Consider the following 57,268-nt stretch of genomic DNA (forward strand, 5'->3'; position numbering starts at 1 on the left):
TTCATTATTGATTGCACCTAAAACTCACATATATTATGACAATAGAATTCCTATAAAGATTAATTTTTTAAAAAACACTCTCCCTCAAAATCAACATCACCCAAGTCGATTTATATAACAAACAAATTTATTCTAATAAGTAAAAAATTGGCCATAACAAATAACTTTATTTAAATATTTTTTAAAACTAGCAGAAAAATAAAACACCTTAATATAAGCACATGGATTGTTGTAATTTTGGAGTAAAAATATCAAATGGCGGGAAGATAAACATTTGTCATTATGAAATGATACGATTCGTCTTTTTAAGATATAGGATGAACCTGCACCATGCAGGAGTTAAAGGTGAGAAATTCGGTCATGACTCCAAAGGGTTGTAATGATGTTTTTCAATATAGGCGCCAATGAGTTTTTCGTGGATTTCCATTGAACGTGAGTAACAAATTGTTCTTCTCGCCAACCTCTTGATATGAGTTCGTAGATTGAGATTATGCCGCTCTATACGTTGGGTAAAAATTTTGCCTACCAGATGCTTTTCCGGCTCCACTTCTCTGGCATAACTTCCCCAGTTATCGGTTGTGATGAAACGAATATTAAAAGGCGCCAGTAAGTTGAGCAATTTTCGGCAGGTTGCATCCGTTCTGGGGCCGAAGACATGGGCTATGACTTGTTTCCTTTTCGTATCAAACGCATACCCAAGCCAATGACGTTGTTTTTTATTGCCTACAAAAGACCATTGCTCATCCAATTCACAGATAAGTGTGACATCGTCATAAGCAGTCTGTCGCGATGTTACTTGTTTTGGCGAGAGTTTTTTAATGTCCGTATCACCGTATTGATACCGAGACCTAACACACGGCCGGTGTCTCTCACACCAGAGCCATTCATCGCCATATCCACAATTTTTTCTTTCATACCCGGTTTATGGCCGTTGTAACGATAGTTGAGTTGAAAGGTTCTTTGGCAGTCTTTGCAATAGTAGCGAGGGAAGCCTGCTTTACCTGTCCCGTGTTTACGTACAGGTTCGGTTTGACCGCAATATCGACAAACAACTTCTATCGTAACAGTCATGATGATGTCCCATTAAAAAGTGCAAGAATATCAAATTAACGCTTTGAAGTCATGACCGGGCATAGTAACAATACCTGTCAGCTATTTCGATCTATCTCAAAAAAAATTAAATGAAACGTTACCAGACATAGATAATTTATGAGGTACCATTAGTTAGGAGCATAATGCCCTCTATATTTATGTATAATTTTCTGAACATCAGAATAAATTGGGAGTAAAACTAATGAAGAAAGGTATTGTAACCCGCGATTACATTAGCGCTTATCCAAACCCTATCAAATTACAAGCTGGAGATATAGTTGCAGTCAGTTACGGAGATCTTGAATATCCTTACTGGATTTGGACTACGAATTCTTTAAATATCAGTGGTTGGGTTCCTCAACAAATTCTAGATTTCATTCATCCTGATAAAGCAATATGTAACGAAAATTACACAGCTCATGAGTTGACAGTAAAAGCAGGAGAATATCTGTATCTGGAGAGAACACTAAACGGCTGGTATTGGGCACATAAGAAATCGGGAGAAGCAGGCTGGATCCCACTGGAATACGTTTGCCATCATTCACCACCTTGTCAAAGACATTCTTGCTGCGTCAGATAATCAATTAATTAATTTATATACTTTTTAGCAGAGCGCATGAAAACCATTGTCGAACCTATTGGTTGTTTGGAATTTGCGGCGGTCAAATCGATGCGGAAACAATTGAAAGAGCAACATGTTAGAGTTATTTTAAGTGGTGAAAATATCGATATGAAGTTATATGCTCACTTATTGGGAAATAAAACCTAATTAACGGTTATTGTTCACCTGATAGAATTTCAATATATACCTAATAGATTTAAAATTAATTTTTCTATTTGATTTTTCCCTGCCCTTGCTTTAATCTCCGCCATAATGTCGTGCGGCTAATCCCCAGATATTCCGCGGCTGCACGTCGATTACCTGAAAATCGAGCCACAATATCATGTACTGTAATATCATGCGCTGAAAGCGTGTTTTCAATAAAAGAAGATGCTTCAAACTGGGCTGCTTTCACATTATTATTAATAACATTACTATTAATAATATTGGTATCAATTTGACGCTCAGGTGAAAGTGATAATATTAATGCAGAAGTCAAAGCCTGTTCAGGGTGAGCACTCAAATAAAGTGCTATTCGTTCCATCAAATTACGCAGTTCACGCACATTTCCCGGCCAATGATAGGAATGCAATACTTCATGACACTCCGCAAGCTCTTGTATCCTTGATACAGAAACAAGTAAATTAAGTGCCGCGAAAGCCCGTTGTAAATACTCTAGCGCCAACAAGCCAATATCATTTCCCCTTTCCCTTAATGCCGGTACCTTAATTCGCAATACACTCAAACGGTAGAACAAATCGGCCCGAAAACGGCCTTCCCTCACCCAGGTATCCAAATCACAATGCGTAGCACAGATGATCCGAACATCAACAGCAATAGGACGATACCCACCAACCCTGACAACGGATTTTTCTTCCAAAACCCTTAATAACCTCGTTTGCAAAGGCAATGGCATTTCACCAATTTCATCCAGGAATAACGTCCCCCTGTGCGCAATTTCAAATAAACCTGCACGCCCGCCACGTCGTGAACCAGTGAAAGCTCCTTCCTCATAACCAAACAGTTCAGCCTCCAGCAAAGACTCAGTAATCGCTCCACAGTTAACCGCAACAAACGGCCGTGGATGTTTGCCCGCTAACTGCCCATGACGCAATGTATATTCATGATGAATAGCCTGTGCCACCAGCTCTTTTCCCGTACCACTTTCACCCTGAATCAGAACTGTGGCCGCCGAACGGGAATACAGCATAATCGTATTGCGCACATGTTCTACCGCAACAGAATTTCCTCTGATATCACTGATCGTATGACGTGTGCGGAGCTTATCTTCTGTAGGATAAGGAGAAATCACTGCCTGATTGAGTTTGGTCATTCGGGCCATCTCCAATGCATTCTGGAATGCCTGCCGAATGGAATCCGCTGAATAGACAAAAACCCCCACCATCTCAGCTTCATAAGTAAGATCAGTAATTAACCCTGCCCCCACAATCACTTTGATACCCATCGCTTTCAAAGCATTGACCTGTGCTCTGGCATCTTCCTCTGTCACATAACTGCGTTGTTCAATACGCAAATTGAAACGCTGCTGAAATTCTTCCAATGCAGGCAACGTATTCTGGTAAGTAATGACGCCAATCCGGGAACTGATTTGTCGGGCACGAGCCAATGCCTGCATAAAATCAAATCCGCTGGCTTTGGCAATAATTACCGGTATGGATAAACGACTTTTTAAATAAGCACCATTAGATCCTGCGCAAATCACGGCATCACAATGCTCCGTTTCCAATCGCTTGCGAATGTGTTGAACCGCACGTTCAAAACCTAACTGAATCGGAGTGATATCAACTTGGTGATCAAATTCCGGCGTAATATCACGAAAAAGATCAAAAAGCCTGGAAACAGAAACTGTCCAAATCACCGGCCTATTGTTATCACGTTCCTCTACGTGTACTGATGCCATATTGCCCCCATATCTTTTGTAATAAGTGCACTATATCTAAACTCACCTTATCGTTTCACCTTCATAATTTGAAACAAAAATGAAACATAATTGATTCACAATGAAACAAGCATACATTATAGCCAATAACCAAACAGTGAATATTCATTAGCCAAAACAAAAGAGAATCCTAAATTTAAACAATAAAAAACAATACCTTATATATACCCACCATCCTATCATCTCGTCAATTTTTTAGTTCTGGTATAAACATTGCTTAAATAACAATTATGCACAAAGTTGTTTCATTTTAGCAACAATGGGGTTATGTATGGCATTTTCCTCTATAGGTTTGGTTTTTCGTCAAGCAATAAAGGCCGAATCTCCGTTACAAGTCGTCGGAACCATCAATGCAAATCATGCATTACTGGCAAAACGAGCAGGCTACAAAGCTATTTACCTTTCAGGTGGCGGGGTCTCTGCGGGATCTTTGGGATTGCCAGATTTGGGAATTTCTACACTGGATGATGTATTGATTGATATCCGCCGCATTACTGATGTCTGCGACTTACCATTGCTTGTAGATGCTGATATCGGATTCGGTTCTTCAGCATTCAATGTGGCCCGCACGATTCATTCTATTATTAAAGCAGGGGCTGCCGGTGTTCATATTGAAGATCAGGTCGGTGCCAAACGTTGTGGGCATCGTCCGAATAAAGAAATTGTTTCCAGACAGGAGATGGTAGACCGCATCAAGGCTGCCGTTGATGCCCGTACCGATGAAAATTTTGTCATTATGGCTCGCACGGACGCGTTGGCAGTAGAAGGGTTAGATGCAGCGCTGGACAGAGCCGCAGCTTATGTTGAAGCAGGTGCCGATATGCTATTTCCTGAAGCGATTACAGAGCTGCATATGTATAAGGAATTCGCGTCCAAAACACAGGTTCCTATTTTGGCGAATATTACCGAGTTCGGTGCGACACCACTCTTTACAATCGAAGAATTAAGGAGCGTAAACGTCGCCATTGCTCTTTATCCCCTGTCGGCATTTCGGGCCATGAATAAAGCGGCCGAACAAGTCTATACCGCTTTGCGTCAAGATGGCACACAGAAAAACGTCATCAATATGATGCAAACCCGTAATGAACTTTATGAAAGCATCAACTACTACGATTTTGAACGAAAATTGGATGCCCTGTTTTCCCAAAAAAATAGCAGAGGTGATACGCATGAATAAACAGAATACAGTCACGGTAGCTCCTGAACTTACGACATTCAAACCTAAAAAATCGGTTGCTCTGTCCGGTATTACAGCAGGTAATACAGCGCTTTGTACTGTTGGCAAAAATGGCAATGATTTACATTACCGTGGCTATGATATTCTCGATTTAGCCGCCCATTGTGAGTTCGAAGAAATAGCTTATCTTCTTATCCACGATAAACTCCCTTCCCGCGCAGAATTAACATCCTACAAGAATAAATTAAAATCCTTGCGTGGCCTGCCCAGCAGCGTTAAATCTGCATTGGAAGCATTGCCTGCGGTAGCGCATCCAATGGATGTGATGCGTACCGGCGTTTCTGTACTGGGCTGCACTTTGCCAGAAAAAGAGGATCATAACCTCGCAGGTGCCCGTGATATCGCTGATCGCTTACTCGCCTCTCTCAGCTCAATACTGCTTTATTGGTATCATTACAGCCATAATGGCCGCCGCATTGAAGTTGAAACCGATGATGATTCCATTGGCGGACACTTTCTTCATCTCCTGCATGGTAAAAAACCGCGTGAATCATGGGAAAGGGCAATGCATGCTTCCCTGATCCTGTACGCAGAGCATGAATTTAATGCATCTACTTTTACCAGCCGGGTCATTGCAGGTACGGGATCGGATACTTACTCTGCCATTATCGGGGGAATTGGTGCTCTGCGTGGGTCGAAGCACGGCGGAGCCAATGAAGTCTCATTTGAAATCCAACAACGCTATGGCACCCCAGCTCAAGCCGAGGCTGATATTCTTGCACGTCTGGAAAGAAAAGAAGTCATCATTGGTTTCGGTCATCCAGTTTATACCGTTGCCGATCCCCGCCATAAAGTGATTAAAGAAATTTCCCTGCAACTTTCCCAAGAAGCAGGTACAACCCAGATGTATGACATTGCAAATCGGATTGAGTCCGTGATGTGGGATAACAAGAAAATGTTCCCGAATGTCGATTGGTTCTCTGCGGTGTCCTATCACATGATGGGCGTTCCTACTGCCATGTTCACACCACTGTTTGTGATTGCCCGGACTTCTGGTTGGGCGGCACACATTATTGAGCAACGCATTGATAACAAAATCATCCGTCCATCGGCTAACTATACCGGCCCTGAAAATTTGGCATTTATACCGATTGAACTACGTAAATAACCCGATTTACATATAACAACGATTTAAGGATTGATTATGTCTACCTCTGTTGTTAACAACCGCCCTGATTACGATCAGGTGATTGTGGATATTGTGGATTATGTCATGGGCTACACCATAACCTCCCCAATTGCTTACGCCACAGCCCATCACTGCCTGATAGATACCCTGGGCTGCGGGTTGGAAGCGCTGGAATATCCCGCCTGCACCAAATTATTAGGGCCAATTGTGCCGGGAACAACTGTGCCCAATGGAGCACGCGTGCCGGGAACTCAATTCCAGCTCGATCCTGTTCAGGCTGCATTCAACATTGGTGCAATGATTCGCTGGCTCGATTTCAATGATACTTGGCTGGCGGCTGAATGGGGACATCCCTCTGATAATCTGGGAGGAATACTTGCTACTGCCGACTGGCTGTCAAGAAATGCGATTTCCCGCGGGGAAAAACCACTAACCATGTGGGATGTTCTGACAGCGATGATTAAGGCGCATGAAATTCAAGGCTGTCTGGCATTGGAAAATGCTTTTAATAAAGTCGGATTGGATCACGTTGTTTTAGTTAAAGTAGCTTCCACAGCGGTTGTCGCTCAAATGTTAGGGCTGAAACGTGAAGAAATATTGAGTGCAGTTTCACTGGCTTGGGTTGACGGTCAATCACTGAGAACCTACCGTCATACTCCCAACACCGGCTCCCGCAAATCTTGGGCAGCGGGGGATGCAACCTCCCGCGCTGTGCGTCTGGCATTGATAGCCCAAAAAGGCGAGATGGGATATCCCTCCGTATTGACCGCCGAGAATTGGGGATTTTATGACGTCCTGTTCAATGGCCAGCCATTCAGATTCCAACGCCCTTATGGCTCTTACGTAATGGAAAATGTACTGTTCAAAATATCTTTCCCGGCAGAATTCCACTCGCAAACCGCCGTAGAAGCGGCAATGAGCCTGCATCAACAACTGAAAGAACATAGCAAACACATTGAAGATATTGCTCAAATCACTATCCGTACCCATGAAGCCTGTATCAGAATCATTGATAAACAAGGATCATTGAATAATCCTGCTGACAGGGATCACTGCATTCAATATATGGTCGCCATCCCACTGATTTTCGGGCGCCTGACGGCTGCGGATTATGAGGATGATATCGCTGCTGATCCACGCATTGACGCCTTGCGGGAAAAAATAGTCTGTATCGAAGATACCGATTTCACCCGTGATTATCATGATCCCGAAAAACGCTCTATTGCCAATGCACTGACTTTGGTCTTTACCGATGGCTCACAACTGGACGAAGTCAAAGTCGAATTCCCGATTGGGCACGCGCGTCGCCGCAAAGATGGAATTCCACTGTTAGAAGAAAAATTCAGAATCAATCTGGCACGTCGTTTCCCTCAAAATCAACAACAAAAAATTTTAGAGAAATCACTTGACCTTATGTCATTGAGAGATATTCCTGTAAACGAATACCTCGATTTGTTCGTTATATAACCTATATACTCAATCAATTTCAAGTCACTATTAATTAGGTAGTGACTTGAAAGACGAAAGACATCGCTATCGGCGGCTCTGATTCCAGAAACCGCCTCTCATCCGCATATGCTAGGAGAGATTATGTCATTTCAAGATTTCTATCAGCATTCGATTAATGATCCCAATGCTTTTTGGGCTAAACAAGCCAAACGGATACACTGGCAACAACCTTTTGAACAGGTGTTGGATCACACCAACCCACCTTTTGCCCGTTGGTTTTGTGGAGGGAAAACCAATCTCTGTTACAACGCATTGGATCGCTGGCTGGAAAGCCAACCCGATGCCAAGGCGCTGATTGCCATTTCAACAGAAACTCATAGTGAGCGCGTTTTCACCTATAAAGAATTACATCAAGAAGTGAATAGAACTGCCGCGATGATGTTGTTCCTCGGCGTGAAAAAAGGCGACCGCGTTGTTGTTTATATGCCAATGGTAGCCGAAGCTCTATTTATTTTACTGGCCTGTGCCCGTATTGGTGCCATTCATTCAGTGGTATTCGGTGGTTTTGCTTCCCATAGCCTCGCCACCCGATTGGATAACGCCGAACCGGTTTTAGTTGTCTCTGCGGATGCTGGCTCACGTGGAGGCAAAATCATTCCCTATAAACCTCTATTGGATGAAGCCATTGAGTTAGCCAAACACACACCACGCCATGTTTTGATGGTAGATCGTGGGCTATCCGACATTAATTGGGTGGACGGCAGAGACGTGGATTTCACTACATTACGGCAGAAACATCTTGATGCAGAAATTCCCGTCACATGGCTTGAATCCAATGAAACATCCTGTGTGCTCTATACATCAGGCACAACCGGAACGCCGAAAGGTGTTCAGCGAGATGTCGGTGGTTATGCTGTGGCGCTGGCAACTTCAATGGACGTTATTTTTGGTGGCAAGGCTGGCGGCGTTTTCTTTTGTACATCAGATATTGGTTGGGTTGTCGGACACTCTTATATTATCTATGCCCCATTGATTGCCGGTATGGCAACCGTTATGTATGAAGGGCTTCCGATACGGCCAGACGCTGGCATTTGGTGGCAAATTGTCGAAAAATATCGTGTCACCAGAATGTTTTCTGCCCCTACAGCAATCCGTGTCCTGAAAAAATATCCTACGGATTGCATCGACAAATATGATATCTCCTCACTTGAAACACTCTATTTAGCGGGAGAGCCTCTTGATGAGCATACCGCCCGTTGGATTACTGAAACCATTAATGTGCCTGTGATTGACAATTACTGGCAAACTGAAACAAGCTGGCCAATTATGGCGATTGCTCGGAGTTTGGATAATAGACCAAGCCGGTTTGGTAGCACAGGTTTTCCCATGTACGGTTTTAATGTCAAACTAATCAACGAACTGACTGGTCAGGAATGCAGTGCCAATGAAAAAGGGATGCTGGTCATCAAAGGCCCTTTGCCTCCGGGTTGCATCCAGACTATTTATGGCGACGATGCCCGTTTTATCAATACTTACTGGAGACACTTTGGCCAGCAAGTATACTCAACTTTCGACTGGGGGATCCGTGATAGCGACGGATACTATTTTATTCTGGGGCGTTCAGATGATGTGATTAACGTCTCTGGTCATCGCTTGGGAACACGAGAAATTGAAGAGTGTATCGCCAGCCATGAAGATGTGGCAGAAGTTGCCGTCATTGGTATCAAAGATGAAGTAAGAGGGCAAGCAGCCGTTGCTTTTGCTGTCCTCAAAGAAGGGCGGGAAATCCAGTCTGCTGACCATTTTGCTGTATTGGAAAAAGCGTTGATGGAATTGGTGGATAAGAAAATCGGCGGCGTTGGGCGTCCAGCACGGGTCTATTTTGTGACGCAATTACCGAAAACACGTTCAGGAAAAATGTTGCGTCGTACTATGCAGGCCATTTGTGAAGGTCGTGAACCCAGTGATATTGCCCTGATTGAGAACCCGATCTCATTGGACATTATTAAAGATGCAGTTTCTCATTAGAAATAGAGAAAGGATTAATTCAATGATAACAATTGATATTTGGTATGGCCCTTTTTGATAGCGCTCAATAAATTTTCATAAACAGCGCAATAATATTATATCGGCCATACCAAGTATTCAGATAATAAAAACCAATTTTCCTGAATAAAAACCTAAAAACAATAGCCAAAGCCGATATTAACACCTTTGGTTGATACATTCTCTTCTGCATCGTATTTAAACTGACTTCCCTCATAGCCGATTGCCACAGTAAAATTTTCAACAGAATCAATGATAAATCTCACTCCCCATGCTAAGGCATTTTCTGATAATTTAACGTGAGCTTCGCTTAAGAAAGGAACTAAGTGCCTGAGACACGATCAAAGTTTTTACTAAAGAAAACAAAATCGTGGAGATCCTCAGGCATGTATAATTTAGAAGAACTTTACTGCTGCGTCGATGATTTTTGCCAAAAATTTATGCCTCTTTGGGTTCTAAGCCGGACAATGGCATTCGGTTAAGGAAATAACGATGTTATAAAAACAAAGCTTAAATGGAGGGAGAAAATCATGAATATCTACCAACGCCTAAACAAAACTTTTTTTAATTCATGTTCAAGAATTGATAAATCTTGGCAAAGAAGAACTTCAGGCGCATATATTATTAATTAACCTGACAAGGATATCGGAAAATTATTTTAATCACAGGAACTATGATGATGAGGGGAGTCGTATCAATAACAAGGAGAGCAGGGATAAAAAACAGAAGCTGAGTTCAAAAGACTGTTTGTTTTTTGTCGTCAAATATCTCCCTCAGCTAATACAAGGTAAGCTAAAAAAGCATTTAAAATAATTTTATTACATGCTTCACGCACTTATGGCAAGAATGATACAACGGGTGAGACCAGGGAGGCACTACCCACGGAAATCGATGAAACCCAGAACACGATGGAATTTTTTTGATGCTCCGATAAGGATTTAACCGAATGTCATTGATAAGTGCACAAATCCAACCAAAACAGGGTGTTTTTGCTGAATTATATGAATCAGGATATCAGTAAAAAGCAGCATTGCACCAGTAAAACCACGTGACTGAACTATCTATCTAATACATGACCTACAGTATTTTATTGGCGATGAGTAGTTTTATTTTTGAATTCGGTGACCATCCAAATGGTCACCGATGGTAATAACATAAATATATTTTAATCTAATTTCACCAAGGATTAATTCATGGTGTTATGGCGAAAGGAAGAATCAGTAAGTTATTATTTGTAACCGACAGATCATAAATAATAACGTGGCTGTTACTGGAAATAGCATATGATGAATTTATATCATTTTTTTTCATTGCCATTACATAACCACGTGAATCACTACGATTCCAACTACCAGTGGTTTCCCCTGGATTTACAACATAATATTTGTCAGTTGCACCACCCTTGTCAGTACTCCAGTAATTAATTGAAATCTCAACTTTTTTAAGCGTGTTATTCGTGACTTTAAGAGTCATATTACAATTCCTCACTATTTTAATCTGATTTTATTAAGAAAAAATTTATCAAAATCCCAATCTAGAATGGTGGCATTAAATATATATATAAAATTCAACTTTACCTATTTTTTTTACAGGTTTTATGTGCTTTTTTTTATTTCACCCCTGATTTTAAATAAGTTAAAAAGGCAGTTTTAAAATTAAAAATATCGAATAATCCATTACGGTTTAAAACGAACCTTATTGTTCAAGTCCGTAATGTTTATTTAAATTAAAAAATAGTTACAGCATTATTTTGTTAGTGATTAATAATATAAAGATCTTTCGATGATATAAAACAGGGTCATGTATTAGATAGATAGTTGTTATGATATACTTCCCGTTTTTTAATAGTGAAACATGGCTAAAGTTGACGTCTATTGTCGTTATTGTCACAAATCAGAACATGTCAAAGGGCATGGAAAAAGAAATGGTGACCATCCCCGTTATCGCCGCTATACCTGCTGCAAGGTCTTTCAGTTGGAATACACCTACCAAGCCTGCAAGCCGGGTGTGAAGGAACAGATTGTCGATATGGCAATGAATAACGGCGGTATTCGCGACACCGCTCGTGTTCTGAAAATCGCCACAGCCACTGTCATGAAAACACTAAACAAATCTGTTGGGGCATTAGAAAACTCACTGAATGGGCTTGATAATGCTACTGAGGCCGTTAATCGGTTGGCGATTCAGGACAATTATTCTGCTAATAATGCAAAATAAAATTAACAATAAATATCTAAATATTTATTTTTGTTTAAGAAGTGTATAGAAAAGTTATTATATAATTTCATTGGTAAATAATAAAAAATCAATTGGTTTTATGAACAAAAACCCTTATTCATTACCATATGGATTTTTTATTTTTTTCCGTGGGTAGTGCCTCCCTGGTCTCACCCGTTGTATCATTCTTGCCATAAGTGCGTGAAGCATGTAATAAAATTATTTTAAATGCTTTTTTAGCTTACCTTGTATTAGCTGAGGGAGATATTTGACGACAAAAAACAAACAGTTTTTTGAACTCAGCTTCTGTTTTTTATCCCTGCTCTCCTTGTTATTGATACGACTCCCCTCATCATCATAGTTCCTGTGATTAAAATAATTTTCCGATATCCTTGTCAGGTTAATTAATAATATATGTGCCCGAAGTTCTTGTTTGACGCCTTTCTCATTATGTGAATGAAAATCTTCAATACATAGGATTGATTTGGATAGTTTATATAATTCCTCTATTTCCCATCGTTGATGGTATAAGTCATTAAAATCTTTTATCTTATAATAATCTTGTTCAAATTTTATTCTGGCTTCGCACATCGATGAAGCAGAGATAGGATTATATTGAGGAAGGGGTATTTCTTCACGAATGCAGTCATCCCATATTTCATTGATAATATAAGCATACCCATGATTATTCTTTCCTGATATAATTTTCATTAGGAAAAGAACAATCAGTTTTGTATCAATTGTTCTCTTTCTTTTTTGCCAATATTTATCAATTCTTGAACATGAATTAAAAAAAGTTTTGTTTAGGCGTTGGTAGATATTCATGATTTTCTCCCCCCATTTAAACTTTGTTTTTATAACATCGTTATTTCCTTAACCGAATGCCATTGCTAAGCCGGAACCGCTGAAATTCAGGGCTGCAAAATGTAAGTCAGTCACACGAACGAATGACATATATAACTGAGAAGGGAAAAAGGTTGAAGGAAAACTGCTGAAGCGCACTCTTACGAAACAGATGGTAAGGGTGCAAAATAGGATTAATACCAACTCAAAGTGCTGTTTGAAAGCCCCCTGAGCTAGTTTATTGGCTGTATATCCTGCACCTGCAAGAGCCACTCCGCCGATGGCATCAGGAATAGCGCCAACCCCGCCAACAGCAGCACCTGTTAGGCCAGCCTTACTAAAACCATCTGAACCATGTTTTGTACCATGTACGCCATTTGCACCAGAAACCGATAAAATTTCAATTGTGGTAAGTTATTTCATTATAAAATTCCTTAATTGATTTTCGTAATAGCCCCTTTGTCTCTAACTATTTTCATGAAGAAAAACACCATTACGCCAGAAAAAATTAATGCATCTGTAATGGTGCTTGAAACTTCTAATTTCTCCGAAAAAAAAATGGAAAAGAGCCAAACAACAGTAAAGTAGATGAGAAAATACAAAATAAATGCAATTACTTTCTTCACAACATTCCCTCCATATTCAAAATAACATCATAATCTCGCAATGAAAATGAAGAGGTTCAATTGTACAAAAATTGTGTTTAATATTACCTAAACGGAAATTAAATTGTGTTTAATATTACTTAAACGGGAATAAAAATGTGGTCACTCCGATGGTCTATTTAGCTTTGGTGACGGAAATTTCGACGGTTCCGGCTTAAAACTTCTTAACCAAATCTGAAGTTAACTTACCTTGTTCGATAATATTATATCCTTCATCTTCTGAAAATTTCGCTTTGAAAGGAGCAATACCAGCTTGACCATAAATATTAAGATAGTTATTGATGCGATAAGTAGGTCCAATCATAGATGAATAATATTTAAATTTTACCTTGCAATCTTCTTCTGTCTCTTTTCTATCGCCCTTAGCAAAAGTAAACGAAGACAATATCCCCCATTCATTGCTAAGCTCATAATGATAATTCAGGATTGCACCTTTTAGTGCTTTATTTTCTTGTAGTTTAACATGCGCATACCCTAAAGAAATGGCTTGAGATTCTGCCTGAGAAAATGAACAAAATAATAAACCTACAGCCAGAGTTGATACCGTAATTGCATTTTTCATCTAACTATCCGTTGTTTATATAATCGTCAAAAATGCTAAGTATACTGAAGGTGAAAAATTTCAAAGGTGGAATAATCCATAGTAATTCAATAATATTCTAAAGATTAAATAAGGTGTGTATTGCTGACACTATTTTGCTTCGCAGCTATTTCAATCCTGATCATAGCGGCTTTTGATATAAATGCTATTTCGTTTAACCAATATTTAGTGTCATTAGGTTATTATACTTTCGCACTACATTTTGTACTGTTTGTATTACATTCTCTCAGCTACTACCTTTATGCTCCGTTTTCTACACGGAGCTCTTTTTATCCAGAAAATTTCTTACCTATAAAAATGTTAAAAAACTATAATTGGCTAATTAAATCAGATAAATTATTTATACCTTATTACATTTCACTTATTAAGTAACAATATAAACGAGCGACGCTATCTGGTGGTAATTCAATAAACCCTTTATTTATCTCAGGAAAAGCAAACCTAAGACACTTGTCAGCACTTTTTTCTGCAAAAACTCTATTTTCTTATATAGAAATCACTATAAAGCAAATACGTTTTCATCTAAATAAGCTCTCAAAATGCTAGATCACTTTCTTACTCCTCGCACCGCGAGGAGTAAGGGGGATTCAAGAGCTAAATGTATCACTATTATGAAAAGGTATTTATAGAAAAAAAATACAATTATTAATCAGTGAGATTATTTTCCTAAACATAAAAATAATAAATAAAGTTATAATTTAAAATTATATAAAATGCCATACAGTGTAAATCAGTGTGCTGTTTTAGGTTCTTTTACCGCAGATGCCAGCCATTCCACCATCGCAGGATGTCTCAACATACGATCAATCCAATCCTGACTCATAGCAGAAAATTTCAATCCATAAGTTTGGGCGCGGAAAGCCACAGGAGCATAAAACGCATCGACAGCCGTGAATTTATCTCCCGCCAGCCATTCACCACCAAATTTAGTTAGCCCTTCTGTCCAAAGAGCATCGACTCGCTCAATATCGTGCTGTAATTCGGGGGTTATTGCATCCAACTCCGTCCGAACAGCACAATTCATTGCGCAAACCTGACGCAATGCCGTAAAACCAGAGTGCATTTCCGCGGCAGCACTTCTTGCCCAAGCTCTGGCTATTTTATCTGCTGGCCAGACTTGAGCATGTTCCTCAGCAATATATTCTGCAATCGCCAATGAATCCCAAATCGTAATGTCTCCATCAACCAGACAAGGAACCAATCCCGTAGGTGAAAATGCTTTGAATTTATCATAGCTACTTTTATCACTTGCAAAAAAATTCAATTGCTCGCTAAAAGGGATATTAAGAGCCTTGAGTAAAATCCACGGACGCAGTGACCAAGAAGAATAATTTTTATTAGCTATCCACAATGTGTACATCGTTTTTCTCTCTGTAGTGATAAATAGTATTATGATAAATAATATTGTATAAACAGTATTGTGATAAATGATGTGACTGCATAAAAAATAGTAAGCTATCTCATAATAAGAAAAAAGAGATAGGCAATAAAATTGTTACTTTCATAATGAAATAGTTACTGATAAAGTTATTTGAAATGATTAACTAACTAACAAAAACAGATCTTAAAAATAAATATAAAATAATTAGAATTAAAAAATAAATTAAGATCACAAAAATAAACAACAAATAATAAGTTATAAGAAAATAACCAAAAGGAATATAATAACTTATTTCACCACTTTTATTTTACCTAAAACATCACCATTCCATTTTATTATTGATAAATTTTGACATTCTCAAACAAATTATTTGCTTGAGATTTATAAAAACAAAATTTAATTTTTATCTACTATAATATCCTGACTTTCTCATTAATATTTATGATACTTTAGGGTTGCCAGTACGCTTTATATCCGTTTTTCAAGTTGTTGACTACACCGTAACTTGAAATCGATTGGGTATAAGTGATCAAAAATAAGGAAACAGTATGCTGCTAAAAAATACTTCCACACGCTTTGGTCATATTTCTATTTTAATCCATTGGCTAGTAGCTCTTGCCGTTTATGGGATGTTTGCTCTTGGATTGTGGATGGTGACATTGAGTTATTATGATACTTGGTATCATCGTGCACCAGAGCTGCATAAAAGCATCGGTATATTAGTCTTTTTTGTCATGATTATTCGCCTTATGTGGCGGTTTATTTCTCCACCACCAAATCCATTGACAAGTTATGGCCAATTTACACGCATCAGTTCAAAATTGGCACACTTCGCACTGTACATCGTCCTGTTTGGCATCTTAGTTAGCGGATACCTGATTTCTACTGCAGATGGTGAATCCATCAGCATTTTTGGATGGTTCGATATTCCCGCAACCTTGACTGAGCAAGGAATTCAAGCGGATACAGCCGGCATTATCCATCTTTATTTTGCTTGGATTGCAGTTGTGCTCTCTCTGCTGCATGGCCTCGCAGCATTGAAACACCATTTTATCGACCGTGATATCACCCTAAAAAGAATGTTTGGTTTCAATCCCGATATAAAATAATTTCTGGAGAATTACTCTTATGTTTGAAAAAACCATATTTGACAAGACCATATTTGAAAAGGCAATGTTTAAAAAGAAATTACTTAAGAAGTCAATAATCGGCCTGACCACTGGTATTTTATTGATGGGTACTGGCTCAGCGATGGCTGCTAACTATAAATTTGACACGGCTGGTCAACACGCCTTTATTGAATTTCGTATCCAACATTTGGGTATGAGCTGGCTTTACGGTGGCTTTAAGAAATTTGACGGCAACTTCACGTTCGATGCACAAAACCCCGCTATAGATAAAGTCAGTGTCATTATTAAAACAAATAGTGTCGATACCAACCATGCTGAGCGTGACAAGCATCTACGCGGTACTGATTTTTTGAATACAACAAAATATCCAGAAGCTAAATTCTCTTCAACCAAAATCAAGAAAACAGGGGGAAATTACACTATTATCGGCGATCTAACGCTAAATGGTGTCACTAATCCTGTAACCTTAAACGCCAAATTAATGGGAGAAGGCAAAGATCCATGGGGCGGGTATCGTGCAGGCTTTGAAGCCAATGGAAAAATCAAATTGAAAGATTTTAATATTAAAAGTGATTTAGGGCCAAAATCTCAGGAAGTCGAGCTATTCATTTCTGTTGAAGGGATACGGGAAAAAGCCTGATCTTCCTCCAAATAACGTTTTAATATTAATTTAGGCGATTACTTTTTAGTAAAAAAACGCGGCAAAAAACCATGCCGCGTTTTATTTTCATGATCGTCCATCTTTATAGCTTTCTATCATCTCTACCTGTTGAATAACTAATTTGTTAACTGTTCTGCAATTCCAAATCTGCCAGATAGAAATGATATTACTTCCGTAATTAGGCAATCAATTCGTTAACGTGACGCGTTATTGATGCCAAAGCATTATGTGAATCATAATCTGCCTTAATGATCTGTGCTTGCTGGCGCCATGTCGGGGAAGATAATATCCTTGTCACTGCTTTATATAATTGCTGTTCACTCGGTGTATCAGTATGCAGGCTGATACCACAACGTGACCAGATAACACGAGCGACAGCTTCTAATTTACCATCTCCTGTTCCCGCGACCACCAAAGGTACACCATGACGAATGGCTGAATTCAGCGAACCATAGCCTCCATTGGTAATAAAAATTGATGCGCGAGGAAGCCAGTGTTCAAAATTGAGATACTCTACCACTCTGGCATTCTCTGGAATTTCCTCTTCCAAAGCATCGATAGAGCGGCCGCCTGTAATCGCCAATACCCGAACCGGCAACGTTGCCAACGCACGCAATGTCGGCAATATCAATTGGCCAAAATCAACATTAGCCAGTGTTCCCTGAGTCACCAAAACCAACGGCAGGCTTTCATCCGGCCAACTGATTTGCGTTTTATCATCTTTCACTTTCACTGGCAGAGATCCGATAAAATCCACCGTTTCAGGTAAATCATCACGTGAAAATTCAAATGATTGTGTTGCCAGTTGCAAGAAACGATCAACTCCGCTCATCAAAACATCGTTATGGTCCCCAACCAATGGTGGGCAATCCACTACAGCAAGAGACTGATTAAATGCTTCCCTGACTTGTTTGACTAATTTATGCGTCTCCTCATCCACTAGTTGCTCACGCGTTAAATCAGCAGGCAATAATTCAGTTGGAATTCTAGGTCCCCAGAATATGGTATCCCTTGATGACCACGATAACGGAGTAACTCCAATAGCAATAACAGGAATACGTTCATTAGCCGGTTTCTGCAATAGCGGCAACGCTGCATAAAAGGTATTGTCGATAATCAGGAGATCAGCTTGTCCCCCTTCGATCACTTGCATTAACTGCTTCGACAACACAGGAATAGGTGCAGCAAAAAACTGTCTTAATGCCAACGCCATCTGGGCATTTCCCGGTGGAAGCTCTGCCCGTTCAGGAAAATATTTTTCCAGACAACGATAATCAGCATCTACTTGCTTATCAAAAGGCGCAAAAGTGGCTCCCAATACTTCCGTTTGTTGTTGAAAAAGGGAGCCACTGAATATCGTGACTTCATGTCCCTGTTCTATCAAATGCTCTGCAATAGTAAACATTGGAAAAACGTGACCAGGGGTTGCAACAGCAGCCAAAACAATTCGAGACATCAATCAAAACTCCGTTAAAACAACTTCTACTCAATCAGAGCTGGAAACAGAAATAGTGTGAAAACTGTGATTTTCACACACAGGCGTGCCATGGATATGAACCCGCTGAATATGGCGAGGTGAACGGGAAATAAAAGCCTCACGCCCATGTAATAAAGTAAAGTTATCGCAAATCGCGATGTCACCAGACTGCCATTGATGAGCATAAAAATAACGCGGATCATACAACCGGTTATACAGTGTTTCCTCAAGTGTCTGTTGCTCTTCCTGTGATATTCCGTCTATCTTCAAAGAGTGGTGATCAGCATACTTCGTATCTTCTTTTCCCATCGGTTCATTGTAACGCATCACCCATTTTTTACCGTCGGGATGCAGACAAACCAACGGTGAAACAACTTCGCCACCATAGTGCGTCACTCTGCTTGTGCGATAAGTAATAGTGGTATTTTTCCATGTATTACGTTCATCATCACTAGCCTCAGTAATCAACTGTTCAGTGTTGACAAACGTAGTACGCCCTCCCTGAGCAGCTTCAGGCGCGGCAACACAATGAAATATCTGAAATTCAGGGATCGTCTCTCTGTACATTCCATCCCAGTGCAATGGCAAATTACCACTGTCCAGAACATGGTCAGACGGATCGGGCTGCTCCATGACATCCAATACCGTACCAAATGGCCACATCATGATTTCTCCCCAGCGGCTGGAGTATTCCGTCAATTTTTCTTTATCCGTAAAGCCGGAGCGAAAGCCACGCAATACAACCAGCAGGTGAGTACGAGCCAATTCACGCAAGGCATCAACTGACAGTGTGGTAATATCCTGATCAGGATGCTTGGGTGTAATAAATACTCCGAAAGGTTTCACTAACTCAATATGACAATCAAGTTCATATGTATTCATGATTTTTTCCCTCAAAAATGCGCTATACCACTTGGTTATTTTGCTTGTGCTGCCGTCGTCTGGAATTCTGTTTGCGAGTTTGCTTCAAACAGTTTTTCTTCTGATAATGTTTCAATCACGTAATGACTTGGAATACCCCGAATTTCGATTAGCTTTCCATTCATCTTTTTCACTTCATCACTTTTCATCAACACAAACTGACCATTAATATTGGCTGCCACACCGTGCCACGGCGTCAACCAATCATCTCTGGTCGGCATCATATGAATACCAATTTTGATACTGTCCACGGGTTGTGGATGAATAGAAAGACGGATCGCCAATGGGAACTGCTCCGCCAGCAAATTACCCCAAGCCCAGCTACGTTGGATAACCCCGACAGAGCGCTGGCGTGCATCCTTTTGTAACGCATTTTTCGAACCAGTGTATTCTGGCAATAAACTATCTTCATAAAGAAAACGAGTAATTGCCCGATATAACTGAACCCCTTCTTCGCTTTCTTTGAGTGTTTCTTTGATCTCCTCAACTGAAGATGCATAACGGTTGACCAATAATTCACGCAGTTGATCATAATCACTGGTATATTGAGTCAGTGATTCAACGTTACCAAGATTAAAAACTGAAAGATGAGTCGCGCCCAGTTCATGCAGCAGCTTTTCAATTTCTAATTGGTAGTGGGTAATTGTGTCATCATCAACATGAATAAGATCACTAAAAACATGCCCATCAGAACAAATAACAATATTTGCTCCAGGTGGATAATAAAGCTGAATACGCTGACAAAGGGAGTTTAGGAAAATCAGTGATAGCTTTTCTGCCATATCAGGCGTCTTACCCAATACTTTTCTAGGATTTGGTGATTTTGTCGGAAAGGCAGGTAAAATACATTCAATAGGCTTCCCTTGTTCCACAAACGCACGAATACGTGGCAGCTGAACCTCTGAAACCATTTTCTCTTCATATTGAAGTGAATGTTCAGACTCAGGAAAACGACGTCGGTATTGCAATAATTCATTTAGAATCTTGTTAGACAATTTGTCTATGTCAAAACGTTCCATAATTCATTCCTAATTTATTACATTTACATCGAAGCTAATTAATGCAATTGGCAATATGTGAATATTTTTTGTATATAAAAATCAGCCCACATGCTTTTGAATATAGATAAACAAAAACCTCTAAAAAAGTCATAGAAGAAAATTCATAATATACAACCAAACCAAAATATAAATATATTGAGGTTTCTTTATTTTATCTTATTTTGTTATACGTATTACATAACCATATAAATCCTGCACATAAATATATAACATTATAATTTCATAAAAAAATTAAATTTTTTAAAAAAATAATTCAATTTTTTTGATGATGTTAAAAAAGACAAATGAAATTCAGATCTTTTAGAAAGAATTATTTTTTATAAGCTATATTATTTAGATATCTAACATAATTTATTACAGGATGAAAAATAATGTATGACGAATTTACAAATAAACACGAAAAAAACATGACAACAACTTCATATACTCGGAATTAGCTCATTAAATTACAGTTCATTATTATCACATAGGAAATTAACTAGAAATTCGTTGAAAAAATAATGAAATAACTGTCAATTTTGCAATAAATAAGTCATGATCCAATAAAAATACTTATAAATAATCAAGACGGGCACATTGGAGCAGGCTATACCCAGCAGACATGATTAAATTTATTACTCATTGCCAGAGACCCGTTTGATAATCCACCAACTGATCAGCAAAGCAACCAGTCAATCTCTTGATAAAGTAGCAAAAGATACTGATTGCAATTACTGGATGGAATCAGAAGAGTCCCGTGATTATGGCATTGTTAGACAGATCATCAACCATTGGAATGAATTGCAGAGATCCTAATGAATCCTCTTCGAACTCATTTTTATTGGATTGCAATATTGTTTGACATTAATTTATTCAAGAGGATATTGCCGCTATCGCAGGTTCAATCAAACCCATAAGCTCATCTTTTGAGGCTCCATCACGTGCCTGAAATGAAATTGCCTGCATAATCCCAAGAAAATAGGCAGCCAATTTTCCAGCATCGGTCTGATTGGATAATTCGCCATCCTCTATACCTTTTTCTATCCGACGATAAATCAATGTTAATGTATTTTTACGCACAGTTTTAAGATGAGCATAAACATCCTCATTTTCTTGTGAATTGTTAACTATGCCCAGAATCAGCAAACATCCACCTACCCGGTTTGAGGTAGCAACATCAACAGAGCACTCTAACATTGCTCGTACTCCTTCCCTGACACTGCCAGCTTGATTAAGACTATCCATCACTTTAGCCCCGACAGTATTAATATAAAGTTCAACCGCCGCATAAAAGGCTTTTTTCTTACTACCGAACGCCGAATAAAAGCTCGGTGGATTGATATTCATCGCAGCCGTGAGATCAACAAGTTGTGTACCTTCATAACCCTTGGCCCAAAACAACTCCATTGCCTGTTGAAGTGCCATATCACGGTCAAAGCTCAAAGGGCGTCCTCGTTGTGCCATCATATATCCCCTCGTCATTTCTGTAGTGACTATAACATAAATACCTTGATCCATTTTCGCAAGTCAGATAATTTTGTAATCATCACTACAAAAATATTCAATAAAGGACGATAATATGGAAAATCCACGACCCAATATTGCTAATCATTGCCGCACTACGGCAAAACATAAATCTCTTCCCCTAGCTATCTATATACTGACAATCGGCATCTTTGCCATGGTAACCAGTGAATTTCAAGTAACGGGAATGGTGCCAATTATGGCATACGATCTGGGTGTATCCATTTCTCAAATTGGTTATCTTGTTTCTTTATATGCGCTAGCTATGGCGTTTGGAGGACCACTTCTAGCCATGGGATTATTAAAAACACCACCTAAAAGAGCATTAATTATCCTATATATGATTTTCATTATCGGTGAAGTCGTTGGAGCACTTGCAAATTCATATCTTATGCTGATGGCCGCAAGGATCACCACTGGAGCTGTTTCGGGAGCTTTCTTTGGCGTTACACTGGCAATCTGTGTGGAAATCGCAGAAGAAAAACATCGAGGATGGGCAATTTCAATTGTGCTTTCCGGCATTATGTTAGGAACGATCTTAGGATTACCCATGGCTAATTTGATAGGCACATATGTCGGTTGGCGAGAGAGTTTTTGGACAATCAGTATATTGGCAGCAATAGCGAGTATTATCAGTATATTTTACCTTCCCTCAATCCCAAAATTTGCCACCACTAGCTTACGGGCGGAATTGAGAGGATTAAAGAATCTAAAATTATGGTATGTTTTTTCCACCAGTCTGCTGATTATTGGTGCAACTTTTGCCGCATTTACTTATTTCATACCAATCTTAAAAGAAGTAACTGGCTATAACGATGGCATGATCGCAACTTTACTCATCCTTTATGGCGCTGCCACAATTATAGGCAATGCCGTGGTTGGTAAGCTAGCGGATCAGCATTCAACCATAATATTAGCTATTGGCTTGATTTCTCTTACCCTGTTTCTTCTGCTATTTGGCTTGTTTACAGATAAAAAGTTACTTGCAGCCTTATCTATAATCGGTATCGGATTAGTTGGAGTTACTATGAATCCAGCGATGGTAACTCGAGTTATGCGAGCAGCTAACGGTCGTCCACTGGTTAATACTATTCATTCCTCCGTGATTACTCTTGGTATTGTCATTGGCTCTTTCCTTGGTGGATTTTGTCTTAATTTAGGCTGGGGACTACAAGCACCATTATGGGTTGGGGTATTTATGGCTCTGACTGGCTTGATAACTTTGCTTCCAGATATTCTCACTTTATATAGAGAAAATAATACCGCTAATAAATAATGATGTTTATTCTCAAAACAGTTATTTATTTTTATTCCTAATGATACGATATAAAAAATCAGGCGGTATTATGCATATAATAATAATCGCCTGAGTTTTTATCGTTTATTAAGGTGTTTTAGATATTTTCTTTTTGTCTAATGTCCATACAAAATCCGGATCTACAACGGGTGAAAAACCAAGTTTCTCATAAAGCCACCCCGCTGTAGAAGTCACCAGCGTCACGTGTTGTACATAAAGAATAACCGGATGTTGCAAAATCAGTTATTAATCTTACAAAGCCAATTTATTTATCACAGTGAAATAATGCAAAATATATACTGTTTTCTATTGCAATTTTAACTCTTTCAAACTCTATACCGCGTGCCCAAAACAATTGCGTTAATTCACTATGTACGAAATGGATATCAATTTTTCTCTTATCCGTTGCAACCAAATATTTCCCTCTTTTCCATATTATATTTTTCTTTTAAAAATATTGAAGTGTGAATAAATTTACCATAAACAAGGGTAAAAAAAGCCATGCTATAACATGGCTTTTCAAAATAAAGGAAACATTAATTAACGGATAAATCATCTTTTTGTAATAGTGAACGATATATTAATCCACCAATAGCACCACCAATTAATGGGATCAACCAGAATACCCAAAGCTGCTCCAAAGCCCATGTTCCCTGAAAAATAGCAACCGCTGTACTTCTTGCCGGGTTAACCGATGTATTTGTTACTGGAATGCTAATTAAATGAATAAGTGTCAATGTTAAACCGATGACTAATGGCGCAAAACCTGTCGGTGCATTTCTATCTGTTGCACCAAGAATGACAATCAAGAAAAATGCAGTTAATACTAATTCAATAATAATTGCAGCTTGTAATGAAAAGCCGCCGGGAGAATGTTCCCCATAGCCATTAGATGCAAAACCACTTGACGTTGCATCAAAACCGCTTTTACCACTAGCGATAAGATAAAGTATCGCTGCTGCCGCAATTCCTCCGATTACTTGGGCAATGATGTAAGGAATAACATCTTTAGCAGAAATACGCCCGCCTGCAAACAGCCCCAATGTTACCGCCGGATTAAAATGCCCTCCTGAAATATGCCCCACAGCATAGGCCATCGTTACCACTGTTAAACCAAAAGCCAGAGATACCCCCAGAAAACCAATCCCCAGCTGTGGAAATGCCGCCGCTAAAACAGCGCTACCGCATCCACCAAACACCAACCAAAAAGTACCAAAGAACTCTGCCGATAATTTTCTAAACATTCTACGATTCCTCAATGATATTTGCATGAATGCAAAAGAATCCAAAAACAGTTTAGTTAGTATTTTTAAATATGGGCAAGGAATCATTGTCAGGAAATAAAGAAAGGGAAACTTCACCAATGTGAATTACAGTATATAAGTTAACTATAGATTGTTTTATTGTTAACTTAATAATAAGCAGCGAAGAAATATTTTTTTATTTTTTAGGATTCAATATAAAAAAGCATAAACTCGTTAATAGAACAACCTGAGTTTAATATGAAAAACTCAGGTTGTTGATTTACCTAATCAATAATTTATTTAATGACCGCTTTCTCTACCTCATCCGAGGCTTGCCAAATACGATATTTTACGGTCATTGTTTTTGGCATATATACCACAATAGGTAATTTGCTGTTGTAACGAATCAGAGCATCTTTACCTAATTGAACCTGAACAAAACGCATGGTTTCCTTTTGTCCTGGACATGCCATTTTTGTTGACGCGGGGCCGCTAACATTACTTAGCTCATAATAATCAAAACCCCATCCTTCCAGCGTTTTTGTCGTCAACTTACCGCCAAACCAGTGGTGATTACAATCCACTTTCATATCCTTGCCAATCATCAACTCAACCATGTAGTTGTTTTCATCTTCTTGTTGAGGTAGCTCAATTACACTACGAGCCATTTTCTCAGAAGCCGCAGGATAAGGAGCGATATCTTCAAGTTTTTTATCAGCAAAAACAGAAGTCGATACCATCAACGCCACTAAAGGAAATAGATATTTTTTCATATATCACCTCTGAATATATTTAAAAAGGAGATTGAATAATAACAATAAAAAGATTTGGGTAAATTATGTTTTTTAGCAACACACTGATTTTTATCGGCATTAGATAAGACTAAATCGACTCACTCAAAATAAACAGTAAATTTTATTAATAAGAAACCGGATAAACAGGTATTACCAGTTCTTTTTTATGTGATATCTCTCAAATCTGATATTACAATGAGCTGCTACACTTGTTAGTGTGTAGTAGTAAATTTCGTCTAGGAGGTCTCATGTTTCCAGAATATCGTGATTTAGTATCCAACCTGAAAGAATCTCACCCCCGTTTCCAATCCCTGTTTGAAAAACATAACCGACTTAACCACGAGATAATCCAACTTGAAGGCCCAAATGGAACAGGTTACAGCGATAAAGTTGTACGTCTGAAAAAAGAAAAACTACACATCAAAGATGAAATGCAAAGAATTTTGCAGGAAGAATCTCAGAATCACAAATAACCCCATCAGATGCTTTTAACGCCTACTTTGTTGATAAGTGGGCGTCGTCAAGGTTCTCGATCAGAGAACCTAATTGAACTCAACACCAACAAAAAGCCACCATAACGGTGGCAAAAACTGGAACAATGGTTTTTTGTTATTTATTGTACAGCAACCGCCTTCTGGCGAGGTTGTCTCTTGGCTTTTGCCTTTGGATGTGGTGTGACATTCTGGACTTCACCTGGTTTGGAAATGAAGCGCACAAAGGTTTCATGACTGACGAACGTTGCTCCACAATTGATGTTCTGACATTGGTTATAGCGCTCCTTTGTCTGGCTTGAATGCTCAAAGCTACTACGAGTATGCGCTGACTGAGCACACAGAGGACACTTAATCATATTGTTCACCTTTCTTGAAATAACATCATCTCGTCTGGTGAACAATATATCAAAGATCTCACATTGAGATCAAGAATTTATTTTGGTATTTCAGTTTTGATCTCAACATCATCAATTTTGATTTCGAGATCCAATGATGTTGTAAAACCACTGTCATTGAGATTGTGAGTTACCTTCACCAGTGTCCAATGAATTCCATCAATCTCCGGCTTAAAATCCTTTAGCTGGATGGGTGTTTCAGGATAGACATCTGCACGCCCTTTCGCCAATGTGATAGAGAACTGCGCTGCCCCCCGCTGCACTTTTTCCCAAACAGCTTTGGCCGCACGCTCTGCATTTTCCTTATTAGAATAAATGCGGGAAAGCGTCAGAACATTCTCCTGAGTGCCGGTCAAATAACTTGCGGATTCTTGCTGTGCCGTTGTTGTTTTATTTTTGTCTTTTTGATAAGCATTCTTACCTAATGATTTACTCTCGCTGCTTCTATATTCGACGATAATTTCAACTTTTCCGCTCTTTGACTCTACCCGTTTTAATTTAACCGTCTGTTTAGTGGCTATGCGAGTATCCTGCCACTGAGCAACGACGCTGGTATAGGCTTCACGATCAGACAAAGAAAAACGGTGATTATCCCCAGATTGGCGAATAATCAGCACAGGCGGAATATCCTGACCACTCGCCGTTTTATTCTGTCCTTGTCGAACAAACAACAACTCACCATTTTTGACGGAAGCAATTGCCCCTTCTTGTTTTGCTATACGAGTCAGGAAACTCACGTCAGATTCGTTAGTCTGATCGATGTGCATGGAGATGCCTTTTAATTCCTCACTGATTTTAAATTTCAGTTGGTTTCTCGTGGCAATCGTACTCACAATGTTTTCTAACGTCTGTTTATGATAAGAGAATTCGCGTTTCACATTCAGATCACCACGAAAATCCGTACTGCGGGCACGAATAGTCAGCCGATCTGGTGCACCAACATGTTCAATTTCATCAACAACAAATTTTCCCTTCGAAGTTAAGGGGTGGTCATCCCACCCCAGTTCCAATGTAAGAATATCGCCTCGACGAGGCAAACTCAGCATGCCATCAGCATCATCCAACTCAATATCGAGCTGGTCAGATTCCAAGCCACGATTATCCGTCAACGTTAACGATATTAAACGTGATTGAATCTTCCCACTGATATCTTTATTGTTGATTTCCAGACGAAAAGCGGGCTTACTGGTTTTTCCGGTAACCAAATCAAATTGGGGAACCCAATCCGTGTTAGGTATCCATTTTTCAAAATCGATCATGAGAATACCCCCTTAACTTTATCAACAACATCCTTGAAACCAGAAAACTGATCCTGCAAGTCTCCCAACATTTCAAACAAATTATTGTCAACGCGCCGCAAAGTCAGCATAAAACTGATTTTTCTGGCGGCACCACCTGACATAAATTCCATTTTTGTCTCATCAATGCTTTCGATAACGAACATGCCGTAAATCGCACCATTTCCATCAATAAAAGACCACGCCTTGCCACTATCTGCCATTAATTTCAATGCAGTCAGTGAAAGAGAACCACCTGTCAACTCAGGATAAAGTTCCCCCGATAGCGTGATCGTATCGTTATCTGAACCGATAAACTGCCATGCAGGCCGCGCTCCCACGCGGCTATTGAAGGTATGACGCCAACTTTGTTTATATTGAAAACGTTGGTATGGAGTTGTTTTCAACATAAAAACAAATAAACCAAGTGCAGCCATCATGAGAAATCTTCTCCTCTATCAGAAAGTGAGCTACGCATACGGGCTTGCTGCATACGTTCCCGTTGTTCCAGTTCCTGTCTAACCATACGGGCGATATCCTGCGTGGATTGTCCCTGAGAGCCATAGACATAGATGTTATATTGCGGTACTACGCCACTATATTGCTGTGGCTGACTCCGCTCCCTCTTCGCCTGAACGGCCTCATAAATATGAGCAGGTAAACTTTGTGCGTGTAATGGTGCATCCTGAGCCACAGCAGGCAGCGACATTGAGCTGACAGCAAACCCCAGAACAGCGAGTTTCGCGGTATTTTTCCGGCTGGTAACATTGGCTGGGCCATTCATTATTTCAGGGCCATATTCACCCACAATGCCCCATTCTCCAACGGAGAGCGGACCACCTTTATCACGAGCAGGAAGATTAGCTGTCTGTATAATATGGGTACCATTACTACTTGTTATTTCCTGCACTACTTTAACTTTTTGGGTTATTTCCTCATTATCTGATTTCCAAAATTTAAACAGATCAGTTATCTTAGAAAACTTACCTTTCAATGATTCCCATTTTTCAACAACGCTTTTCTTAAGTAACTCCCACTTTTCAAGTAAGGAAGATTTAATACTTACCCAATATTTCGTAGCGCTAAGTTTCACTGATCCCCAAGCACTACTGATTATGTTTTTTATATTTTCCCATACCTGAAAAACACTTTGTTTAATACCTTCCCATTTCTCAGAAAGATAGGTTTGAATATTACTCCAGGCATCTAATGCATACTGTTTTACCGGTTCCCAGATATTACTTAGCTTAGCCTTAATACCTTCCCAAACAATAGAAATATACTGACTTATCGCATTCCATTTTTGAGACAAGTAAGATTTGATATTATCCCAAACACTAAACGTCTTTTGTTTTACCTGCTCCCAGACGTTACCAATTTTACCTTTAATTCCTTCCCATGCACGATCAACAAGATCTTTTATCCCTTGCCAAGCGTTAGAGAATGTGTTTTTTATCTTTTTCCAAAGAACAAGAAGTTTTTCTTTCAAAGTATCCCAGTTCTTCCAAATATAAATAGCAGCAATAGCAATTGCTGTTATTACAGACAGAATAGGTATTCTCAAGAATAAGCGCCCGATAGTTAGAAGGACTTCTTCCACTATTCGTAAAAGCCACATAAAGACAGAACCAAGACCTTTTAAAACAGTCTTAATTCCTTTAAATATCTTCTTGAGTGCATCCCATATTCTTTTTAGATCAAGTGAATCATCGTCTCCACCAAAACTTAGATTCAGTTCGAATTTCTTGTTTGATATATTTTTTTGTATCACGTTTTGAGTAGCGTAAATAATATTACCCGCTTGAGAGACTGCCTCTGACTGTATTATTTTGGGGGTGCTATCCCGAGCAAACAAGTATTGCTTGATAGATTGATAATAGGTTTTAAAATCAGAACGCATACGCGCAGTTTCCTGCGCATATCTGACTATAGGTTTTAAGTGCTCAATGGTCTTATTAAGCTTTTTAAACTGGTTATGGATTTTATCTACTGTATCCGACAGCTTTTTCTGATGCCGTTGAAAAGATTTAAAGGAATTGGTCAATTTGCTAACGGTACTCAGTACCTTATCTAGCTGCGACTGTATATTACTCATTTTCTGCACCACTTCTTAAAATGGCCCGATGTCGCCAGTCCAATAGTTCCGGAAGTGACATTTTATCTGTGTCTGCCGGAGTCCAGTGAAAAACGGTGGCGATATCTGCCACCAATTCATCAACGGTTAATCGTTCTGGGAATCGGACTTGACCGACTTCGGTAACAAAAAATTGACCACCTCCACACTGAGATTAATCAGATCACCAGGTGACATCATTATCAGGTCATTTTTGGTCAATGCAGGGGTGGTAACACGCGGCAGGACAAGCAGCATAGAATCCACATCCATTTCCAGCAGTGCCTGTAAACGTGCACCGCGCAGCGCGCCACTGTTAGGTTTGCGTACCATCACTTCCGTGATTTCGCCGTTGCCTCGCGCCAGTGGTGCTTCCAATTCAATGATGCGCAGATCGTCATTTTGAGTATTCAGTGTTTCTGTCATGGTTCAACCTTGTTTATCTGATTAGAGACCTGTCTCAACAGGCACGATTAATAAACTGATGAGACAGGAAATAAGTTTTAAAAAAGTTAATTGCTAAAAGAAGCGATTAAAAAAGACCGATAGCGCGGCGATGCTGCTCCAGACGATCTTCCCCACCTACTTTTTCAACCATGTTGATGGTGTCGATTTCAATCAGTTCTTCACCATTCCATGTCAGTTTGAAATAAGTATTTTTGGCAGTGATTTTGGTCTGGGTGTTATCCCCCTGTTTATAAGTGCCGTGATCGAACTCTTGGAAACGACCACGCATCACAACTTCGACTGCAACCACTTCACCGTTATTTTCACTCTCAAAAGAGCCAGCAAAGCGCAGCATGACACCATCGGCTTTCGCGATGCCCCACTGTTTGTACAGTTGAGCTTCAACGCCGCCCAGAGTGAATTCAGCATCCAGTGCGCCTTCATCCAGACCTAAATCCACCATTGCGCTGCCATTCATACCAGCACCGCGATAGGCTTCCAGCTTGCGGCTTAACTTAGGAAGAGTCAGTTCTTCCACGATCCCCTGATAGTTGTTGCCATCATTGAACAAGTTCAGGTATTTAAGTTTGCGAGGTAATGCCATCAGTTAGCCCCTTATTTATTGATACTTTTCGCGAAATCCATCAGGTAACTATCTGTAATGCGCTGGCGTAACATCATGTTTTCCAGTGGCGGTACAGGTGTATAGTCGTAATCGATGGTCAGTTTGCCCGCTTTCAGGGTGTCTTTATCGTTGGCTTTATCGTCGTACCAGCAACGGCCATCAATGATGTAGCCACCGGCTTTCAATTCGCGGAACTTAGCATTGATGCCTTCGATAATGTCGCGCACCAGTGATGGAGTCAGCGGCTTATCGATAGCCCACATGTGAGATTCAGCCATGGTGTCAGCCAGAACCTGGGCGGTACGCGTGTAGCTTTCAAACTGGAACAGTGGATCATCAGCACAAGTGCGGGAACCCCAGAAACGGAAGCCGTTTTTGCGGATCAGCGTAGTGATGCCGCTTTTGTTCAGCAGATCAGCGTCAGTTGCGGTATCTTGCAGATCCCAGAAAACATCAGCAGACAGACCAGTCACACCGTTGACACCAACGTTGGACAGCGTTTTGTGCCAGCCAGTTTCCTGATCGATCTTGGCACGCAATCCCAGAGCACGAGCGGTCGCATAAGCGATAGCTTCGCTATTGGTGACGGTATCCCAGCTCAAGAAATCTGGCCAAATCAGCATCAGCTCACGCTGATTGAAGTTGTCGCGGTACTTGATGACTTCAGAGATATTTTTGCTGCCATAAGCGCTGACATAAGCCATGGCTTTCAGCTTCTGAGCAACGCTGGCCAGTTCAACAGCAACAGCTTTTGAATCCAGACCCGGAACACCCAAAATACGAGGCTTAACACCGAGCTGGCTTTGCGCCGCCAACAGTGCCTGCATACCGGTTTTCTTACCTGCATCAGTGACACCACCGATGATGTTAGAAATGGTTACTTCTTCAGACTCGCCCTCAGCAACACGGACAACCACAGTGACAGGCTGAGCCTGAGCAGCGATTGCTTTCAGTGATGCGGACAAAGTCCCTTTTTTCCCAGCCTTACCACTGGCGCTCATAACGTCAGTAAGCAGAACTGGGGTGTTTAATGGAAATGTTTTTTCGTCTGCGTCAGGTGCAGTACAAACCATACCTACGATAGCGGTGCTAACTGTAGTGATGGTGCGCGTACCTTCGTTGATTTCCTGTACACGGACGCCGTGATGATAGTCTTGTGCCATATTAGCGGTTCTCCTGTTAAGGTGTGCTGATATATTGGCGGATTGGACGGGGGAAATCATTCGATTGGGGATGTGTGGGAGAAGGTACAAAACATGTCTTATATTTTTATTAAAAATCAATTGATTAATGTGATATTTAATTGATTTTTGGTTTGATTTGGGGTGATTGGATGGTTTGGTTGGAGCAAACCCTTAATCGGTTAAATAATACACTCTATTTGGTTATTTATTAAACTCATATTGGTTCAAAATTTATTCTTTTTAGTATTATTCGGTGTAATTTTAACTTTTGGCTATTTTTTGACAGGCTAAAGTGGCTTGTTTTTGTCATTGAGTTTTAGTTTTCGGGGTATAAGGAGTTGGATCTTTGCTTGGATCGTTAGGATCTAAGGATTGTGAAAAACCTCGGTTTGGCAGAAACCGTGGTTCAGGCACAAAACGCTGTACCCAATAGTAGAAAAATTAATGGGGAATCACTAACAGGGGATGTGAATTTAAATGCGGAAGACGTAGGAACATATGGACGTTCGGAGATTGACAATTTATTCGGGCTAAAGGATTTAGCCAAACTTGAAGAAAATGGATGGTGGGAGTGCGGTGATACAGGCCTAATAATCCAATGGGGATCTCACCGCTTTAGCGCATTAGTTGAAAACGTAGTCAATTTACCAAGAGAATTTAAACACGCTTGTTTAAGTATTCAGATGATAGATGCCGGAGGCGGAGTTCTGCCAATGGCTACATATCCCAATGGCACCTTGAACAGTTTTAAAGCTTGGGTTGCTGGGAAATGTTTTGATTTTAAGGGCAATGAAATAAGTCTTACTACTTCTAGTTTTATTATTGGACAATATCTTGCAATTGGTTATTAAGTGGTTCAATGAGCAAGTGCAAGTAAAGCCAATAAATGGTAATCAAGGTTACTCAGTTAGAGTAAAACCATGAATAAATCGCCCTAATCAAACTTAGTCTTTGTTTAAGCCCTCCCTTGAGGGCTTTTCCCAGCATCTGACCATAATTCCCCCAATACACCCAACTACTCACTAATCTCCCCTATTGGCTATTTATTGACGGCTGAAAGCACCTGTTTGCTGCGTCATATCATCGCATGGGGCTGTGTTTTGTCGGGATATTGCTGTGGTGATGAGTTACAAAAAACCCTGGTTTAACGGAAGGATCAACTTTACCGGTTGGAGTCCCTATTCCTTGGCCGTCAAAAATTCCACCGGAAGGCTGGTTTCAATGCAACGGTGACCTATTTGACAAAGAAAAATACCCAAAACTGGCCCTTGCCTATCCATCTGGCAGACTACCTGATTTGAGAGGGGAGTTTATTCGTGGATGGAGTGATAGAAGAGATGTTGATGTTGGGCGAACTCTTCTTTCATCACAAAATGATGAACTTAAGGCGCATACATGGGGGGCAACGGGATTTGACAGTACAAGTGGGTCGTACCCTGTTGGTGCGGATGTAGGTGGTTCTGTGACCAATGCGAGGACTATCTCAACTAATTCTTCCGGGGGCATCGAAACTCGCCCACGTAACATTGCATTTAACTACATTGTGAGGGCTGTATAGTGACTAAAGCAGAATTGAATAGCGAATTCATCGCAATGGTGGCCGGTAATGTCACAGTGTTCAATTACAATGGTGAATCGCGTGAATATCTTTCTTCCTCATGTGGGGTTCTTACCTGTCGGTGTTGGCATTCCTGCACACTCTTGTGTTGATAAGCCAGGTGAAAACAAGGAGGATTATGCGATTTGCCGCTCGAAGGAACTGTTAATCTGGGAGTAAGTTACTGATCACCTAGGTGAAACGGTGTATGACATTGAAACGGGTGAAACTTGGGTGATTACAGCTCTCAGCGATTATCCATTAGGCACAACCCCAAATGCACCCGCTACACAATTCGATAAATGGGATAGTAAGCGGTGGGTGACAGATCATCAGGCATTAAAAGCGGACCATATCAGGCGGGCGGAACAGCAAAAATCATCACTGCAACAACAGGCAGGCATTGCCATTGCCCCGCTACAGGATGCTGTTGACCTCGACATAGTGACCGACGAAGAGAAAGCTGCACTCCTTGCGTGAAAGAAATACCGTGTCCTGCTCAACCGGGTTGATTGCTCGACCGCCCCCGATATCGCATGGCCTGAACAGCCGGAGTGATTACAGGGGCCTAGTGCCCCTGATGGCGAGCCGTGCGATATTCCCGAAGGCTGTCGCTTAGATGTCCGTGTCCAGATGCCGGCAGATTCGGTGTAGAATGTGAGGCAGTGGGCGAGTAATTTAGGGCTGTGATGGGTAAAAACCCTCAGGGTGAGGGCTTATAATTCATTAGGCTGCTTTTACTATGTAATTGAATGCTATGTTGCGTGGACGAGTTTCCGTTGCTGTACGCACCGCGCGGGATGCATCAAATGTCCAAGTTGCTGCGCCATAACCTGTATTAGAAGATGATGGGCTAAGCCCTGTTGCATATAACCAACTTGATGCTTGGAATGGGCCAGAGGCTACTGCATCATGAAACAGTTGTGTTCTTCCAAATGTTCCTACAATATTCTGAATAGTATCAGTCTGAGATGATAATAATGCGCGCCCAGCATCATTGCCGCTCCCGCCATCCCAGCCGCGAATAAACTCCCCTCTCAAATCAGGTAGTCTGCCAGATGGATAGGCAAGGGCCAGTTTTGGGTATTTTTCTTTGTCAAATAGGTCACCGTTGCATTGAAACCAGCCTTCCGGTGGAATTTTTGACGGCCAAGGAATAGGGACTCCAACCGGTAAAGTTGAGCCTTCCTGCAAACCGAGGTTTTTCACAAACTCATTTTTGTCTGGAATATCTGCGCCATTCTTGCTTTTCTCTAGACGGGTATTAGCATTATCGTTAGCCTCTTTTACCGCTTTTGATGTTGCTGCATAAGTTTCGCTATTACTGTCCAATGCGCTGCTCAGGATCACAAATCCCTTCTCTTTCAGCGTCGCATCAGGATGGTTACGGCTGTTCGCGTGTTTCTGAATGGAATCATCCACATATTCACGTGTTGCCAGAATCACAGATGGGTCAACTTTCAATGTCACCGCGTTAGCGCTGCTGACAATCAGAATCATGCGAATAGTCTGAGTCCGGCCGGAACCTTCCTGTAATTGAGGTTTGTAGGTTTCCGCGCAGTTACCCACGGCAATCAAAATGCCGTCTTTGTCAAACAGGCCGATTTCACGGATCCACCAGCCGCCTTCGCTTTCAGGGATAACCTGCTCTGCAATGATCTGGTTGGTATTTTTAGGATCAATGCTTAGTGTGTTAATCGCCGCACGACGTTTTTCATTAATCAGTTTGGTTTGTTTGGTGTCCGGTGTCGGCAGCTTGCCATCACCATCACCGACGGCCATATGGGTAATTTCAATTTTAGTCCCCAATGCTGTGGCATTCGCCAATTTCTCTGCACCTAGCTGCGTCAACAGCGCAAAATATTTAGTACTCATGCTCTAATCCTCATGTCATCAATAATATGTATGCCCACGCCCATAATTTCTGAGCCGAATACTGTCACTTGTTCCGGGAGATAAGGGTAAACTGTCAGCTCATCACCACTGTAAGTCGCCGCCGAGTAGTGATATTCACCGCGTGTATCCAGATTGATGTCCAACCCAATCAAATGCCGACTGACTGGCTTGGCATCAAAAATCAGGTTTTCCAGTTCTTCGAACATTTCATGGGTGATACCGCTATCCAGCACACCAATATCCAGCTTGAAGGTGCCCGGTACATCGTTGGTTTGCCACCACTCTTTTACACGGATGAGATAACCCAATGGTTCAACAACCCGCCGAATTGCTCCAATTGTTCCTTTGTGTTTGTGCAGGAACAGCGAGCTTTTGATTACCTTCCTCTTGGTACTCTCAGGCCAGTTCTCGTCCCAACGATCGACTGACCATGCCCATGCCAAATAAGACAGCAGTGATGCCGGACAGGTGTCTGGGTTCCACAGTTCACGTAGCGGTACTTTGACCTTCTGCAATTCCGCGCAGGCTTTGGCCGCCGCAAGTTCTAGCTGGGTCGAACCCATTGGTAGAAGGCGATCACTCATCCGAGCCTCCCATCGTCAGGGTGGCTTTGGTGCAATAAGATGCCTGAGTTTTATCCAGTACCACGTCTTTCAATGGCGCTTTCAGTTCTACGCGCTGGACACCTTCCACATGCAATGCGGCATAAATCGCTGACAAACTAATGTCACGGCCCAGACGATGCTGTGCCGCGACATAGTGTTTCAGCTTCTGTTCTGCCGCCTTGCTAATAGGCTCTGATTCCGGTGTCGGAAAGATGTACAACACTGCATCAATTTCATATTCCACAATGCTGGCCGACTGAACTTTCAAGCGATCCGCCACCGGACGCACGTTTTCGTCGTTCAGCGCTTTTTCGACGATTTCCAGCAGCTCTTTGGAAGCTACGCCTTTGTCTTCTCGCGACATAATGGTCACGGTAACGTTAGCTGGCGACGGGCTTATTGCCGAGGCATCAGCAACACGTCCATCCGCACTGCGGGCATGATATTCATACGCACCAACCGGGCCGGCGACGCTCAAGCCTTCAAAAGCCTGTGGAATGCGAACACGATAGTCGTTGTCAGATTCCATTACCGCAGGGGTCGGTGGTACGGTGGAGTTATCCGCAGGACTCAGAACCATGCGGGATACGTTGTTGTTCGCACCCAGCTGATCCAAATCGCTGCCTGTTGAATAGGCCACCATTACCGCCCGAGCAGCTTCGTTAACCCGTTGACGCAAGAGCAATTCGCGATAAACGTTCTCTTCCAGCAACTTGACCAAAGGTTCGGATTCCAGTTGCAAAGTGCGAGCAATGGCATCTTGCTGATCTTCTGGATAGAGCGATATCAGCCCTTTTTTACGCTCTTCCAGCAGTTGTTCATAATCCAGTGGCTCAACCACATTTGGTGGTGGCAACTGACTTAAATCGATGGTTGACATGACTTACCTCACCGGAATAGAAAGTGAAAATTCTTTGGCGGATTGCTCATAAGTACCCGTAATATCCACTACCATTTTGCCATCCTGTAGGGTTTCCATCGTAATTGACGTCAATGTTACCCGCGGCTCCCAACGGCTGATTGCGGTATAGCTGGCTGCCATAACCTGAAGCCTAATTGCCGGATTTTGCGGCCAATCTATAAGTTCAGGCAGTAAAGAACCATAAGTACGACGTGCAATACGGCTTCCCACAGGAGTTAATAAAATATCGCTGACGGATTGCCTGACATGTGCTAAATCTGTCAACTCTCGGCCTGTGTACCGATTCATCCCCAAGTACATCATATTGGACCTCCAGAGGTTGCACCGCCTGATTGAACACCGGAGTGTTTATGGGAATCCACAGTTATGCCGTTGGAAGTGAATGTGCCTTCAGAATGTTTAATGTTGCCGTTCATTTCTCCTTCCTCCTTCGCTGTCAGTTTGAGCTTCTTAGCCTCCATATTGATCTCTTTATTAGCGGATAATTTGATATCTTCCTTCTTAGACCCCAAGCTCATTTTGTTGTCCGATGTTAATTTGATCTCATTTTGAGATTCCAGTCCAATCTCATTATAAGACTTCAATCCAATCTTGTTATAACCGGTTAATCCGATCTCATTCCAAGCAGTTAACTTAATTTTGTTCTTCGCCTCCAGCGTGATTTCCGGCGCTTCAATTTTGAAAGACTTCAAGGCCTTGATTTCTCCGGTTCTAATACCACTGACAGTCAATGCACCTGATTGTGGTTCATATTCCATCATTGCTCCATCAGGAAACTCAATGCGTACTGCTTGAGAAGAGATTGATGGTGCCGGACGTCCATTTGAAAAAATCGCTGGTAATACAAAGGCGGTAGTCAGCTCTCCGCCTATAGACAGTAATAAAACCTGTTCACCAGCACTGGGGGCCCACCATGTGCGGGAATTCCCCGCTCTGGATGTCAGCCAATGTATCCAGTCGGTTTTTAGATCACCTGTCGCAACCCGACACATACCTCTTGTGGTATCTATTTCGGAAACAACTCCTATTCGGATAATGTTTCGCAATAAACGCATTATTTCGGTAAGTTGTGTATTCATGGCGTAAAAGTCAGTTGTATGTTCATGACGCAAGAATGCCATGAAAAAGCAGGCTGGACATTAAACTGAGGTTGTAGGAAACAGCATACAAATCTAGAGATAAAATACTTTTAAATCAATGACATTAAAATAAAACAAAAAGCCTTCTCCAGAGTGAAAGAAGGCTTTTTACGATTTCTTGAATGATGCTGAACAGCATTGTAATGAGATGTGATTATTCCGGTTTACACTGCCGAACAACATCACGTATATACTGTTGCAAATAGTCTAATTTGGACTGGTCACTGATCATTCCGGCTCGGATATCGTAAATAGCACGTCCAGCTTTTGCAGTGAGTTCGACTTGGGTTCCATTGCCCACGCTGCGGGCGCTGGTATCTCTGTTTTGGGTGAGCTGACAGGTAGCAAGGTTGGCGGCGGCGATTCGCACCCGCCGATGACCAGCAGCAATGTCAGCACGCAAAGCCGCATTTTCTTCGGTAACATGAACTAACTTTCCTGAATAATATTCATCCAATTGTGCTGTCCGGTTTTGTGCATCTTTCATTTGCTGAATAGCAGCCAACGTTTCTGAACGTGCTTTTTGGTTGATGACAACAAGTTGTGCAGCTTGTTGTTGTTTTAAATTCGCCACTTCATTGAGAGATAGAGAACGATGTCCCCACCAGCCAAGGCTCCCGCCAATGACCAAACTCACAATTAAAGGCATTTTCTTCATTGTTCTGATCCCCAACAAACCAGTTCAGTCTCCTGTATATTGTTTATCCATGCGTACTATTTATCTCTGAGAGCTATCTATCTCTGAGAACTATCCATCCCTGGGAACTACAGCTATCCCCGCGAACTACAGCTATCCCCGCGAACTACAGTTCTCTCGGCGCTTGATTGATCAGTTCGCTGACAATTTTGGCCGATTTTGACGCAGGCTCTAATTCCAGATTTTCCAGGATGTTTTTCAAGATCAGGGTTCGTTTCATCTGCTCCCGGCGGTTCAGAAGATAGGTCAGGATGCCGAGGGAAATGCTGGCGAACGCACCGAGCAGAAAACTCCACTCATATAAAGAGAGGCCGGAAAAAATGGCAGTAGTGCCGGCACAGGCATAAGTGGCGTGGCTGTATTTATCCATGCATACCCCTTAATCCCAAAGCTGGATAATGGGTTTACTGGCAGCAGGCATAAATTCTGGCATTTCAACTTTCGTTCCATGAGGCAATACCGCGCCAAAATCAGCCAATCCGGGGTTTGCCTGCAACACACGCTCAGTCATTCCCAACGTGCGACCATAATGACGCCAACAAATGGCATCAACCGTTTCATTTTGTTGTGCGATAACTTGCATACACTCTCCTTTTCTTTGCAGAAAATAGTCGGTAAATCGAAGAGTTATGATCAAATAATTAGGAAAACATCTCAATCCGGTGAGATTGTTAGATAAGCAGTACAAATGCAGAACAATTTTGAACCAGTGACCTGTACATAAATTTGTTTCAGTAATCACCTAAGCACAAAGGCAGGAAATAATTTCCTGCCTTTGTGCTGTTTTATCTTAATTATGTGCCATTCCATCCATTGGAAGATTATGATCCTTTATCAGAGCTAATCAGATAACCAACTATCATCCTCCCAAACTTCTTGAATGAGTTCCATAATGTGATCATGTTCACTGCTTTTTTTAGTTCCTGTCACTCTTACGGAGGTACTGCTACTGGTTGCAATTCTGAAATTTGTATCAGGATAGTGTGGTAATATTCTTTTTTTTAGTTCACTTTCTAGTGAAAGCATGACTGATTCAGAAACATTAGCTCTTTTATCGAAAAGTATTTCTACTCGCATCCTTTTCCTCCCGCCAGATCTATTCTTCTATTGAACCAGAATTCCTTAATATTTTGTTACCGGTCACCTTATCACCTAACAGATTACTATCCAGTTTACTCTGGTAACTGTTAAATCTCTTTTCATAAGGTGCAGATAGCTCCGCTATCCAAACCAGTGCCAGCTCTTTGTCTTCCGCATGATTGCATTCACAACTTGTTGCCATTCGAGCAATAAAATTGATGCGTTGCGCTACCAATGATTCCATAAGAGATTCCACTGATTTATCCGCCTCCATATAATAAGCTGTATATATATACAGTACACGTAATAAGGCAAAATTTAAAGTAGTTTTTGCCTTTTCTGATGATTAAATTTGATAGTTAATAGCTATTATCCATTGTTTTAGTAGAAATATTTGCCAATTTGATGTATTTTTCTACTATAACAATACTATGAGCTGTAAAATGCTTTTCATTAATCTGTTCATCCGTACAGTTATTGACAGAACTCCAAGATGAGAACTTTTTGCCCCTTTTATAAACAATCCGTTCTGATCCTGATATGGTAGTGGACCCTGACCTAGCAGTAGATCCTGATTTTGGCACAATGGCCCATTGATGAAAGCGTGTGTTGATAAATCCTGCATGAGACAAAAATGGTGAAATTACGCCTTGTATAGATTGAACATCTTCACCATAAGGACTACCAAAAGGAATATGCTGGTAAAATAAACGAACAACCAAATCACAACGAGCAACCCATGGCCCGCCCTGTGCTTGAGTATAAGCAGCCCAATCTCCCTCATCTGCCGCCTGCAAAACGGCATTTACCTTATTGTCAGATAAACGAACTTCCCTGAGACGACGTAATTCGCGCCAAACCGAAACTGGCGCTCCACCAATTTGTTGGAATTGACGAATACGCCAGCGGCTCGCCCAAGCAGTCACTGACTTTGCCATGTCGCGCAGGGATTCACCTGTTTCATGGTCTTTTTCTTCTTCCAGCGCATAGCCGTCGATATTTTTGGAAATATACTTCGCAATGTAACCTGTCGCACTACCTTTGCTCGGATCGATTATCCTATAATCAAAACGAGCTTTTTTAGTTTCATCGCTCTGTAGCTCCTCCTGTTCTTCCTGACAAGCATAATGCTCAAGGATCCCTCTAACTTGCTGCAGATACTCCGGCAACATGAACAGCACCATATGCCAATGAGGAGTACCATCATGATGTGGTTCCACTACACGGAACCCAAATAGATTGATTCCTGCCCGAGCGAACGCAGCACGAGCCTTTGCCCAGACATTGCATAAATAACGCTGAGTATTATGTGGCGTTGCGCCATCCCAAGATTTAACAAATCCTCCTTTGTGCTGGACAGCATGGTATTTTGCAGGGGCTGTGATGGTATAAAACTCGCCAACACAGTTCATTTTATTGGCAACATCTTCAAAACCGCGCATCCTGACCATTAATTCACAACGTCGGATTGCAGGATTCGCGTTGCTATGAATAACCGTATCCGCCAGTGAAATTCGTTCCCCTTTTTCATTTTCTAAATCAAAACGTTTGAAAAACTCACGATTGCGCCGTTTTTGTTCCAGCCATTCCCTCAATGCTTGACGTGAAACATAAGGAGAAGCGGCTTGCTGTACTTGTCCAACGGCAATTGCCATGTGTTCAGATTGGATATCACGCAGACGTTTTAAACGAAAATACCACCAACGAGCTGACATCATGCGCAACATGCCAGAGCAGAGTTGATCGACCGATGGCATTTTGCGCCCACAATTAAAACGCTGCCAATAAGGGGGACGGGTACCACATTGTAAAGTCAGTTTTGCCAGCAATCGATACAACCTAGCGACACGGGAAAAATCCCCATCATCACAGTCAACTGAGGTTGATGCGTATTTTTTGGAAAAAAGCAAAGAGTAATACTCATAGTTACCAGAAATAAAAACGGAGATATCGTGAGCAAGTTTCAAGAGTTGTTTGCGATCATACGTCGCCACATTTTCCAGTTGCTCAATAAAAGGAAAAGGCGTCATACCAGAAACACAATGGTTAAATTGATACCGTTCTTTTACTAACTGCAATCTCGGTAACACATTCTGCCCTACCGTTTTTCTCAGGAAAGAATTTGCATCACGACGGCCTGAACGATTAAAGATATCGACATAACGACGACTGAAATATTTCGCCAGAAAATCCGGCATTTGTCCTATATATTGGTGACGCCATTGATGATCTTCCGCGTTGACTTCCCATAGCAAACGCTCTGCCATTGAAACACCTTGTGGTATATTCGGCTGAAACATCGCAGCTTGTTTACTTTTGACTATCAGATAATCACTATTCTGTGCATAAGTGATTAAGTTACTATTCATCAACTTCACCATATTAAGGATATGCAGGAGCCTGGCGTATTCATGCCATTTGTTTAAAACGATAATGTGTTTAGAAAGCGGTAATTACTTAGACAGTGTCAGGTACTTTGGAAACTGACTGACAACAACCTTTATATGATTCATCGTCTTAATCAGAGCCTGTTTTTCCTCTTGGGTAAAATGGTTGAATTCACTATCGTGGCGGAAACGCGGGATATTCGCCAAATAGAAAATGGCCGATAACGCCCGTGTATTCTCTTCGTAATGGTTGTCTCTTTTATCCCGCATGTCAGCAAAAAATCGATTCAATTCCTTTTCATTGTCACCCCAGTATGTCGCCCTGATCCTCGACAGGTGATTCAATCCTTCCAGTCGTTGACCGAGGTTAATCTGGGCAAACTTCTCTTTTTCAGTGTTCGCCATATTTTCCCTCAACATTTTCTTACGAAACGATCCTCAACGATTTCATGCTATTTCCAACTACTTCCACCATTTCAAACAGCTTATCCATCCTCAATAATTTCCTAAATGTTTCGATATCAGGCATAAAGATTGAAATCCGGACGTTCATGATGCAATATCTCTCAATGGTTTTCGGCTTAACCAATTCGGGCTCATCATTGATCTCATTTCGAGAGCAATTATGGGATACTAATAGCTACTATCTGTACTGTCAATGAAAAATACCAATATTGAGATCAAAATGGGGGCCGATAGTGGGGGAAGACCTGCTATTGAGCGCCTTGTCCGCGCGTATGGGTTTAAATCACGCCAAGCCCTGAGTGACCACTTGGGCGTTTCTAAAAGCACGATGGCAAACCGCTACCTTCGTGATAGCTTTCCAGCGGATTGGATCATCCAGTGTAATCTCGAAACTGGCGCTTCACTACTGTGGTTGAGCACAGGTCAGGGGGAAATGTTTCCAGATGGAGAAAATGGTAAAAAAACGGAACGATTGGAAGATATCATTGCTCCATCTATCCCTCGTGTAAAATTATCAGGTGGTAAGCTCAATGAAGCCAGCCCTGTGATTTTGGATAGTGAATTGATTCCTAAGGAACTCACAAATTCGCTGATTATTGATGATGGTATCTCATGGTATCTGCTGGATACTCAGGAAGACAATATTCAAGACGGCTTATGGCTAGTGGATATTGAGGGTATGCACAGTATCAAAAAGATTGCCAAAATTCCAATCAGCAAGATTCGGGTCAGCGATAGCGATGTCACTTTTGATTGTTCAATCAGCGACATCAAATTCATCGGCCGTGTTGTTTTGGTCATATCCAGGCAATAATAATCCGACATAAAACGGTTTCCATCAAGGTCATCTCTGCCCATAAGGGTAACCTTGATGGCATTCAATCATTCTCGCATCATGCCTGACTTACATAAAGCCTGAACGCAAAAGCCGATACAAAACATGTTCCCTCAATGGATGGTTTCTTTCCAAGCCGGGATGCAGAAATGTTTTTTCATCTCTGATCATGCCCAGTTTTTTCATAACACTCTCCGAGCGATAATTAGAGACCGTAGTGAAAGCCACAACTTCTTCCAGTCCGATTTCCCTGAATGCGAAATCAAAAACTCTGTGAGCCGCTTCACAGGCATAGCCTTGACCCCAAAATGGTTTATCCAGCCGCCAACCTATTTCAACAAAAGGAGAAAATGGAAATTCAATATTTGGGATATTCAACCCCACAAAACCAATAAACTCACCACTCTGTTTTAGTTCAACCGCCCATAATCCCCAACCCCCCTGAGTTTCAAATTTGCGAATACAATTATCAATAAAAGTATTGCTCTGCTCTTCAGTCAGTGTACTGGGGAAAAACTCCATCACTTCATGATCACTATTCAGACGGAAGAAAGGTTCTCTATCTTCTTTCTTCCAAGCTCGCAGATACAACCTTTCTGTTTCCAATTCAACAATCACAACGCCTCTTTAATATTCAGGGAAAAGTTAATCAGCAATATCTCATAATTGGATGCAGGATATAAAAATAAAACTGCCGGAAAATGGTATTATTTTCCGGCAGTAAAACTTGAGTTTTTATTTTAAAAGCGGTTATCAAGCACTGTTTTTTGCTTTTGATTTATCGCCTTGATTGTCTCTTATGGAAACAACCCGCTCCATCTCTGATTTTTTCTTATTCTCAACCTGTTCAGACTGACCAACAAATAGCCCGCCACGTCGAATTGACATACTGCCGCAACGGCTAATGCCTCGTAACTCGCCATGCTCGAGGATATCCAATGTTTCCGCACAGCATGTACCTTCAACATGACCATCAATGATAATTTCAGGTGCATTCAGCTCACCTTCCACTTTGCCAGCGTGCATAACACGAATAGCACCACCTTTAACATGGATATTACCAATGACTTTACCCCAGATCTGAATATCCCCTTCCATTTCTATATCACCCTTGAATACAGAGTTTTTTGCAATAATGGTATTGGGGCGAATCTCAGCTTCAGGTAATTTTTTCTCTTCAGGCTTTATGCCCATAGCTGATGTTGTAGAACTGATAACTGGTGCTTCTGTTGTTTTTTTTCCAAACATAGCGTTTATTCTCAATTTCATATTCGTAAAGTAAAACACTAAGGCTAAAAAAGATAAAATTGCTGTTATGGCACAACTAACATGAGCACCATACAGATATAGTCCCAATGTAATTCCCCAAAGAAACCATACACTGTATAAAAAAGCATTATCTGCAAAACGATACTTTCTCATATTTTTCTCGTTTTTGTAGTTTTTTCTTATATTTCATCAGCAAATATATCTATGCATATGCCTTAGCAGGTAATAGAAAACAGGCCGTGAAAACACATTCCATCATTGTACAAGTATAAAAAACAATCTACCAAACTATAACAGAGGCATTTATAGCGTTATTACACGGATAAAGCTCTCATTTGAGTTTAATCCTCTAAATAGCCATCGAATTATCTCACATTTATTAAATAATAAAATCCAGCAAGATAAATTTAATCTCCTATTTTCAGTTACAAAAATCATATAATTTCATAATTTCATAACAACTAACACAAAGCATTAATAAATCCATATCATATTAGGGACATTAGGTTTCTGGTTGTAGTGTGATGACAAAGGAATACTTAACGCAGGAGGTTAGATAACCCAATTAAATAGCCATCCTATTTATTGCTATTTTCTTACAAACCAATTAAATAAGAATTGGTCTTGATGATGAAAAAAGTAAATGTCTATCTGGATAGGTTAATTTTTACCTTTGAAAAAAGTATGATCTAATTTTTAAATCAACCAAATAGTGTTTTAATGTTAACTATTATGAATATACATGAATAATTTTTAGTTAAAACTCACTTAGTGAATAAATTTACAATCCCTCCATTTTGTTAACCTTACCTCTCAAGACTGGAATGCATTAAAAAAATAAATTGGCTTACACTTTAACATTGCTTATAAAACATAATTTATTGACATTTACTTATTAAAGTATAGAGGCATAAAACCATTTATAGCCAAAATATAAGAAACACCTTAAAATCAAAGAATTAAAATAAAAATAATTTATAATATTTCAAACAAAAAGAATTTTAAGAAATATAAACCAATAAGGAATAACACATAAAAATCAATAAATTATTCCGGTGTTAACAATAATCCGAATGCAACCACATAAACATTAATAAACACAAGGTAAAAAATAAACAAACCATTTTCAATCACAAAAATCCTCACTTAAACCTAACACAAATATTTATTTAGATATATAATACAAAAAATTATTTAATTGATGTTAGACATAAAATATCAAGAGCTTTCAATGCTGTTTAAATCGGCACTAAGTTTTATCGAGATAATCCAAGTGTCATAGGGGGAGTTTTTTATTCACACATTAATTAATAAAATAAATACACCATGCACTCATCAAAAAGAATGATTACTCATGATACGGAAAATTAGGAGTATTAAATGAAAAGGACGACGGGCTTAAACCAAAAGAGTATTTGCGCGCTCCAATTAACCATGCCGGATTTCAATATTCTGGAACATAAACAAAGAGGGTTATATATCTTACTCAATGGTGAAATGGTGTGGAAAGATTGCATAAACACTTATCACATCACATCAAACGAAATCCTTTTTACCCATCCAGGAAGCTATGCAGCTAAAACCAATACGGAAAGTTGCCAGATATTATGGTTACCCTTACACATGGAGTTTTTACGCAGTTTTTTAAAGCGTTTTGGCTCATTATTAAGTCAGATAGAACGACAGGAGTTTCCTGCTCACAGGCTGATTCCTTTTAATCAATTTCCATTGCTGACGGAAAGCATTCGCGGGCTAGCTAACTTACTTGCCCATGATTCCCCACCGGCCTTGATTCAACTAAGAGTTGAAGAGTTATTATTACTGCTTTCCTTGGGGAAACAAGGGGCACTGTTAATGTCTATCCTGCGGAAATTAAGCAACCGTCAGGTAGAACGCCTGCAAATGTTTATGGAAGCTCATTACTTGAAAGAATGGAGATTGAATGACTTTGCACGTGAATTCGGAATGGGGCTGACTTCCTTTAAGGAGCTTTTTAACAGCGTTTATGGGACTTCACCCAAGGCTTGGATCAGTGAGCAGCGTATTCTTTACGCACATCAATTATTACTGAATAGCGAAATGAGCATCGCCGATATTTCATTGGAATCGGGTTTTTCCAGCCAATCTTATTTGGCTCAAAGCTATCGCCGACGTTTTGGTTGTACACCTAATCGCGCCAGATACGGCAAAGATTAATGATGCATTTAGCAACTAAAACTTAGTTCTATACCCCATGAACCAAGGCTTTCCAGTTTTATATAAACCTGTTTTAGATCAAACTGAAAAGCCGCAACTACGATTAATCTAATGTATAACCAAAACACACTGCCTTATCTGATTATTTCATACGTTCCATGCCTGATAGATCATGGATGATCGTTTTTATCGATCAATCTCCCTTGATTGATCTGTGCAACCCATTGGACGGCAGCATCTCATCTCACATATAGTTATGGTGACTCATCACTATTTAGAGCTAACCCGACTAAGCTCTAAGTCACCACCAGGGATTTTATATTTGCCGTATCTTATGGCCTGCTCCCGTGCAGGCTTTTTTTTTGAAAATTTATCAGAATACGAAGAAAGATATCTACTACCTGCAAGCCATATGGGAATAGCTGGCAGGCTCGATACTAAAAAGGGAGTAAATCACATTGATAAAATTTAATGCGATTCACAATCATTCTTTTCGCTATCTACACTATAAAAGATCGTACCCAGTTTAATTCTTTCACGACCGGTAGCCAGACGATGGCGATTAGTATCCCTAAGAGAATAAACACAACCGCAATATTCCTGCTGATAAAACTCTTCACGTTTGCTGATTTCTATCATACGGGAAGAACCACCTCCCTTACGCCAGTTGTATTCCCAATACATTAAATCAGGATAATGAGAAGCCGCACGGACACCGCATTCATTGATCTGTTGCATATTTTTCCAACGAGAAATACCAAGTGAACTGGTAATCACAGGGAAACCATGTTCATGGGCATACAGCGCTGTACGTTCAAAACGCATGTCAAAACACATTGTGCAACGAATACCACGTTCAGGCTCATTTTCCATACCTTTCGCGCGTGCAAACCAATTATCACGATCATAATCTGCATCAATAAAAGGAATGCCCATCTGCTCCGCAAAACGGATATTTTCATCTTTGCGCAGTTCGTATTCTTTCAGAGGATGAATATTCGGATTATAGAAAAATATCGTAAAATCAATTCCTGAAGCCAACATTGCTTCCATCACTTCCCCGGAACATGGCGCACAACATGAGTGCAACAGCACTTTTTGGTGACCGTTTGGTAGTGGAAGCGGGTTACGCTCATAGTTCAGTGACATAATATTTCTTACCTGATTCAGACAATAAAAAATCAGGAAGGGGATAAACTCCCCTCCCTGTGTTTATTGGATAGGCATCTTACCTGTTTCTACTGTCTTGCGACAATCTTTGTACGGTAATCTTTGTAAAATCTGTCTTTGTAAAAACACTCAGCCTTCTTATACTTCCGGCAGAATCTGCCCACCATCAACAACGATCGTTTGCCCGGTAATGTATTTTGCTTCATCAGAAGCCAGAAAACAGGCAGTATAACCAATATCTTCAGGTGTTCCCAAAGCCCGCATTGGGGTAGTTTCTTTGATATCATTAAGGAACTCATCACCAAATGCAGTTAAGCCTTCAGTCATGATTATGCCTGGCATAACCGCATTAATGGTGATACCTTGCCCCGCATATTCCAATGCAGCACTGCGCATGAATCCTAACTGCCCTGCCTTACTGGCACCATAGTGGCTGTAGCCCGAAATACCCGTTATCTCCCCTGTTATTGATGAAGTGATAACAACACGCCCGTAACGTTGTTTTTCCATGATATTCAGCGCCGCCTGCACTAAGAAAAACGTCCCTTTAAGATTAACGGAATGCACTAAATCCCAATCTTCCACGGTCATATCTTTTAGATAATGCTGTGGAAAAATACCTGCATTGGAACAAAGAATATCGAGCCTGCCATACTTTTCGACAATCTTATCAACCACGTTTTTACATGCCGCCTGATCAGTAACATCAAGAGGAATGAAATCGACTGCTAACTCTTTAGCAATGGCTTCCCCTCTCACTTCATCAGTACCTGCAATAATGGTAACCGCGCCAGCTTGCTTCAGCACCTTGGCAATACCCTTGCCAATACCTTTGGTTCCACCTGAAATAAAAGCAATCTTTCCCGCTAAATTAAACATGGCATTTCCTTTTGTATTAGTTGATAGAGTTTTTCTGTTACATCAAATATAATTTTTTCAATTTATTTTCAAACGTTTATTAATGCAAGCTCAATAAATAAAAACTGCGTGTTAAAAAACATAAAATAAAGTAATGTTACTTACATGAAAAAACATCACCCCTTAAATTAACCGGACATTGATTATTTTTCTGTCAAAGATTATTTTTAAAGAATAATGGGAATATTTTTAAAGAAGATAATAATATGAGGTGAAAAATATGACTCTCGATAATTCATTCTTAAATGAATATACCGGTACTGCCTTATCACCGATTTTGTTTCTGAAAAGAGCTGTATTAAGCAATGGTAATGCTATAGCTGTTATTGATGGAAAGCAACGTTGGACTTGGCGCCAATATGCCAATCGCTGTGAAAAAATTGCTATCTCTCTCCAACAAATGGGAGTTGATAAAGGAAGCGTAGTCTCAGCCCTTTTACCAAATATCCACGAATTACTTGAATTGCATTTTGCCATCCCTCTATCTGGCGGCATTCTCAATGCCTTGAGCACCCGAACAGATACAGCCACATTAAATTTTATCTTTGCAAAACTGAGCCCCAAAATATTATTTATTGATAGAAGCTTCCTTCCTCTATTAAATAATATTACTTTCAATAATCCAATTAAGATAATTATTGTTGATAAACACGAAACAACTATTCCCATACATTCTGACGGATATGAATATATGCCTTATGAATCACTGATAACCGAATATTCATCAAAGGCACTATCTCTTCCTCAAATTGATGAACAAGCAGCTATTAGTATCAATTCCACTTCGGGTACCAGTGGACAACCTAAATTGGTTGTTTATTCCCACCGTGGGGCATTTTTAAATGCCATTTCCAATATTCTGGATTGGGACATGCCCAAAAACCCCATCTTTTTATGGACTCTTCCCATGTTTCACTGCAATGGCTGGTGTTTCCCATGGACAATTGCGGCACGGGCGGGTACACACACCTGCATGAGAAAGTTTGATGCAGAGGAAGCAATGCAACTTATACAGGAACATAACGTAACACACTATTGTGGAGCGCCGATTGTTCACTATTCTTTAGGCAAGATAGCACAAAAGTCTGGCAAACATTTTGCTGGCCGCGTTTATGGCCTTATTGCTGGCGCTCCACCTACAGAAATGGCGTTTTCACTGATGGATGAGGTAGGTATCAATGTAACGCATGTCTATGGCCTGACCGAAACTTATGGCCCTGTGGTTGTCTGCGAAAACAAACATGAATGGCAAGCACTGCCAAAATCAGAAAAAATCTTAAAGAGAATGCGTCAGGGCATTGCCTCCAATTTGCAGGGTCAAGTTAGCGTGATTGATGAAAATAGCCGACAGGAAGTGCCTTTTGATGGCAAAACCATTGGTGAAATCGCTGTTCGCGGTAATATTGTGGCAGCTTACGATCCTGTACGTCACGTCACTCCGGAGATCACTAATGAATGGTTTTATACCGGAGATCTCGCTGTCGTCGATCCTGATGGCTATATCAAAATCATTGATAGAAAAAAAGATATCATTATTTCCGGCGGTGAGAATATTTCCAGCCTTGAACTGGAAAATGCCCTATCCAGTTACCCCGGTGTTTTGGCAGTTGCCATTGTGGCGAAACCCGATTCTTATTGGGGAGAAGTTCCCCATGCCTTTGTTGAGCTTGATGAAAATGCATCAATCACTGAGCAAAAGCTAAATGATTACATTTGTACAGTAGTAGCACGGTATAAACGCCCCAAAGGATATACTTTCTTAACCTTGCCTCGAAATGCCAATGGTAAAGTTTTAAAAGATCAATTAAGAAAGTACGTCAGAGATTGATATAAAAAGAATAAAAACGATAATGATGAATCAATAATAATGGAGCAAAATCATCGTATGAAAATAAAAATTCAAAAATATAACATCACACAAGAAGATTATATTGTTTTAAGTTTGCATGATGCTGCTTGGAAAAAAGTTTCATCCGGTGAAAAGAAATACGAATTCCGCCGAAAATTCAGGAGAAAACATACCGTTGCTTTTATTTATGTAACAACTCCCGTCAAAGCAATAAAAGGAGTAATGTTACTTGGTGAACCTATATCAGGAACTGCCAGACAAATTTCAGATATCGCAGAAAAAGCCATCCCTGGTAATGGAAAATCTGTTTTTGATTATTTTGCAGATAATGATTTCGGCTTAGCTATTCCAATTATAAAAGCCATTGAAATACCAGAGGTATCATTGGGTTATTTACGCAAAACACACCATTTTGTAGCACCTCAATTTTATTTAAAATTGGATAAAAACAAATCCCTTTACGATGATTTAATTTTGTACATTAAATAAAAATTAACATCAGGTAAGGCTTGAGATAGGTTTTGCATAACCGACACGATTAACTTACCTGACCTTCATTGCAATATTTCCTGATCTCTCAAATTTTTCAAGTTGCTGCTTGGTTAGTCGTGCACAGACTCAGAAGCCATTGAATACAATTATAATTAAAAATTATGCATTCAATTAAATAATATCATAGAGTGATTTATAAATCAGATGAAAATAAATTCATACTGAATAATACAACCATATAAATCAGTGAAAAAACAACTCCATTTAATACATTACAAATAACGTAATAAAATATTACCTTCTCACAAACACTTTTCTGCCATCACAATAACCCACGGACACTAAAGATAAAAATAGAAATTTAATAAACAGCAAAAATAAAAATACTTACAAGGAAAATTTAACCAACACAATTTATTGTGCTACATTAACCATGGAAAAATAAATAAGAAAATACCATGAAATATTCTAATAAACATGATTTATAACCAATACGTCCAAAATACAATTTAAATAAATTTTATCATGATAAATTTATTTTTTTATGAGATTCTTTTTATGGTTTAGCTTTTATATGTTTTTGTTATTATATAGTCCGTAAGCAGCTTATAGGATGAAGTGTTGGGCCCAGTGTTATGTTTGTCGCGTATATAAATATGCTAATTACGTTAACTAATGAGGGTACTACAATGAGAACTATTGATATGTTAGTAGCAGTAAAAGCTGAAGAAATTATGAATGATTACGGTAAACTTAGTAAAGATATAAATAAGCCTTCTGCACTTCATCCATCATCTATATATCATAAGTATATTCGTATATTGCCTGAAGATGACATGCTGGTTTCAGTAGATAATGAACTGAACATGATGGTTAAGGCTAATGTCGGCGATACTATTCGTTGGAATATAACGACATTAAATATTGATACTTTATATTCTTGCGCTTTAGTAAAAGCTATGCCGATGAATATGGGTTTAATGAATAACGATACCACTCATATGATGGGCATGCATGTCTTGAAAAACTTTATGACATTCATGCCTGTCGTCGATATGACAAATCCATTAAATGTAGAGATGCAGCAAATGAAAGGTTGCTGCTGGATGTCTACAATCACTGACCTGCCTCATCCTGGTACAACACGCGTCATGTACTATGAGTGCGTCGTCGCAATTTATAGAGAAATGACTCTGATGGGCTATATTGCTCTGGAGCCGGGCATTATTCTGGATCAGAAAATGATAATGTCTTAACAATATACCTTTAGCTTAATACCCTTAGCTTAATTTATATTCTTAAAGGCCGTGCTAGATGCGGCCTTTTTGTTTTTGGTGCAGGGATATGTATCCCACTACTTGCCAATGTTCCCATATGGCAATACATTGCGCAGGCAGCATCAATCAGGGACATTGCAATAGCTGCACCACTACCCTCACCAAGCCGTAAATCCAAATTCAAATATGGCTGCAAATTCAAATACTGTAACGCCAGCGCCGCACCTTTTTCTGCTGACATATGGGACGGAATACAATAATCCCGTGCAATGGGGGATATCTGACACACAGCCAATGCTGACGCATACGACAAGAAACCATCAAGTACCACTGGTACGCCAGCCGCAGCCGCCCCCAGAATCACGCCAGCCATGCCTACAAGCTCAAACCCTCCCACCTTTGCCAACACATCAATCGCGTTTTTGTTATCCGGCTGATTGATGACAATAGCCCGCCGTACAATGGATTGTTTATGCATCAGTCGCTCAAGAGGCAAATTAGCGCCCAGCCCCACCACATCACAGGGATCACTTCCTGTCAGGACACTGATAACCGCAGCAGCAGAAGTCGTATTGGCAATACCCATCTCGCCAATGCCAAATACCGTTATTCCTTCTGCAATGCGCTGTTGTACCAATTGTGCGCTTGCCAGCAACAACATTTCAGCTTGTTCGTAATCCATCGCGGCACCTTGGGCAATATTACCGCTACCCCGCGCGAGTTTAAGAGAGAGCATTTGTTCAATTGGATCACAATCAATGCCAATATCCACAGGTAAAACATGCGTTCTGCTGTTTTTAGCCAGTACACAAACACCAGTTAACCCTTTTAACATATTGCGTGCCTGTATAGCTGTAGCGTTTTTAGGTGAAATAGCCACACCTTCGTCATACACCCCATGATCAGCGCACATGACAATAATCTCTTTTTGCAGGTTTTTCAGACTTGAAATACCCGGCATACCAGATAAATGTATTGCTAATTCTTCAAGACGCCCCAAACTCCCCAATGGCTTAAGCAGGCTGTCAATATGTCGTGCTGCTTTTGCCATATTTTCCTGATTCAAAGGCTGGATCGCATCAATCAACGATTGTAGTGCCATGTTTATTGCTCCAGCCAGAATTCTGTCCGGGCATTGAATACTCGCAAAATGGTAAATTCCGCATGAATATCAACGATACTGTAAGCGCCTTGCTGGAAGGGAAAAGACCACATGGCGGTTATCGGTAATTTAAGCAATTTGGCAATCATCACGCCTAAAACTCCCTGATGAGCAACTATCAGATGATTTGCCAAAGCAGTCGCAGAACACAACTCTTCAATGTATTCCTCCACCCGTGCTGAAAAATGCCGGAATGGCTCTCCTCCGGTTGGGCAACCGTTTTGCCAGTCTGATAACCAACGTGACCAAGCCTGTGGTTCCTCATTAGCAATGTTTTCGTGATGACGCAGTTCCCAGCCCCCAAAATTCAACTCATTAAGACGCTGATCACTTATTATGTTTGATCCAGTTATGTTTGATTCAGTTATGTTTGATCCATTTGATATGTCTGATTGGGAAATGATTTGCGCTGTTTGTTGTGCTCGCTGCATTTCACTACAGCGGATAGATTGAAAAGTGATATTTTTCAGTGCCACAGCGACTTGTTGTCCCTGTTGCACCCCAATTTCAGTCAAAGGCAAATCGGTTTTGCCACAAAAAACACCATCAATATTGGCTTGTGTCTGCCCATGTCGAACGAGAAACAATCGCATCTGATTATTTTCTCCAGATTGACTTTGTTTATTGCCAAATCATCGCCAACAAAAAAGTAACTTCTCCCACTTCAATGGAAGCCCCCAACGTATCGCCCGTTTGCCCGCCAAGACGATAATTGAAATAGAGAGCAAGACCATAAATCACAAGCAATGACACCATCATTGCCAATAAGGCTTTCCAGTTTCCTAATACCATCACCAATGCAGCACCACCCAACAAAGTCAGCGCAGTTGCAGAGGGAGTAATTTTGCCAATATAACTGCTTCCCATACCCTCACTTTCACGGGCATAAGGTTGCTTATACATTAAAAGCACCACGGCTGTGCGCCCAACAATCGGGGCACACACCAGCAAAGCAAACAAGTAAAAAGGGGGATGATAAGATAATTCAACGACAGCTAATATTTTGGTGACAATACAGAAAATTAACCCGACACCACCATAAGTACCGAGCCGGCTATCAAGCATGATCTCCAGCATTTTTTCGCGTTGGCGAGCAGAAAAAAGCCCATCACAAGAATCAGCCAACCCATCTAAATGCAATCCTCCGGTCAAAAAAGCCAAAGCCAGCACATAACCAATCGCACCGATATACATTCCCCCACCCGACTGACTGACAGCAAGTGATAGCAGGCCAGCCAAACAACCAATAATCAACCCGACCAACGGGAAATAAGGAACTCCCCGCCAATAATGACGAAAATCGATGCCTTCTGCCCATTTTTCCGGGATCGGAAGCCGTGTCATAAACTGTAATGTGGCCCAAAAAAGATGCGGTTTCATTTAATCTTCACTCCAATGCCTGACACCATCAACCAGACTTCTTTCGCAGCCCGTGCCAGTTTTTGATTAGCACGCCCGGCAATATCGACAAAATGGCGTGCCAAACGATTTTCAGGTGTGATGCCCATTCCTAACTCATTGGTCACCAAACACACCGGCATCGGACACATCAAGCTGGCATCAATCAGGTCATCGAGCTGATGATGAATAAACACCTCCAATGATGCGAAATCAAGTTCATCAGGTGATATACCGCCCGATAGATCAAACAATAAATTGGCAATCAATGTGGTGACACATTCTACTATAACGCCCTCTTGGAGCTGGCGGTGCTGGCGGATGACAAAACCTAAATCCTGATGACCTTCCCAAGTTCGCCAATGTGCCGGACGCTCCTGTTTATGCTGCTCAATACGAGCCGCCATCTCATCATCCGTGACCTGCGCCGTAGCGATATACAATACCTGCTCGCATTGTTCAGCAAGCAGGCGCTCAGCGTGGCGGCTCTTGCCACTGCGGGCACCACCTGTTACCAGAATCATGGCATGACTCCATCGTGCAAAATGTTATCTCACAGAAATACACCACAATAATGCTCTACTTTACCTAAATTCTCTCTTGGTAATTTGAGATAAGACATTATTTATGTTCATTCATTAATTGATAAATCCGTGAGATATTCAGATGCTCACGCATACTGGCAGCCAATATGTTGAACTGTTTTTCCTTATGCCAGACATAATTAAAGGCAACATTTTCCAGTGGAACGAAGCCTTTTCTTATACGCAATTGGTTTAATAGTGGACGGGTGAACGTATTTTGATCAAACAAACCATGCAAGTAGCTTCCCATCACTAAACCATCCTGAGCAACAGCACCATCAAACCAGATTTTCTCTTCGCCATTATGCAAATGCATTTTGGCAAAAGGCGCGGCTCGCTCACCAAGCCGCGTAGTTCCCATATGAATCTCATAACCCGCAATCGGTTGATCACTGCATAATTTCAACATACCTGATAATGCAGGCACCACGATGCCCCTGACCTGTGCGGTCTGTTTTTCACTGGCAAATGTTGTTTCAGTATCCAATAATCCCAAACCTGTCATTTGGTTTAAGCCGGATTCCACTGCATCCACGATCTGCTTACCCAACATTTGATACCCCCCACAGATCCCGATAATCGGCATATTTTCCTGACGGGCCTTGATAATTGCCTGATCAAACCCCTGAGCTTTCAACCATGCCAAATCTCCCAAAGTATTCTTGCTGCCGGGAAGAATAATAAGATCAGCACATTGCAGTTCAGAAGGCTCGGAGACATAACGCAAATGCACATCCGGTTGAACAGCCAGCGCATTGAAATCCGTGAAATTAGCGATATGGGGATATTGAATGACAGCAATATCCAGACAATCTTCTGTTTTTTGTTTCTGCTGATCATATTTACCCACCTGCAAGGCAACGCTGTCTTCATCTTCCAGATCGAGATCCAGCCACGGCAAAACTCCTAATATCGGTACTTGAGTCAAGGCTTCGATCTGATCGATTCCTGATTGCAACAAAGACACATCACCGCGGAATTTATTGATGATCACTCCCTTGATCCGGGCTTTTTCCTCAGGTTTGAGCAAAGCCAAGGTACCGTAGATGGACGCGAACACACCACCACGATCAATATCTGCCACCAGAATTACAGGTGTATCCACCAATTCGGCCATGCCCATGTTGACGATATCGCGATCACGCAGATTAATCTCTGCCGGGCTGCCTGCCCCTTCCAATACCATGATGTCCGTTTCTGCCGCCAATCCGTTATATGCCATCAAAATCTGCTGGAGCAATTGGGGCTTATATTCGTGATATTCCACTGCATTCATGCTGCACATCACTTTCCCCATAAAAACCACCTGAGCCTTGCGATCGCTGGTGGGTTTCAACAGCACAGGATTCATGCGCACATCCGGCGCAATCCCTGCGGCTTCTGCCTGAAATATCTGCGCCCGTCCCATCTCTTTACCATCTGCGGTAATCCCTGAATTAAGTGCCATATTCTGGGATTTAAAGGGAGTGCAACGATAACCATCCTG

Annotated in this window: 60 protein-coding genes and 4 pseudogenes (1 of these 64 cut by a window edge); 23 read left to right on the forward strand and 41 right to left on the reverse strand. The window is 40.7% G+C overall.

Annotated features, from left to right (window positions below):
* Positions 1-358 precede the first annotated feature (358 nt).
* A protein-coding gene (locus Xvie_RS16010; RefSeq protein ID WP_208612600.1) for an IS1 family transposase occupies positions 359-1,071 on the reverse strand; the annotation gives its coding sequence in 2 pieces (ribosomal slippage) (positions 359-819 and positions 819-1,071; 714 coding nt in all).
* Between the two features lie 223 nt (positions 1,072-1,294).
* Between Xvie_RS16010 and Xvie_RS16015 the strand changes: the two genes are divergently transcribed.
* Positions 1,295-1,672: an SH3 domain-containing protein gene (locus Xvie_RS16015; RefSeq protein ID WP_086110187.1), complete on the forward strand. Its 378-nt coding sequence runs from the start codon at positions 1,295-1,297 to the stop codon at positions 1,670-1,672.
* A gap of 36 nt (positions 1,673-1,708) precedes the next feature.
* Positions 1,709-1,861 (forward strand): hypothetical protein, encoded by a 153-nt coding sequence (locus tag Xvie_RS21670; RefSeq protein ID WP_167376289.1) that lies wholly within the window; start codon positions 1,709-1,711, stop codon positions 1,859-1,861.
* Positions 1,862-1,925: 64 nt separating this feature from the next.
* On the opposite strand, the gene prpR is transcribed toward Xvie_RS21670, so the two are convergent.
* On the reverse strand, positions 1,926-3,614 hold the full coding sequence (prpR, locus tag Xvie_RS16020) for a propionate catabolism operon regulatory protein PrpR (RefSeq protein WP_086110188.1): 1,689 nt from the start codon (positions 3,612-3,614) through the stop codon (positions 1,926-1,928).
* A gap of 310 nt (positions 3,615-3,924) precedes the next feature.
* Here prpR and prpB point away from each other — a divergent pair, with 310 nt between their 5' ends.
* The 4 genes from prpB (at position 3,925) to Xvie_RS16040 (ending at position 9,496) form a co-directional block, all read left to right on the forward strand.
* Positions 3,925-4,830, forward strand: a complete 906-nt coding sequence (prpB, locus tag Xvie_RS16025) for a methylisocitrate lyase (protein ID WP_086110189.1) — start codon at positions 3,925-3,927, stop codon at positions 4,828-4,830.
* Positions 4,823-5,998 (forward strand): bifunctional 2-methylcitrate synthase/citrate synthase, encoded by a 1,176-nt coding sequence (gene prpC, locus Xvie_RS16030; RefSeq protein ID WP_086110190.1) that lies wholly within the window; start codon positions 4,823-4,825, stop codon positions 5,996-5,998. The genes prpB and prpC overlap by 8 nt, the downstream gene beginning before the upstream one ends.
* A 36-nt stretch (positions 5,999-6,034) precedes the next feature.
* Entirely contained in the window at positions 6,035-7,486 is a 1,452-nt protein-coding gene (locus Xvie_RS16035; protein ID WP_086110191.1) for a bifunctional 2-methylcitrate dehydratase/aconitate hydratase, read from the forward strand.
* Positions 7,487-7,609: 123 nt separating this feature from the next.
* Positions 7,610-9,496 carry a propionate--CoA ligase gene (locus Xvie_RS16040; protein ID WP_086110192.1) on the forward strand — a complete coding sequence of 629 codons (1,887 nt, stop codon included), beginning with the start codon at positions 7,610-7,612 and terminating at the stop codon, positions 9,494-9,496.
* 1,209 nt (positions 9,497-10,705) lie between these two features.
* Here the strand turns inward: Xvie_RS16040 and Xvie_RS16045 are convergent.
* Complete coding sequence (locus tag Xvie_RS16045) at positions 10,706-10,987, reverse strand: hypothetical protein (protein WP_086110193.1); 282 nt, start codon at positions 10,985-10,987, stop codon at positions 10,706-10,708.
* 381 nt (positions 10,988-11,368) lie between these two features.
* Here Xvie_RS16045 and Xvie_RS16050 point away from each other — a divergent pair.
* Positions 11,369-11,626: pseudogene (locus tag Xvie_RS16050) on the forward strand (IS1-like element transposase); the annotation flags it as partial.
* Between the two features lie 324 nt (positions 11,627-11,950).
* Here Xvie_RS16050 and Xvie_RS16055 read toward each other — a convergent pair.
* From Xvie_RS16055 to Xvie_RS16070, 3 genes are all read right to left on the reverse strand, one after another.
* Entirely contained in the window at positions 11,951-12,556 is a 606-nt protein-coding gene (locus tag Xvie_RS16055; RefSeq protein ID WP_086110195.1) for a transposase, read from the reverse strand.
* Between the two features lie 837 nt (positions 12,557-13,393).
* On the reverse strand, positions 13,394-13,801 hold the full coding sequence (locus tag Xvie_RS16065) for an Ail/Lom family outer membrane beta-barrel protein (protein WP_086110197.1): 408 nt from the start codon (positions 13,799-13,801) through the stop codon (positions 13,394-13,396).
* Between the two features lie 769 nt (positions 13,802-14,570).
* Positions 14,571-15,200, reverse strand: a complete 630-nt coding sequence (locus Xvie_RS16070) for a glutathione S-transferase family protein (protein WP_086110198.1) — start codon at positions 15,198-15,200, stop codon at positions 14,571-14,573.
* Between the two features lie 569 nt (positions 15,201-15,769).
* Here Xvie_RS16070 and Xvie_RS16075 point away from each other — a divergent pair.
* Both Xvie_RS16075 and Xvie_RS16080 read left to right on the forward strand, forming a co-directional pair.
* Entirely contained in the window at positions 15,770-16,330 is a 561-nt protein-coding gene (locus tag Xvie_RS16075; RefSeq protein WP_086110199.1) for a cytochrome b, read from the forward strand.
* A 64-nt stretch (positions 16,331-16,394) separates the two neighbouring features.
* Positions 16,395-16,991 (forward strand): YceI family protein, encoded by a 597-nt coding sequence (locus tag Xvie_RS16080; RefSeq protein WP_086110264.1) that lies wholly within the window; start codon positions 16,395-16,397, stop codon positions 16,989-16,991.
* A 199-nt stretch (positions 16,992-17,190) separates the two neighbouring features.
* On the opposite strand, the gene Xvie_RS16085 is transcribed toward Xvie_RS16080, so the two are convergent.
* The 3 genes from Xvie_RS16085 to pvcA are packed head-to-tail and all read right to left on the reverse strand — an operon-like array spanning position 17,191 to position 20,429.
* Positions 17,191-18,468: a rhabduscin glycosyltransferase gene (locus Xvie_RS16085; protein WP_086110200.1), complete on the reverse strand. Its 1,278-nt coding sequence runs from the start codon at positions 18,466-18,468 to the stop codon at positions 17,191-17,193.
* Positions 18,469-18,498: 30 nt separating this feature from the next.
* Positions 18,499-19,371, reverse strand: coding sequence for a tyrosine isonitrile desaturase/decarboxylase (gene pvcB, locus Xvie_RS16090; protein ID WP_086110201.1), 873 nt, complete (start codon positions 19,369-19,371; stop codon positions 18,499-18,501).
* A gap of 35 nt (positions 19,372-19,406) precedes the next feature.
* Positions 19,407-20,429 carry an L-tyrosine isonitrile synthase gene (gene pvcA, locus Xvie_RS16095; protein WP_086110202.1) on the reverse strand — a complete coding sequence of 341 codons (1,023 nt, stop codon included), beginning with the start codon at positions 20,427-20,429 and terminating at the stop codon, positions 19,407-19,409.
* 678 nt (positions 20,430-21,107) lie between these two features.
* Between pvcA and Xvie_RS25855 the strand changes: the two genes are divergently transcribed.
* A complete protein-coding gene (locus tag Xvie_RS25855) occupies positions 21,108-21,266 on the forward strand; it encodes an ATP-dependent Clp protease proteolytic subunit (protein ID WP_167376290.1) in 159 nt (52 codons plus the stop codon).
* A 57-nt stretch (positions 21,267-21,323) separates the two neighbouring features.
* Here Xvie_RS25855 and Xvie_RS16105 read toward each other — a convergent pair whose 3' ends face one another.
* Positions 21,324-21,917 carry a TetR/AcrR family transcriptional regulator gene (locus Xvie_RS16105; RefSeq protein WP_244175688.1) on the reverse strand — a complete coding sequence of 198 codons (594 nt, stop codon included), beginning with the start codon at positions 21,915-21,917 and terminating at the stop codon, positions 21,324-21,326.
* A 112-nt stretch (positions 21,918-22,029) separates the two neighbouring features.
* On the opposite strand from Xvie_RS16105, the gene Xvie_RS16110 reads away from it, so the two are divergent.
* Positions 22,030-23,250 carry an MFS transporter gene (locus tag Xvie_RS16110; protein WP_086110205.1) on the forward strand — a complete coding sequence of 407 codons (1,221 nt, stop codon included), beginning with the start codon at positions 22,030-22,032 and terminating at the stop codon, positions 23,248-23,250.
* Between the two features lie 557 nt (positions 23,251-23,807).
* On the opposite strand, the gene aqpZ is transcribed toward Xvie_RS16110, so the two are convergent.
* Positions 23,808-24,515, reverse strand: a complete 708-nt coding sequence (gene aqpZ, locus Xvie_RS16115; RefSeq protein WP_086110206.1) for an aquaporin Z — start codon at positions 24,513-24,515, stop codon at positions 23,808-23,810.
* Positions 24,516-24,811: 296 nt separating this feature from the next.
* On the reverse strand, positions 24,812-25,288 hold the full coding sequence (gene eco / locus Xvie_RS16120; RefSeq protein ID WP_086110207.1) for a serine protease inhibitor ecotin: 477 nt from the start codon (positions 25,286-25,288) through the stop codon (positions 24,812-24,814).
* Positions 25,289-25,557: 269 nt separating this feature from the next.
* Between eco and Xvie_RS16125 the strand changes: the two genes are divergently transcribed.
* Positions 25,558-25,782, forward strand: coding sequence for an HP1242/YdcH family protein (locus Xvie_RS16125; RefSeq protein WP_086110208.1), 225 nt, complete (start codon positions 25,558-25,560; stop codon positions 25,780-25,782).
* 140 nt (positions 25,783-25,922) lie between these two features.
* On the opposite strand, the gene Xvie_RS16130 is transcribed toward Xvie_RS16125, so the two are convergent.
* The 8 genes from Xvie_RS16130 to Xvie_RS16165 form a co-directional block, all read right to left on the reverse strand.
* Entirely contained in the window at positions 25,923-26,159 is a 237-nt protein-coding gene (locus Xvie_RS16130) for an ogr/Delta-like zinc finger family protein (RefSeq protein ID WP_086110209.1), read from the reverse strand.
* A gap of 77 nt (positions 26,160-26,236) precedes the next feature.
* Entirely contained in the window at positions 26,237-27,457 is a 1,221-nt protein-coding gene (locus tag Xvie_RS16135) for a phage late control D family protein (RefSeq protein ID WP_086110210.1), read from the reverse strand.
* Complete coding sequence (locus Xvie_RS16140) at positions 27,454-27,915, reverse strand: phage tail protein (RefSeq protein WP_086110211.1); 462 nt, start codon at positions 27,913-27,915, stop codon at positions 27,454-27,456. The genes Xvie_RS16135 and Xvie_RS16140 overlap by 4 nt, the downstream gene beginning before the upstream one ends.
* Positions 27,912-29,570: a phage tail protein gene (locus tag Xvie_RS16145; RefSeq protein WP_086110212.1), complete on the reverse strand. Its 1,659-nt coding sequence runs from the start codon at positions 29,568-29,570 to the stop codon at positions 27,912-27,914. The genes Xvie_RS16140 and Xvie_RS16145 overlap by 4 nt, the downstream gene beginning before the upstream one ends.
* Positions 29,563-29,682: a GpE family phage tail protein gene (locus Xvie_RS16150; RefSeq protein WP_208612602.1), complete on the reverse strand. Its 120-nt coding sequence runs from the start codon at positions 29,680-29,682 to the stop codon at positions 29,563-29,565. Before Xvie_RS16150 ends, Xvie_RS16145 begins: the two co-directional genes overlap by 8 nt.
* 14 nt (positions 29,683-29,696) lie before the next feature.
* Positions 29,697-30,014 carry a phage tail assembly protein gene (locus tag Xvie_RS16155; RefSeq protein ID WP_086110214.1) on the reverse strand — a complete coding sequence of 106 codons (318 nt, stop codon included), beginning with the start codon at positions 30,012-30,014 and terminating at the stop codon, positions 29,697-29,699.
* Positions 30,015-30,120: 106 nt separating this feature from the next.
* A complete protein-coding gene (locus Xvie_RS16160; RefSeq protein ID WP_086110215.1) occupies positions 30,121-30,639 on the reverse strand; it encodes a phage major tail tube protein in 519 nt (172 codons plus the stop codon).
* Positions 30,640-30,650: 11 nt separating this feature from the next.
* Complete coding sequence (locus tag Xvie_RS16165) at positions 30,651-31,823, reverse strand: phage tail sheath protein (RefSeq protein ID WP_086110216.1); 1,173 nt, start codon at positions 31,821-31,823, stop codon at positions 30,651-30,653.
* 395 nt (positions 31,824-32,218) lie between these two features.
* Here Xvie_RS16165 and Xvie_RS23310 point away from each other — a divergent pair, with 395 nt between their 5' ends.
* The 6 genes and pseudogenes from Xvie_RS23310 to Xvie_RS26695 all read left to right on the forward strand — a co-directional run.
* Positions 32,219-32,695, forward strand: a complete 477-nt coding sequence (locus Xvie_RS23310; protein ID WP_086110217.1) for a gp53-like domain-containing protein — start codon at positions 32,219-32,221, stop codon at positions 32,693-32,695.
* A gap of 329 nt (positions 32,696-33,024) precedes the next feature.
* Positions 33,025-33,147: pseudogene (locus Xvie_RS25860) on the forward strand (phage tail protein); the annotation flags it as partial.
* 13 nt (positions 33,148-33,160) lie between these two features.
* Positions 33,161-33,298: a hypothetical protein gene (locus Xvie_RS23320; RefSeq protein WP_244175689.1), complete on the forward strand. Its 138-nt coding sequence runs from the start codon at positions 33,161-33,163 to the stop codon at positions 33,296-33,298.
* A 152-nt stretch (positions 33,299-33,450) separates the two neighbouring features.
* Positions 33,451-33,621, forward strand: coding sequence for a hypothetical protein (locus tag Xvie_RS21675; RefSeq protein WP_167376291.1), 171 nt, complete (start codon positions 33,451-33,453; stop codon positions 33,619-33,621).
* 54 nt (positions 33,622-33,675) lie between these two features.
* Positions 33,676-33,999 (forward strand): annotated as a pseudogene (locus Xvie_RS16180) (tail fiber assembly protein).
* 24 nt (positions 34,000-34,023) lie between these two features.
* A pseudogene (locus tag Xvie_RS26695) lies at positions 34,024-34,095 on the forward strand (hypothetical protein); the annotation flags it as partial.
* Between the two features lie 72 nt (positions 34,096-34,167).
* Here the strand turns inward: Xvie_RS26695 and Xvie_RS16185 are convergent.
* The 12 genes from Xvie_RS16185 to Xvie_RS16240 all read right to left on the reverse strand — a co-directional run bounded on the left by Xvie_RS16185 (position 34,168) and on the right by Xvie_RS16240 (position 42,572).
* Entirely contained in the window at positions 34,168-35,316 is a 1,149-nt protein-coding gene (locus Xvie_RS16185; RefSeq protein ID WP_086110219.1) for a phage tail protein, read from the reverse strand.
* Positions 35,313-35,921 (reverse strand): phage tail protein I, encoded by a 609-nt coding sequence (locus Xvie_RS16190; protein ID WP_086110220.1) that lies wholly within the window; start codon positions 35,919-35,921, stop codon positions 35,313-35,315. Before Xvie_RS16190 ends, Xvie_RS16185 begins: the two co-directional genes overlap by 4 nt.
* Entirely contained in the window at positions 35,914-36,822 is a 909-nt protein-coding gene (locus tag Xvie_RS16195) for a baseplate assembly protein (protein WP_086110221.1), read from the reverse strand. The genes Xvie_RS16190 and Xvie_RS16195 overlap by 8 nt, the downstream gene beginning before the upstream one ends.
* Positions 36,823-36,825: 3 nt before the next feature.
* Entirely contained in the window at positions 36,826-37,167 is a 342-nt protein-coding gene (locus tag Xvie_RS16200) for a GPW/gp25 family protein (RefSeq protein WP_086110222.1), read from the reverse strand.
* Positions 37,164-37,985, reverse strand: coding sequence for a phage baseplate assembly protein V (locus Xvie_RS16205; protein ID WP_339373926.1), 822 nt, complete (start codon positions 37,983-37,985; stop codon positions 37,164-37,166). Before Xvie_RS16205 ends, Xvie_RS16200 begins: the two co-directional genes overlap by 4 nt.
* 172 nt (positions 37,986-38,157) lie before the next feature.
* A complete protein-coding gene (locus Xvie_RS16210; RefSeq protein WP_086110223.1) occupies positions 38,158-38,661 on the reverse strand; it encodes a lysis system i-spanin subunit Rz in 504 nt (167 codons plus the stop codon).
* A gap of 145 nt (positions 38,662-38,806) precedes the next feature.
* Positions 38,807-39,070: a hypothetical protein gene (locus Xvie_RS16215; protein WP_086110224.1), complete on the reverse strand. Its 264-nt coding sequence runs from the start codon at positions 39,068-39,070 to the stop codon at positions 38,807-38,809.
* Positions 39,071-39,079: 9 nt separating this feature from the next.
* Positions 39,080-39,283 carry a tail protein X gene (locus tag Xvie_RS16220; RefSeq protein ID WP_086110225.1) on the reverse strand — a complete coding sequence of 68 codons (204 nt, stop codon included), beginning with the start codon at positions 39,281-39,283 and terminating at the stop codon, positions 39,080-39,082.
* A 257-nt stretch (positions 39,284-39,540) separates the two neighbouring features.
* Positions 39,541-39,777 (reverse strand): DinI-like family protein, encoded by a 237-nt coding sequence (locus Xvie_RS16225; RefSeq protein WP_086110226.1) that lies wholly within the window; start codon positions 39,775-39,777, stop codon positions 39,541-39,543.
* Positions 39,778-39,796: 19 nt separating this feature from the next.
* The gene (locus Xvie_RS16230; protein ID WP_086110227.1) at positions 39,797-40,024 is read right to left on the reverse strand and encodes a hypothetical protein; all 228 of its coding nucleotides are present in this window, start codon (positions 40,022-40,024) and stop codon (positions 39,797-39,799) included.
* A 115-nt stretch (positions 40,025-40,139) separates the two neighbouring features.
* Entirely contained in the window at positions 40,140-42,149 is a 2,010-nt protein-coding gene (locus Xvie_RS16235; protein ID WP_086110228.1) for a replication endonuclease, read from the reverse strand.
* An 84-nt stretch (positions 42,150-42,233) separates the two neighbouring features.
* Positions 42,234-42,572, reverse strand: coding sequence for a DUF5347 family protein (locus tag Xvie_RS16240; RefSeq protein WP_086110229.1), 339 nt, complete (start codon positions 42,570-42,572; stop codon positions 42,234-42,236).
* A gap of 253 nt (positions 42,573-42,825) precedes the next feature.
* Between Xvie_RS16240 and Xvie_RS16245 the strand changes: the two genes are divergently transcribed.
* A complete protein-coding gene (locus tag Xvie_RS16245; protein WP_086110230.1) occupies positions 42,826-43,446 on the forward strand; it encodes a phage repressor protein CI in 621 nt (206 codons plus the stop codon).
* Between the two features lie 90 nt (positions 43,447-43,536).
* On the opposite strand, the gene Xvie_RS16250 is transcribed toward Xvie_RS16245, so the two are convergent.
* Together Xvie_RS16250 and Xvie_RS16255 are read right to left on the reverse strand one after the other, a co-directional pair.
* Entirely contained in the window at positions 43,537-44,085 is a 549-nt protein-coding gene (locus Xvie_RS16250) for a GNAT family N-acetyltransferase (RefSeq protein WP_086110231.1), read from the reverse strand.
* A gap of 135 nt (positions 44,086-44,220) precedes the next feature.
* Entirely contained in the window at positions 44,221-44,715 is a 495-nt protein-coding gene (locus Xvie_RS16255; protein WP_086110232.1) for a bactofilin family protein, read from the reverse strand.
* 1,401 nt (positions 44,716-46,116) lie between these two features.
* On the opposite strand from Xvie_RS16255, the gene Xvie_RS16260 reads away from it, so the two are divergent.
* Entirely contained in the window at positions 46,117-46,932 is an 816-nt protein-coding gene (locus tag Xvie_RS16260) for a helix-turn-helix transcriptional regulator (protein WP_086110233.1), read from the forward strand.
* Positions 46,933-47,400: 468 nt separating this feature from the next.
* On the opposite strand, the gene Xvie_RS16265 is transcribed toward Xvie_RS16260, so the two are convergent.
* Positions 47,401-48,081: an epoxyqueuosine reductase QueH gene (locus Xvie_RS16265; RefSeq protein WP_086110234.1), complete on the reverse strand. Its 681-nt coding sequence runs from the start codon at positions 48,079-48,081 to the stop codon at positions 47,401-47,403.
* Positions 48,082-48,240: 159 nt separating this feature from the next.
* A complete protein-coding gene (locus Xvie_RS16270; RefSeq protein WP_086110235.1) occupies positions 48,241-48,981 on the reverse strand; it encodes an SDR family NAD(P)-dependent oxidoreductase in 741 nt (246 codons plus the stop codon).
* A gap of 259 nt (positions 48,982-49,240) precedes the next feature.
* Between Xvie_RS16270 and Xvie_RS16275 the strand changes: the two genes are divergently transcribed.
* From Xvie_RS16275 to Xvie_RS16285, 3 genes are all read left to right on the forward strand, one after another.
* Entirely contained in the window at positions 49,241-50,848 is a 1,608-nt protein-coding gene (locus tag Xvie_RS16275; protein ID WP_086110236.1) for an AMP-binding protein, read from the forward strand.
* A 39-nt stretch (positions 50,849-50,887) separates the two neighbouring features.
* Positions 50,888-51,358 carry a hypothetical protein gene (locus tag Xvie_RS16280; protein ID WP_208612603.1) on the forward strand — a complete coding sequence of 157 codons (471 nt, stop codon included), beginning with the start codon at positions 50,888-50,890 and terminating at the stop codon, positions 51,356-51,358.
* Between the two features lie 692 nt (positions 51,359-52,050).
* Positions 52,051-52,617, forward strand: coding sequence for an AidA/PixA family protein (locus tag Xvie_RS16285; RefSeq protein WP_086110238.1), 567 nt, complete (start codon positions 52,051-52,053; stop codon positions 52,615-52,617).
* 34 nt (positions 52,618-52,651) lie between these two features.
* Here the strand turns inward: Xvie_RS16285 and cobT are convergent, their stop codons facing one another.
* The 5 genes from cobT to Xvie_RS16310 all read right to left on the reverse strand — a co-directional run.
* Positions 52,652-53,740 (reverse strand): nicotinate-nucleotide--dimethylbenzimidazole phosphoribosyltransferase, encoded by a 1,089-nt coding sequence (gene cobT, locus Xvie_RS16290; RefSeq protein WP_086110239.1) that lies wholly within the window; start codon positions 53,738-53,740, stop codon positions 52,652-52,654.
* A gap of 2 nt (positions 53,741-53,742) precedes the next feature.
* Positions 53,743-54,393: an adenosylcobalamin/alpha-ribazole phosphatase gene (locus Xvie_RS16295; protein WP_086110240.1), complete on the reverse strand. Its 651-nt coding sequence runs from the start codon at positions 54,391-54,393 to the stop codon at positions 53,743-53,745.
* Positions 54,394-54,421: 28 nt separating this feature from the next.
* Positions 54,422-55,180 (reverse strand): adenosylcobinamide-GDP ribazoletransferase, encoded by a 759-nt coding sequence (gene cobS, locus Xvie_RS16300; RefSeq protein ID WP_086110241.1) that lies wholly within the window; start codon positions 55,178-55,180, stop codon positions 54,422-54,424.
* Entirely contained in the window at positions 55,177-55,722 is a 546-nt protein-coding gene (cobU, locus tag Xvie_RS16305) for a bifunctional adenosylcobinamide kinase/adenosylcobinamide-phosphate guanylyltransferase (RefSeq protein ID WP_086110242.1), read from the reverse strand. Before cobU ends, cobS begins: the two co-directional genes overlap by 4 nt.
* Before the next feature lie 97 nt (positions 55,723-55,819).
* Positions 55,820-57,268 carry the 3' portion of a cobyric acid synthase gene (locus Xvie_RS16310; protein ID WP_086110243.1) on the reverse strand. 84 nt of this gene lie beyond the right edge of the window, so 1,449 of the gene's 1,533 nt are visible here — the last part of the coding sequence; the start codon falls outside the window, past its right edge; its stop codon occupies positions 55,820-55,822.

It is taken from the genome of Xenorhabdus vietnamensis (genome assembly GCF_002127535.1).
Classification (GTDB): domain Bacteria; phylum Pseudomonadota; class Gammaproteobacteria; order Enterobacterales; family Enterobacteriaceae; genus Xenorhabdus; species Xenorhabdus vietnamensis.

Bases quoted from the DNA above. Each gene is read 5' to 3' on its own strand.
- pvcB (WP_086110201.1), bottom strand. From the start codon at position 19,371: ATGAATACATATGAACTTGATTGTCATATTGAGTTAGTGAAACCTTTC.
- Xvie_RS16145 (WP_086110212.1), bottom strand. From the start codon at position 29,570: ATGAGTAATATACAGTCGCAGCTAGATAAGGTACTGAGTACCGTTAGC.
- Xvie_RS16085 (WP_086110200.1), bottom strand. From the start codon at position 18,468: ATGTCTCGAATTGTTTTGGCTGCTGTTGCAACCCCTGGTCACGTTTTT.
- Xvie_RS16055 (WP_086110195.1), bottom strand. From the start codon at position 12,556: ATGAATATCTACCAACGCCTAAACAAAACTTTTTTTAATTCATGTTCA.
- prpB (WP_086110189.1), top strand. From the start codon at position 3,925: ATGGCATTTTCCTCTATAGGTTTGGTTTTTCGTCAAGCAATAAAGGCC.
- Xvie_RS16185 (WP_086110219.1), bottom strand. From the start codon at position 35,316: ATGAGTACTAAATATTTTGCGCTGTTGACGCAGCTAGGTGCAGAGAAA.
- Xvie_RS16225 (WP_086110226.1), bottom strand. From the start codon at position 39,777: ATGCGAGTAGAAATACTTTTCGATAAAAGAGCTAATGTTTCTGAATCA.
- Xvie_RS16140 (WP_086110211.1), bottom strand. From the start codon at position 27,915: ATGATGGCTGCACTTGGTTTATTTGTTTTTATGTTGAAAACAACTCCA.
- prpC (WP_086110190.1), top strand. From the start codon at position 4,823: ATGAATAAACAGAATACAGTCACGGTAGCTCCTGAACTTACGACATTC.
- Xvie_RS16200 (WP_086110222.1), bottom strand. From the start codon at position 37,167: ATGATGTACTTGGGGATGAATCGGTACACAGGCCGAGAGTTGACAGAT.
- Xvie_RS16125 (WP_086110208.1), top strand. From the start codon at position 25,558: ATGTTTCCAGAATATCGTGATTTAGTATCCAACCTGAAAGAATCTCAC.
- cobS (WP_086110241.1), bottom strand. From the start codon at position 55,180: ATGAAACCGCATCTTTTTTGGGCCACATTACAGTTTATGACACGGCTT.
- aqpZ (WP_086110206.1), bottom strand. From the start codon at position 24,515: ATGTTTAGAAAATTATCGGCAGAGTTCTTTGGTACTTTTTGGTTGGTG.
- Xvie_RS16270 (WP_086110235.1), bottom strand. From the start codon at position 48,981: ATGTTTAATTTAGCGGGAAAGATTGCTTTTATTTCAGGTGGAACCAAA.
- Xvie_RS16235 (WP_086110228.1), bottom strand. From the start codon at position 42,149: ATGAATAGTAACTTAATCACTTATGCACAGAATAGTGATTATCTGATA.
- Xvie_RS16070 (WP_086110198.1), bottom strand. From the start codon at position 15,200: ATGTACACATTGTGGATAGCTAATAAAAATTATTCTTCTTGGTCACTG.
- Xvie_RS16230 (WP_086110227.1), bottom strand. From the start codon at position 40,024: ATGGAATCATTGGTAGCGCAACGCATCAATTTTATTGCTCGAATGGCA.
- Xvie_RS16275 (WP_086110236.1), top strand. From the start codon at position 49,241: ATGACTCTCGATAATTCATTCTTAAATGAATATACCGGTACTGCCTTA.
- cobT (WP_086110239.1), bottom strand. From the start codon at position 53,740: ATGGCACTACAATCGTTGATTGATGCGATCCAGCCTTTGAATCAGGAA.
- cobU (WP_086110242.1), bottom strand. From the start codon at position 55,722: ATGATTCTGGTAACAGGTGGTGCCCGCAGTGGCAAGAGCCGCCACGCT.
- Xvie_RS16210 (WP_086110223.1), bottom strand. From the start codon at position 38,661: ATGAAGAAAATGCCTTTAATTGTGAGTTTGGTCATTGGCGGGAGCCTT.
- Xvie_RS16065 (WP_086110197.1), bottom strand. From the start codon at position 13,801: ATGAAAAATGCAATTACGGTATCAACTCTGGCTGTAGGTTTATTATTT.
- Xvie_RS16220 (WP_086110225.1), bottom strand. From the start codon at position 39,283: ATGCAAGTTATCGCACAACAAAATGAAACGGTTGATGCCATTTGTTGG.
- Xvie_RS16190 (WP_086110220.1), bottom strand. From the start codon at position 35,921: ATGAGTGATCGCCTTCTACCAATGGGTTCGACCCAGCTAGAACTTGCG.
- Xvie_RS16015 (WP_086110187.1), top strand. From the start codon at position 1,295: ATGAAGAAAGGTATTGTAACCCGCGATTACATTAGCGCTTATCCAAAC.
- Xvie_RS16240 (WP_086110229.1), bottom strand. From the start codon at position 42,572: ATGGCGAACACTGAAAAAGAGAAGTTTGCCCAGATTAACCTCGGTCAA.
- Xvie_RS21675 (WP_167376291.1), top strand. From the start codon at position 33,451: ATGTCACAGTGTTCAATTACAATGGTGAATCGCGTGAATATCTTTCTT.
- Xvie_RS16130 (WP_086110209.1), bottom strand. From the start codon at position 26,159: ATGATTAAGTGTCCTCTGTGTGCTCAGTCAGCGCATACTCGTAGTAGC.
- prpR (WP_086110188.1), bottom strand. From the start codon at position 3,614: ATGGCATCAGTACACGTAGAGGAACGTGATAACAATAGGCCGGTGATT.
- Xvie_RS16165 (WP_086110216.1), bottom strand. From the start codon at position 31,823: ATGGCACAAGACTATCATCACGGCGTCCGTGTACAGGAAATCAACGAA.
- Xvie_RS16045 (WP_086110193.1), bottom strand. From the start codon at position 10,987: ATGACTCTTAAAGTCACGAATAACACGCTTAAAAAAGTTGAGATTTCA.
- pvcA (WP_086110202.1), bottom strand. From the start codon at position 20,429: ATGGAACGTTTTGACATAGACAAATTGTCTAACAAGATTCTAAATGAA.
- eco (WP_086110207.1), bottom strand. From the start codon at position 25,288: ATGAAAAAATATCTATTTCCTTTAGTGGCGTTGATGGTATCGACTTCT.
- Xvie_RS16155 (WP_086110214.1), bottom strand. From the start codon at position 30,014: ATGACAGAAACACTGAATACTCAAAATGACGATCTGCGCATCATTGAA.
- Xvie_RS16215 (WP_086110224.1), bottom strand. From the start codon at position 39,070: ATGGATAAATACAGCCACGCCACTTATGCCTGTGCCGGCACTACTGCC.
- Xvie_RS16205 (WP_339373926.1), bottom strand. From the start codon at position 37,985: ATGGCATTCTTGCGTCATGAACATACAACTGACTTTTACGCCATGAAT.
- Xvie_RS16265 (WP_086110234.1), bottom strand. From the start codon at position 48,081: ATGTCACTGAACTATGAGCGTAACCCGCTTCCACTACCAAACGGTCAC.
- Xvie_RS16260 (WP_086110233.1), top strand. From the start codon at position 46,117: ATGAAAAGGACGACGGGCTTAAACCAAAAGAGTATTTGCGCGCTCCAA.
- Xvie_RS16040 (WP_086110192.1), top strand. From the start codon at position 7,610: ATGTCATTTCAAGATTTCTATCAGCATTCGATTAATGATCCCAATGCT.
- Xvie_RS16080 (WP_086110264.1), top strand. From the start codon at position 16,395: ATGTTTAAAAAGAAATTACTTAAGAAGTCAATAATCGGCCTGACCACT.
- Xvie_RS16195 (WP_086110221.1), bottom strand. From the start codon at position 36,822: ATGTCAACCATCGATTTAAGTCAGTTGCCACCACCAAATGTGGTTGAG.
- Xvie_RS16105 (WP_244175688.1), bottom strand. From the start codon at position 21,917: ATGATGGCACAACGAGGACGCCCTTTGAGCTTTGACCGTGATATGGCA.
- Xvie_RS16160 (WP_086110215.1), bottom strand. From the start codon at position 30,639: ATGGCATTACCTCGCAAACTTAAATACCTGAACTTGTTCAATGATGGC.
- Xvie_RS16280 (WP_208612603.1), top strand. From the start codon at position 50,888: ATGGAGCAAAATCATCGTATGAAAATAAAAATTCAAAAATATAACATC.
- Xvie_RS16075 (WP_086110199.1), top strand. From the start codon at position 15,770: ATGCTGCTAAAAAATACTTCCACACGCTTTGGTCATATTTCTATTTTA.
- Xvie_RS16255 (WP_086110232.1), bottom strand. From the start codon at position 44,715: ATGTTTGGAAAAAAAACAACAGAAGCACCAGTTATCAGTTCTACAACA.
- Xvie_RS16245 (WP_086110230.1), top strand. From the start codon at position 42,826: ATGAAAAATACCAATATTGAGATCAAAATGGGGGCCGATAGTGGGGGA.
- Xvie_RS21670 (WP_167376289.1), top strand. From the start codon at position 1,709: ATGAAAACCATTGTCGAACCTATTGGTTGTTTGGAATTTGCGGCGGTC.
- Xvie_RS16295 (WP_086110240.1), bottom strand. From the start codon at position 54,393: ATGCGATTGTTTCTCGTTCGACATGGGCAGACACAAGCCAATATTGAT.
- Xvie_RS16110 (WP_086110205.1), top strand. From the start codon at position 22,030: ATGGAAAATCCACGACCCAATATTGCTAATCATTGCCGCACTACGGCA.
- Xvie_RS16285 (WP_086110238.1), top strand. From the start codon at position 52,051: ATGAGAACTATTGATATGTTAGTAGCAGTAAAAGCTGAAGAAATTATG.
- Xvie_RS16135 (WP_086110210.1), bottom strand. From the start codon at position 27,457: ATGATCGATTTTGAAAAATGGATACCTAACACGGATTGGGTTCCCCAA.
- Xvie_RS16035 (WP_086110191.1), top strand. From the start codon at position 6,035: ATGTCTACCTCTGTTGTTAACAACCGCCCTGATTACGATCAGGTGATT.